Origin of the sequence: Enhydrobacter aerosaccus, assembly GCF_900167455.1 — a bacterium.
GTDB lineage: Bacteria > Pseudomonadota > Alphaproteobacteria > Reyranellales > Reyranellaceae > Reyranella > Reyranella aerosaccus.
Window position 1 is genome coordinate 1 of sequence record NZ_FUWJ01000020.1, and the last position, 55,469, is coordinate 55,469.

Genomic DNA, 55,469 nt, shown 5'->3' on the forward strand with positions numbered 1-55,469 from the left:
CAGCTGGCGGGGACGGCGCAGCTGGGCTGGGGCGAGCCGCTGGCGCTGCAGGTCAAGCTGGGCTGGAGCCACGAATATGCCTCCACCTCGCTGCCGGTGTCGGCGACGCTGGCGGGAGCGCCGTCGACCTCGTTCACGACCTACGGCCTCTCGCCCCAGCGCGACGGGCTGCTGGTGGGCATGGGCGCCAGCACCGCCATCGCCCGGGCCACCTCGCTCTACGCCCGCTACGAGGGCCTGCTCTCCGGATCAGACTCCAGCCACGCCTTCACCGCCGGCGTCAGGATGACGTGGTGAGGCGCCGCCGTTCATAGGAGCGCGCTACAAAAGCGCGGAGGTTACTCCGCGCGGACGAGCGTCTTCAGGAGCGCAACTGGAGTTGCGCGCTCCCTTGAGGTTAGCCGCTCGCCTTCAGCAGGTTCTCGCGCAGTTTCACGATGTCGGCCTGCAGGCGGCGCAGTGTGTCGACCGACAGGCCTGACGCGTCGATGATGCAGCCGGGGATGTCGCGGGTCCTGGCCTTCAGCGCCTTGCCGGCAGCGGTGAGGCGGACCCGGACCTGGCGTTCGTCGGCGGGATCGCGACGGCGGGTGAGGAGGCCCATCGTCTCCAGGCGCTTCAGCAGCGGCGTCAGCGTGCTCGATTCCAGCAGCAGCGCCTCGCCCAGGCTGCCGACCGTGCGGTCGTCCTCGTTCCACAGCGCCACCATCACCAGGAATTGCGGGTAGGTGAGGTCGAGCTTTTCCAACAGCGGCTTGTAGACGCGATTGAAGGCATGGCCGGCCGAGTAGATGGCGAAGCACAGCATGTCGCTGACATCGAGGGCCGACGGGGATCTGGCGCTGGCGCCGGACATGGGATGTCTCCGGGCTCGAGATGGAAAGGACGACGACGCCTTGAATTAGATCGCGCACGATGAAATCGCAAGCACTTGACTCCGGACGTGGCCGATCCTAATTAAATCGTGCACGATATAATCGTGTTCGATCATAAGCATGAGGTCCGCCATGTCCGTGAAAGTCCTGTATCGCACCCAGGCCCGCGCCACCGGAGGCCGTGACGGCCAGGCCGGCACGCTCGACGGCAGCTTCGAGGTCAAGCTCGCCACTCCCAAGGAACTGGGCGGCGCCGGCGGTGCGGGCGCTAATCCCGAGCAGCTATTCGCGACCGGCTATGCGGCCTGCTTCCTGAGCGCGCTGAAGCTGGTGGCCGGGCAGGCCGGCGCCAAGGTCCCGGCCGACGCCTCGATCACCGCGACCGTCGGCATCGGCCCGCGCAGCGAAGGCGGTTTCGGGCTCGAGGTCGCGCTGGCCGTGTCGCTGCCGGGCGTGGAGCGGGCGCAGGCCGAGGCGCTGGTCGCCAAGACCCACCAGGTCTGCCCCTATTCGAATGCGACCCGCAACAATATCGACGTGGCGCTCAGCGTCGTCTGAGCGACCGCTTACTCTGCCGCCAGCGAGGCAGGCCCGGGCGCGAGACGCCTGGGCTTCTTGCGGGCGGCCTGGGCGGCGGATGGCGCGAAAGTGTCGAGCAGCGCGCCCGCCGCGATCTCGGCGGCATCGGCGACCGAGGAATCCTGCGTGACCATGGCGGCGACGATGGCGCCGTCGATCAGCAGCCCGATCTGGTGCGCCAGCGCCACCGCGTCTCCGGCGCCGGCCTCGGCCGCCAGCTTCTCGATATGGCCCAGCACGATCTTCTTGTGGCGGATGGCGATGGTGCGCATGCGGTCGTCCGCCTTGTCGTGCTCGCCCACCGCGTTGATGAAGGGGCAGCCGTAGAAGCGGCCGTCGCCGAACCAGGTCTTGAGCACGGGGAAGATGCGCCGCAGCCGCTCGCGGGCCGGCCCATCGCCCGCTTCGATCCCGGCGATGAACCAGTCGCGCCAGCGTTGGCCCTCGGTCTCCAGCACCGCCTCGATCAGCCCCTCCTTGGAGCCGAAGATCTTGTAGAGCGTCGTCTTGGCCGTGCCGGCCTCGGCGACGATGGCGTCGACGCCGGTTGCGTTGATGCCGTAGCGGCAGAACAGGTTCATCCCGGCATCGAGCAGGCGCTGGCGCGCACTGTCGCCGTCGGCCGCCTGGGCCGGTGCTGTCGCGCGTGCCGGCGCCTTGCCGGCCTTGCGGGGGGAAATGAGTGTCATTGCATTGCGCTCGCCCCGCATGATTAGTCCCTTTGCCCGAGCGCTGGCAACGTAACGCCGGTTGGGCAGGCTGGTGCGCAATCGCGCATCTCCGTGCCATGTCTTTGTGCAGCGCGCATTCCCTGCCTCCTTCCAGACCCCAACATCTTCGCCATTCCGGCGTCCCGTCCCCATGGATCGGCTGGCACGACTCATGCAGGAAACAGACCGGTTGGTAGCCTAAGGAGGATAATAATGGCCGTCGCTGCCGAGAAGGTCGTTCTCACCGGATGTCTCGCCCCCATCGACAAGGGCGGATTGGACAAGCTGATCGAGAGCGGCAAGGCGAACCCGAAAGTCGTCAAGACGCTGAAGTGCAAGACCGTCGCGGAAGGCAAGTTCAGGCACGCGAACTACATCCGCAACCTGCCCCCCTATATCGTCGACGAGCCGCCCGCCCTGCTGGGCGACGACACCGCGCCCAATCCGTCCGAGGCGTCGCTCGCCGCGCTGGGCTCGTGCCTGGCGGTCGGCCTGCATGCCAACGCGGTGCATCGCGGCTGGACCGTGCGCAAGCTCGAGCTGGAGCTCGAGGGCGACCTCAACATCACCGCCGTCTGGGGCACGGGCGATGTCAGCGACAAGCCGGTCGGCTTCACCGACGTGCGCGTGAAGGTGGCGATGGAATGCGACGGCGTCCCGTCGGCCGAGGTCGATGCCCTGATCGCCCACGTCAAGAAGTGGTCGCCGGTCGCCAACACCTTCACCCGGCCCGTCAACCTGACCGTCGGCGCCTGAGCCGTTTGCGGGAGACCTTCGCCATGACCGCGCTCGCTCTCGGACAGACCCTTGCCACCCCCGACCCGGCCGATCACCGACCGGGCGACGATCTGACCGACTGCGTGCGCGCCCTGGTGAAGGCCGAGCTCGCTCCCCTTACCGACGCGATCGACAAGGGCACGACCTATCCCGAGGCCGTCCTGCGGAAGCTGGGCGGGCTCGGGGCCTGGTCGACCCACCTGCCGGTCGACGGCGTGGCCGATCTGCGCACCGCGATCGCCACCATGGCCACGATTGGCGAATGCTGCGGCGCCACGGCCTTCATGGCCTGGTGCCAGGACACGCTGGCCTGGTACGTCGCCAACACCGACAACGCGACGCTCAAGGCCTGTCTGCTCGACCGCGTCGCTTCCGGCGCCACGCTCGGCGGCACCGGCCTGTCGAATCCGATGAAAAGCTTCTTCGGTATCGAGACGCTGAAGCTCAAGGGGCGCCGCGTCGCCGGCGGCTATGTCGTGCGCGGCACGCTGCCCTGGGTCTCCAACCTCGGGCCCGATCATCTGTTCGGCACCATCTTCGAGCTCGAGAACAAGCCCGGCGAGACGGTGATGTTCGTCGCCGACTGCGCCGCCAAGGGCGTCGTACTCCAGGCCTGCCCGCCCTTCCTGGCCATGGATGGCACCGGTACCTTCGCGGTGCATTTCCGCGACGCCTTCATTCCGGACGCGTTCGTGCTGGCCGCACCGGCGGCGCCGTTCGTGAAGAAGATCCGCGCCGGCTTCATCCTGCTGCAGGCGGGCATGGCCTTCGGCGTCATCCGCGACAGCATTGCCATCATGAAAAGCGTGCGATCGTCGCTCGGCCACATCAACGCCTATCTCGACGTGGCGCATCAGCCCGAGACGTTCGAGGCGATGCTGGCGGAGGAAGAGGCCGGGGCGATGGCCCTTGCCGCCACGCCCTACGATCCCAGCGACACCTATTGGGAAGCCGTGGTCGACGCCCGCCTGCGGCTCGGCGAGGCGAGCGTCGCGGCCGCCCATGCGGCGATGCTCCATTGCGGCGCGCGCGGCTACCTCAAGGGTCATCGCGCCCAGCGCCGCCTGCGCGAAGCCTACTTCGTCGCCATCGTCACCCCCGCCACCAAGCAACTCAGGAAGATGCTGTCAGACCGCAAGAAAGAGACTTCAGGCCAATAGAGGAAATGCCCGTCCCGCGCTCATCGCTCCTTGAACCGCTGATACCCATTGGAGGCTTGCATGACCGCTGTTCTGATCTCCGCCGCCGATCTTGCCGCGACGATGGCGTCGGAGCCGACCGTCCTCATCGACACGCGCAATCCCGACGCCTATGCCGCCGGCCACATTCCCGGCGCCGTCAACGTCCATGAGATCTTCACCTATCTCGCGACTTCGACGCCCGAGGGCATCGAGGAGCTGAAGACCAAGTTCGCCGACGCCTTTGCCAAGGCCGGCCTGTCGGGCCAGGAGACGGCCGTCCTGTACGAGCAGTCGATGAATTCGGGCTTCGGCCAGTCCTGCCGCGGCTATTTCCTGCTCAGCATGTTGGGCTATCCCAAGATCAAGGTCCTGCATGGCGGTTTCGATGCCTGGCTGGCGGCCAAGCTGCCGGTCTCGACCGAGGCGCCGGCGCCGACGCCCGCCGATTTCCCGATCGTGCCCGAGGCCGGCTCGATCCTGATCGACGCCAAGGCGATGCTGGCCGCGCTCGACCGGCCCGAGATCACGCTGCTCGATGTGCGCGACGTCGATGAATGGATCGGCGACAGCTCCTCGCCCTACGGCAAGGACTTCTGCCCGCGCAAGGGCCGCATCCCGGGCGCCGTGTGGCTGGAATGGTACCGCATGATGAAGCCGACGCCCGAAGGTCCGCGCTTCAAGTCGCCGGACGAGATCCTGGCCGAATGCGCCACCGTCGGCATCACCCAGGACACGCCGGTCTACCTCTACTGCTTCAAGGGCGCGCGTGCTTCGAACACGCTGCTGGCGCTCAAGAATGCCGGCGTGAAGGACGTCCGCATGTACTTCGGCTCGTGGAACGAATGGTCGCGCGATCCCGCGCTGCCGATCGAGGAAGGCTTCCCCGCGCCGGCGCCGGCCGCGGCTGCGAGCAAAGCGGCGTGAGCTTTGCTTCAGGCCTTGCGGGCGCGCCGTTGGGCGCGCCCCACGCGACAGATGACGGGAGCGCTTGATGACCGACCAGTTTGACCCCCGGCGCCACGGCCAGGGGCTTTGCACCTGCTGCGGGACCGAGCCGGCCGATGCGACTCTCAGCTGCGAGAGCACGCCTGCCGGCGCGCTCACGGCGGGCGAGCAGCGGCTGAAGAACCGGGTCGAGAATGCGCTGCTGCGCGCCATCCTGCCGCGCCCCGAGACGCGTCGGGCGTTCCTGCGGGCGATCGGCGGGGCAACGGCCGCCGCCGCCCTGGCCGAGGTCTTCCCGGTGGCGACCGCGGTCGAGGCCTTCGCCGAGACGCGCACGCCGGAGAAGAAGAAGCTCGCCGTCGGCTTCATCCCCATCACCTGCGCCACACCCATCATCATGGCGGCGCCGCTCGGCTTCTATTCGAAGCAAGGGCTCGAGGTCGATGTCGTGAAGACCGCCGGCTGGGCGGTGGTGCGCGACAAGACCATGAACAAGGAATACGACGCCTCGCACATGCTGGCGCCGATGCCGATCGCCATCTCGATGGGGCTGGGCTCGACCGCGCAACCCTTCACCGTGCCGGCGATCGAGAACATCAACGGCCAGGCGATCTGCCTGTCACTCAAGCACAAGGATCGTCGCGATCCGGCCTCGTGGAAGGGGCTGAAGCTTGCCATCCCGTTCGACTACTCGAACCACAATTACCTGCTGCGCTATTATCTGGCCGAGCACGGCCTCGATCCGGACCAGGACGTGCAGCTGCGCGTCGTGCCGCCGCCGGAAATGGTCGCCAACCTGCGCGCCGACAACATCGACGGCTTCCTGGCGCCCGACAACATCGTGCAGCGCGCGGTGTTCGACGGCATCGGCTTCATCCATATCCTGTCGAAGGAGATCTGGAATGGCCATCCCTGCTGCGCCTTCGCCGCCAGCGCCGCCTTTGCCACCGAGATGCCGAACACCTATGCGGCGCTGCTGCGCGGCCTGATGGAGGCCAGCGCCTATGCCTCCAAGCCCGAGAACCGCAAGCAGATCGCCGAGGCCATCGCGCCCGCCAACTATCTCAACGCCCCCGTCACGGTGCTGGAGCAGGTGCTGACCGGCACCTATGCCGACGGACTGGGCGGAGTGAAGAAGGATCCCGACCGCATCGCCTTCGATCCCTTCCCCTGGGAAAGCTTCGCGGTCTGGATCCTGACCCAGATGAAGCGCTGGGGGCAGGTGAAGGGCGATGTCGACTATGCCGGCATCGCCAAGAAGGTGTTCCTTGCCACTGACGCCGCCCGCGAGATGAAGGAGGTCGGCCTCACGCCGCCTTCCACCGTATCGAAGGGCTTCAGCGTCATGGGCAAGCCGTTCGACCCGTCTCAGCCCGAGGCCTACGTCAACAGCTTCAAGATCCGGAAAGCGGGGTGACGTGTCCGGTTCGTTGACGCTGCGCGCCGCGATCGTCTCCGTCGCGCTGTTCGCCGTCCTGCTGCTCGGCTGGCATCTGGCGACGCGCGGCTCGGGCGCGGCGGCCGGCATGGATCCGGAATACGCCAAGCTGATGGGCGCGACCGCGACCCAGGGAAAGTCGGCCATGCCGGGGCCGCTCGAGATCGGCGCCAAGCTGTGGGAGCACCTGTCGCGGCCGTTCTACGACAACGGCCCCAACGACAAGGGGCTGGGCATCCAGCTCGCCTATTCGATCGGGCGCGTGCTGCTGGGCTATCTGATCGCGGTCGTGGTGGCCATCCCGCTCGGCTTCCTGATCGGCATGTCGCCGCTGATGCACAAGGCGCTCGATCCCTACATCCAGATCCTGAAGCCGATCTCGCCGCTGGCCTGGATGCCGCTGGCGCTCTACACCATCAAGGATTCGAGCGTGTCGGCGATCTTCGTGATCTTCATCTGCGCCATCTGGCCGATGCTGATCAATACCGCCTTCGGCGTGGCGTCGGTGCGACGCGAGTGGATCAACGTGGCGCGCACGCTCGAGGTCGGAACGCTGCGGCGCGCCTTCACCGTGATCCTGCCGGCCGCGGCGCCCACCATCCTGACCGGCATGCGTATCTCCATCGGCATCGCCTGGCTGGTGATCGTCGCCGCCGAGATGCTCGTGGGCGGCACCGGCATCGGCTACTTCGTGTGGAACGAGTGGAACAACCTGTCGATCACCAATGTCATCATCGCCATCCTGCTGATCGGCCTCGTCGGCATGGTGTTCGACCAGCTCCTGGCCCGCGTCGCCCGCCTCGTGACCTTCCCCGAATGAGCGCCCGCGGATGAGCGACTTCATCTCGATCGAGGCGATCGCCAAGCGCTATCCGACGCGCGGCGGCGGTACCACGACCATCTTCGAGAATCTGTGGCTGTCGATGGGCCGCGGCGAATTCGGCTGCATCATCGGCCATTCCGGTTGCGGCAAGACCACCATCCTCAATGTCCTGGCCGGCCTCGACCGGCCGGACGACGGCACCGTCATCGTCGACGGCGAGGCGATCGACGGCACCAGCCTCGACCGCGCCGTCATTTTCCAAAGCCACGCGCTGTTTCCCTGGCGCACCGTGCTGGGCAATGTCGCCTTCGCGGTCAGTTCGAAGTGGCCGAAATGGAATGCGGCCAAGGTGAAGGCGCATGCCCGGGGCTTCATCGACCTGGTCGGCCTGTCGGGCGCGGAGGCCAAGCATCCGTCGGAACTGTCCGGCGGCATGAAGCAGCGGGTCGGCATCGCCCGCGCGCTCAGCATCTCACCCAAGATCCTGCTGATGGACGAGCCGTTCTCGGCACTCGATGCGTTGACACGCGGCACGCTGCAGGACGAGGTGCGGCGCATCTGCCTGGAGACGGGACAGACCACCTTCATGATCACGCACGACGTCGACGAGGCGATCTATCTCGCCGACAGGATCTTCCTGATGACCAACGGACCGGGAGCGGTGCTGGCGGAGGTGGTCGAGAACCCACTGCCCAAGGACCGCGTGCGCACCGACCTGCATCGCCATCCGCTCTACTATGCGACGCGCAACCACATCCTCGATTTCCTGGTGACGCGCAGCAAGACCTTCACCGCGGCGGCGAACGGCCACGATCCGCGCAACGTACCGGTGGTCCGGCCCGGCATCGGCGAGCCGACGCTCGTGGCGCTCGCGCCGGCCATCACCGACGACATCGCGCGGCCGGCGGGCATCACCGGCCGCCATTCGTGATCGCCCCTCAAACCAAGGAGAAGGACATGAAACGCTCGGACCTCACGGAGAAGCTGCTCGACATCAAGCGCGAGAAGGGCTGGAGCTGGAAATACATCTGCGAAAAGATCGGCGGCTACTCCGAGGTGCTGATCGTGGGCGCGATCCTCGGCCACATGAAGCTGACCAAGCCGCAGGCCGCCAATGCCGGCGAACTGTTCGGCCTCTCCAAGGCGGAGACGGCGATGCTGAACGAGGTGCCGATGCGCGGCGAGGGCACGCCGATGCCGCCGACCGATCCGCTGATCTATCGCTTCTACGAGCTGGTCATGATCAACGGTCCGGCCTGGAAGGCGCTGATCGAGGAGGAATTCGGCGACGGCATCATGTCGGCCATCGACTTCGACATGGTGATGGAGCGGCTGCCCGATCCCAAGGGCGACCGCGTCAAGATCACCATGTCCGGCAAGTTCCTGCCGTACAAATACTACGGCGCCAGCGGCAACGTGCCGGCCTACGGCTTCAAGGAGGAATAGCGGAGAGGGCGCTCCGCTAAAACTTCCCAGCCACGATGCGTCCGCCGAGCGCCCAGCGATGGACCTCGGACGGGCCGTCGTAGATGCGGAAGGCGCGCACGTCGCGGAAGATGCGCTCGACCACCGTGTCGCGAGTCATGCCGAGGCCGCCCAGGATCTGCAGGCAGCGATCGGCCACGCGGGCGATCGCCTCGGAGCAGATCACCTTGGCCATCGAGCTCTCGCTGGCCGCCTTGTTGCCCTTGTCGAGCAGCCAGGCACAGTGCCAGATCGCCAGCCGGGCGAGATGGATGTCCATGGCATTGTCGGCCAGCATGAAGGAGACGCCCTCATGCTCGCCGAGCTTCTTGCCGAAGGCGACGCGGTCGCGTGCATAGGCGGTGGCGATGTCGTGGGCGCGATTGGCCGATCCCAGCCAGCGCATGCAATGGGTGAGGCGGGCGGGCGCCAGCCGGACCTGGGCGTAGCGGAAGCCCTTGCCGATCTCACCGAGCACCGCATCGGCCGGCAGCCGCAGGTTGGTGATCTCGAGTTCGCCATGGCCGCCGGTGAAGCTCGAATCCATCGTGTCCAGCGTGCGGCTGATGCGGATGGCAGGATCGGGCAGGTCGGCCAGGAACATGGTGGCGTGGCCGTCCATCGGACCGCCCTCGTTCTTGGCCATGATGATGGCGCAGCCCGCACCCTCGGCGCCGGTGATCAGCCATTTGCGGCCGTTGATGACCCACTCGTTGCCGTCGAGCCGGGCCGTGGTTGAGAGCAATGCCGGATCGGAGCCGGCGCCGCCCGGCTCGGTCATGCAGAAGATCGAGCGGATCTCGCCGGTCGCCATGCGGCGCAGGAAGTGCTGGCGCTGGTCGGGTCGCGCCACGACGTCGAGCAGGTGGATGTTGCCCTCGTCCGGCGAGGCGCAATGGATCGCCATCGGACCCAGCATCGAATAGCCGGCCGCCTCGAACACCAGCGCCTGGCCGACCGTCGACAGGTCTCGGCCGCCGAACTCCGTCGGCACATGCGGCGCGAACACGCCGGCCTTGCGGGCCAGGTCGTTCAGCTCGCGGCGCATCTCGTCGGTCGGGCCGTGCGCGGTCCAGCGCGGATCGGTCTCGTAGGGGATGACCGTTTCCGTGACGAAGCGCTTCACCTTGTCGGCAAGCTCCACCAGCTCGGCGGGCGGTTGGAAGTTGAGATCCAAGGGTGTCGTCGCGCTCACGTCGTTCCTCCGTATTTTCGGGCGCTTCCCTAGCACGGTTTCCGGGACCGGAGCGCAGGGACCGCGTCTGGTGCTTCACTTGGTGTGACGTGCTCTGGTATGGCTGCCATTCCAGACGCTAATAACTATTAACCGCAATGAGATTGCGAGGCAGTCGCGATTAAAACATAATCCCTAGGATTGTTCTGGCTTTTCATACGGGGTGAGATGGATGCGTCGGTGCCGCTCGATAGGGAAGGGGCGCCCCCTTGCCTCGCTGATTGCAGCCATCCTTCTCGGAACGGTACCTGTCGCGCAGGCCGCGCCGCCGCCTCTGGCAGTGCCTGTCAGCTCGCAGGATGTGAGTGCCGGCGGCCAGCGGACTTTCTCGGGTTACCTCAGCAGCCTCGAGCGCAGCAACTATCTCTTCGGCGATCTCTTCGGTCTGCGGACGGCACTGTCCAAGATCGGCATCTCGGTGGCTTTCCAGGAAACCAGCGAGGTGATCGCCAATGCGACCGGCGGCACCTCCACCCAGCCGGCCTATGACGGGCTGACGCAGATGATCATGCAGCTCGACACCCAGCGCGCGTTTGGCTGGTACGGCGGCCTGTTCAACGTCAGCGGCCTGCAGCTGCACGGCTATAACCTGAGTGCCAACAACCTCCTGCAGTACCAAACCGCCAGCGGCATCTCCGGCGATCCGGCCACTCGACTGTGGGAGCTCTGGTACCAGCAGAAGTTTCTGCCCGAAGACCGGCTGGACATTCGGGTCGGCCAGCAGAGTCTCGATCAGGAGTTCATGGTCAGCCAGAACGGCCTGTACTTCATGAACACCATGTTCGGCTGGCCGATGATCCCCTCCGCCGTGCTGCCCGGCGGTGGGCCGGCCTATCCGTTGTCGGCCCTGGGTGCGCGCGTGCGCTATCGCCCGGTCAATTCGGTAACCGGCCTGTTCGGCATCTACAACGGCAGTCCGACCTGGACCAGCGAGGGCGACGCCCAGAAGCTCAATCCGTCCGGGACGTACTTCGGGACCGGCGACGGCGTCATCATGTTCTTCGAACTCCAATTCGCCTATCCATCGCTGGGCGCCCTCGAGGAGCCCGGCAGCAGCGGTCCTCCGCGCGGCCATACCTACAAGATCGGTGCCTGGTACAATTCGCTGGGCTTCAACGATCTGCGCTACGACAACACTGGCCTGTCGCTCGCGAACCCCAATACCACGGGCGTGCCGAAGACCCATTCCGGCAATTACTCGATCTACGCCGTCGCCGATCAGATCCTGTGGGTGCAGGGCAGCGACCCAGCTCGCTCGCTGAGTGCCTTCGCGCGCGTGATGTGGGCGCCGCTGGCCGACCGCAGCGTGATCGACTTCAGCATGAACGCCGGCCTCGTCTATCACGACCCGCTGCCCAATCGGCCCGACGATATCCTGGCGCTCGGCATGGGGTACGCTCATGTCAGCTCGGCTGCTTCAGGCCTCGACGCCGACACGATCTTCTACAATCAGCAGGCCGGAACGCCGGTGAACCAGATGGTTCGCCGCAGCGAGACGTTCGTCGAGCTCACCTACATCGCCCAGGTCCGGCCTTGGTGGCAGATCCAGCCGGACTTTCAGTACGTGTTCAATCCCGGCGGCGGAATTGTGAATCCGAACAATCCCACCCAGGCGGTCGGCAACGAATTCATCGTCGCCATGCGTACCAACATCCTGTTCTAGAGGATTCATGCTCTTGCCTTCGAAAATCCCCAACACTGTTCTCGGCCTGCTGGCTGGCGTGGCCGTCGTGGTGTCGGCCCACGCCGAGCCGCGGGGCTATCTCGAAACCGTCAACCGGCACACGACCTTGACGTCGACCGTTGCCGACAACGGGGACCTCAATCCCTATGCGGTCGTCGTAGCGCCTGTCTCCGCCGGCAAGGTCGAGAAGGGCGACGTGCTGGTCGACAATTTCAACAACGTCGCCAATCTTCAGGGCACCGGCACGACCATCATCGGCTATCGCCCGTCTACCAAGCAGACTTACCTGTTTGCCAAGATTCCCGTGAATCTTGCCCAGTGTCCCGGCGGTGTCGGCTTGTCGACGGCGATGACCATGTTGAAGACAGGCTGGGTGATCGTCGGCAGTACGCCCAGCAAAGATGGCACCACCGCCACCAAGGGCGATGGCTGCCTCCTGGTTCTCGATCCCAACGGCAACCTAGTGTCGGCATGGTCGGGCCCCACGATCAACGATCCCTGGGGCAACATGGCGGTGGTCGACGACGGTGCGCACGTCATCCTGTTCGTCAGCATGGCGGGCTTCGATGTTCCGTCGCCGCGCGTCATCGATCCCGCCACGAGGTTGCCGGTTGTCGTGCACAAGGCCACCGTGCTGCGACTGGAGCTCTCGATCGCCGCCGGCAAGCCGCCGCAGATGGTGAGCCAGACGGTCATCGCCGACGGCTTCGCGCAGCGCGCCGACGTTGACAACTTCCTGCTCGGGCCGACCGGACTGGCGCTCGGGCGGGACAACACGCTCTATGTCACGGACGGTCTCGACAACGTCATCACGGCCATTCCCGATGCGACGACCCGCACGACGAGCGCCGGTGTCGGACGAATCGTCACCCAGGGCGGGCTGCTGTCCTGGCCGCTGGCGATGACTTGGACGCCCGACGGCCATCTGCTGGTCTGTAACGGCAAGGACGGGCGCGTGGTCGAAGTCGATCCGGTCGCCGGCAAACAGATCTACGCCCGCTGGCTGAATACCAACCAAGCGCAGTCGCCACCCGGCAACGGCAACCTGTTCGGCATCGCGATGGCTCCCGATAGCAGTGGCATCTACTACGTCATGGACGACGTCAACACGCTGATGAAGGAAGCCCGATGAGCGACGATAGAGACCCGGGCACGCGGCGGCGCGGCTTTCTGACCGGCGTTGCCGGCGTTGTCGGCGCCCTAGGGGCGGCGTCCGCGGCTTCGGCGAAGGAGAACATATCGCCCGTGGCGGTGGCCACGGCGGGCAAGGACATCCTGCCATTCCATGGCCTGCACCAGAACGGCATCGCGACGCCGATGCAGGGCCATGCCTATTTCGCCACCTTCGATCTGGTGACGGAGAAGCGTGCCGACATCGTCAGCCTGATGAAGGTGTGGACCACGGCTGCGGCCCGGCTGACGACAGGCGAGACGGCGCAGCCTCTCGACGCCGGCCTGAAGCCGGCGGTGGCCCCTCCTGCCGGGGGACGGTACGATGCTTCTTACCTGACGCCGGCGGCCGGCAAGGCCGGCGGCGAGGGGGGAGAAACGCTCGGCCAGCCGCCGACGGGGCTCGGCGACACTCAAGGTCCAAACGCCGTTGCGGCCGACAGCGGCGAATCGCTTGGCCAATCGCCGGCCAAGCTGACCATCACTTTCGGCTTCGGTGCCGGACTGTTCGTCAAGGACGGCAAGGATCGCTATGGCCTTGCCGCGCGACGACCAGCCGCGCTCGTCGACCTGCCGAAATTCGTCGGCGACCAGCTCGTCGAGGGCAGCACAGGCGGCGATCTCCTCGTCCAGGCTTGTGCCGACGATCCGCAGGTCGTGTTTCATGCCGTACGGCAGCTGGCGCGTCTTGCCGAAGGGGTAGCCCAGATCCGCTGGGCCCAGACGGGCTTCGTGCCGGGCTTCGGCAATGGCGAGACGCCGCGCAACCTGATGGGCTTCAAGGACGGCACCAACAATCCGGCGATCACCGATCCGAAGGCGATGGACGAATTCGTGTGGGTGGGCACGGAGGGCCCGGACTGGATGCGCGGAGGCACCTATGCCGTCACGCGCCGGATCCGCATCGCACTCGAGCGATGGGACCAGATGAAGGTCGCGTTCCAGGAAGAAACGGTCGGTCGTCACAAATATTCCGGCGCACCGATCGGCAAGGACAAGGAGTTCGACGCGTTCGACTTCGACGCGAAGGACAAGGACGGCAACCCCCTGACTGCCGAGAACTCCCATGTCCGGCTCGCCGCGCCGGCGACCAACGACGGCGCGCAGATCCTGCGGCGCGGCTATTCCTACAATGACGGCGTCAACCTGACGGCCGAACGCTGGCCACCGTGGCGACAGGGCCTCGAATACGACGCCGGCCTTTTCTTCGTCTGCTACCAGCGCGATCCGCGGACCGGCTTCATCAAGGTCTTCGAGCGCATGGCGAAGTTCGACATGATGAACCAGTTCGTCACTCATGTCGGCAGCGGTCTCTTTGCCTGTCCGCCCGGAGCAGCGGCCGACCGCTATATCGGCCAGGCTCTGTTCGAGACCGCCTGAAGCGTCCACTTCGCCGGCTTTGTCGATCCGAGCCGTCTCCATCCCGTCGAAGACGGACCCGGAGGTTCGAGTCCTGATCGGCCAGGATACAACTTATACGTGCTTTACTACCTGTCGTATCGTTCTATGATTGTTCTCCTTCGAGGGACGGAGAGCGACATGCAGGCGAAGGTGCGAACGGTGGCGTTTCAGGGTGTGGAGGTGCTGCCGGTCGATGTCCAGGTGATGATCGCGCCGGGCACCGTGGCCTTCGCCGTCGTCGGGCTGGCGGACAAGGCGGTGGGTGAGAGCCGCGAGAGGGTGCGGGCGGCGCTACGGGCCCTGGGGTTGGCCCTGCCGCCGCAGCGCATCACCGTCAACCTCTCGCCGGCCGATCTCGCCAAGGAGGGCAGCCACTACGACCTGCCGATCGCACTCGGACTCCTGGTGGCCATGGGTGTGCTCACCAAGGAAAGCGTCGGGGGCTTCGTCGTGTTGGGCGAGCTGGCGCTCGACGGGACACTCACGCGGGTGCCCGGTGTGCTGCCGGCTGCCATCGCTGCCGCTGCCACGGGCCGGGGGATCATCTGCCCCTCGGCCTGTGGCGGCGAGGCGGCGTGGGGCGGTTTCCGGCCCACCGATGACGAGCGGCGGGCTGTGCTCGCGGCGCCGACGCTTCTGTCGCTGATCAACCATCTGCGTGGCCAGCAGACCTTGGCCGCACCGCAGGCCCTGATGGCGGAGGATACGGTCTCCTATCCCGATCTCGCCGAGATCAAGGGCCAGGAGACGGCCAAGCGCGTGCTCGAAGTCGCCGCGGCGGGCGGTCACAACCTGCTGATGATGGGCCCGCCGGGCTCCGGCAAATCGATGCTGGCGGCGCGCCTGCCCGGGCTGCTGCCGCCGCTCGAGCCAGAAGAGGCGCTGGAAGCTACGATGATACGCTCATTGGCCGGCGAGGGCGGCGACGGACGTCTGTCGCGACGCCGTGCCTTCCGCGACCCCCATCATTCGGCGACGCTGCAGGCGCTGGTTGGCGGCGGCCTCCGCGTCAGGCCCGGCGAGGTATCGCTGGCGCATCACGGCGTGCTGTTCCTCGACGAGCTGCCGGAATTCAGTCGCGCGGCGCTCGAAGCGCTGCGCCAGCCGCTCGAAACCGGCCGGGTCACCATCGCCCGGGCCGCCGCCCACGTCACCTATCCCGCACGGTTCCAACTCATCACGGCGATGAATCCCTGTCGTTGTGGCCATCTCGCCGAGCCGGGTCGCAGCTGCGGTCGGGCGCCGCGCTGCGGAGTCGATTATCAAGCCAAGCTGTCCGGTCCGCTGCTCGATCGCATCGACCTCTGCATCGACGTCCCGCGCGTTGACGCCGCGGATCTTGCGCTGCCGCCGCCCGCGGAGAGTTCGGCCGACGTCGCGGCCCGCGTGGCTGCCGCCCGGACGGTTCAGCGCGAGCGCCTGGCCGCCTTCGAGAAGAAGGCACCGCTACCGGAGATCGAGCCCGAGCCATCCGCCGGCCTGCTGTCGGAACGGGCGCGCTCCTGGAGCAAGCCACGCTGCAATGCCGATACCGACGGTGCGGTGCTGGCGGCCATCGCCGAGCCCGATGCCGAAGGACGAGCGCTGCTCACGCGCGCCGCGGAGCGTCTCGGCCTGTCGGCGCGCGCCTGGCATCGCACCTTGCGGGTGGCGCGGACGCTGGCCGATCTCGACGGCTCCAATGCCGTTCGTCGCCTGCATATTGCCGAGGCCCTGTCCTATCGCCGTGCCGAGTCGCGTCCTGCTCTGGCGGCTTGACGCCCGATGACTTTCTGATCGGCGGCAAAAGCGATCGCTGCCTCAGATCGAGATCACCATGCCGTCCTCGGCCGCCTCGCAGTCGAGCGAGCGACGTCGTTCCAGCATTTCCGGCCCCATATGGGTCACGATCACGCGTTTGGCGCCGATCGACGGCAGCTGCGCCGACAGGACCGCATAGTCGAGATGGAACTTGATCGGCTTGGCGCTGGAATAGGCTTCCGCGACGAAGAGATCGGCACCGCGCGCTGCCTCGGCGAGTTCGTCGACCCACTCCGTATCGCCCGAGTAGCACACCACCTTGCTCTCGACGGCGATACGCAGGGCAAAGGGCGGTGCACCGCAGGGATGCTTCATTAGGTGTGGGGTGACCTCGATGGCGCCGATCCGATGCGGCACGCGCGGTTGCATCTCCTGTACCTCGACCGCGAAGCGGCGCTCGACCTTGGTCGAGCCCGGGAAAAAGGTCTCCATGGCCGTCTCGAGGCGGGTACGCAGACCGGGCGGTCCGGCGATGACGAGCGGTGCCGTTCGGCGGCTGACCAGCTGCGCCTCGAGAATGAAGAACGGCAAGCCGCCGAAATGGTCGCCATGCAGGTGCGAGATCACGATGGCATCGATGCTGTTGGGCTCGATGCCCCATCGCCTCAGGGCAACCATCGTCGACGCGCCGCAGTCGATCAGGAACGAGCCCTGTCCGTGACGTACCTGGAAGCAGGTATTGAAGCGCCCGCCGCTGCCGAAGGCGTCTCCCGATCCCACGAACTGAAGTTCCATCGGCTGTCTCCGGATTGCATTTCGTGTAATGTATCGCCATTAGATCGCAAAATGCAATGTAGAGGCTTCCATGGCGCGCCCGAGAATCGTCGTCTCCAGTTGGGTTCATCGCGAAGTGCTCGACCGCTTGGCGGCCGTTGGCGAGGTGGTGGCGAACGACTCGCGCGAGACCCTATCGCCGGACGAATTGCGAGCCCGCTGCCGGGATGCGGAGGCGCTGATGGCCTTCATGTCGGATCGGGTCGACGATTCCTTCCTGAGCGCCTGTCCCGATCTCAAGGTGATCGCCTGTGCCCTCAAGGGCTATGACAATTTCGACGCCGATGCCTGCGAGCGCCGCGGCGTGTGGCTGACGATCGTACCCGATCGCCTGACCATCCCGACGGCTGAGCTCGCGATCGGGCTGATGATCGGCCTGGGCCGCAACGTGCTACCTGGCGATCGGCTGGTGCGCTCCGGCCATTTTCGCGGTTGGCGGCCGATCCTGTATGGCCGCGGCCTCGAGGGCAGCACGGTTGGCCTGATCGGCATGGGCGCCGTCGGACAGGCCATCGCGCGCCGGTTGATCGGCTTCGAGGCGAGGGTGCTTTATGCGGATCGGTTCGCCCTGCCATCCGATCAGGAGACAGCGCTGCGGGCGCATCGCGTCTCGCGCGATGAGCTCAGACGGCAGAGTGACTTCATCCTGCTCTGCCTGCCCCTTGCCGCCGATACGCTGGGGCTTGTGGATGCCGCCTTCCTCACCGAGGTCAAACGCGGTGCCTTCCTCATCAATATCGCGCGCGGATCTCTGGTCGACGAGGCGGCCGTCGCCCAGGCGGTGGAGACCGGGCAGCTGGGCGGCTATGCGGCCGATGCCTTTGCGCTCGAGGATTGGGCGCTCGACGGGCGGCCCGACAGACTGGACGAGCGTTTGCGCCAGGCGACGGACCAGACCCTGTTTACGCCTCATCTCGGCTCCGCCGTCGATGAGGTCCGGCGCGATATCGCGCTGGAGGCGGCGACCAGTCTGATCGAGGCGTTGCGCGGCGAGGTGCCAAGCGGTGCCGTCAACAGGCCCTCCGCTGTCCGGAATCGGAGCGTCGCATGATCGATCTCGAACAGGTCCGCACTTTCGTCGCGATCGTGGAGGCCGGTTCCTTTCAGAGCGCTGCGGACCGGCTCGGCATCGCCCAGCCGACCGTGTCGCAGCACCTGAAGAAGCTGGAGGAGGCGGTGGGTCATCGCCTGATCGAGCGTTCCCGCGCGCAGGCGATCCCGACCGAGGGCGGGACGCGCTTTCTTCCTTTTGCCCGCACGCTCCTGAGGGTCGCAGAGCGGGCACAGGAGGCGCTGACCGACGGAGAGTTTGTGATCGGCGCCAGCAGCAACATCGGCGTCTACATGCTTCAGCCCGTGGCGGCCGCCTTCCGATCCATCGTTCCCGATCTTCGGCGGTTCGATATCCGGATCGGCTCGAACCAGGAGACGGCAAGGCGCCTGGAAGATTCAGAGATCGATATCGCCCTGATGGAATGGTGGGACGATCGCGCGGGGTTCGATGCCAAAGTCTGGCGTGAGGAGCCGATCGTCGTCATTGTGCCGCCCGATCATCGCTGGGCCCGGCGGGCCTGGATCGACAAGGCGACGTTGATGGAGGAACCATTGATCGGAGGCGAGCCCGGAACCGGCACCGCGCGGCTGCTTCAGGACAGGCTGGGCATCGATATCGCGGCACTGAAATCGGGTCTGCAACTCGGCAGCACCGAAGCGGTGAAGCAGGCCGTGCGGGCAGGCCTCGGCGTATCGGTCGCCCTCGAGAGTGCGGTCCGGGAGGAAATCGCGTCCGGTGTCCTGGTGGCGCCGCGCCTGCGCTCCGCCCGGCTGACGAAGCCGCTCTACTCCATCGTTCCCAGCCATGCGCCGCCGGGAAGCCCGGCCCGCAAGTTCGCCGCTTTTCTGCCGGCGGCCGCAGCATGAAGCGCGCGATCGTCCTCCGGCACCTTGCGTTCGAGGATCTGGGCCTCCTGGCGGGCGTGCTTTCCGACGCGCGCTATGAAGCGTCGTATCGCGAAGCGGGGATCGACCGTCTTTCCGATATCGAGCTCGCATCGGACGATCTTCTGGTCGTGCTGGGCGGTCCGATCAGCGCCTATGACGAGGCGCATTACCCGTTTCTTGCCGACGAACTGCGCCTGATCGAGCAAAGCGTGCGCCGCGAGGTGGCGGTGCTGGGCATTTGCCTCGGCGCGCAGCTTCTCGCCCGTGTTCTCGGTGCCCGCGTCTATCCGGGTTCCGCCAAGGAGATCGGTTTTGCGCCGGTGAGGCTGACGGAGGAGGGGCGAGCCGGTTGCCTCGGTATCCTCGAACGGGCGGCCAGCCCGGTGCTGCATTGGCATGGCGACACGTTCGATCTCCCGCGCAACGCGACGCGGCTCGCTGCGACCGATATCACCCCCAATCAGGCCTTTTCCCTTGGCAAGCGTGTCCTCGGTCTTCAATTCCATGTCGAGGCCGACCCCGCGTCGATCGAGCGATGGCTGATCGGTCACGCTGGGGAGCTTGCCGCCGAATGCGTCGATCCTCGATACCTGCGCGTCGAAGCGCAGCGCCACGGCGACCTGCTGGCAAAGGCCGGCCGTGCCGTTCTTGCGGGCTGGATCGAAGCGCTGCGATCCTAGCGTCGACGCTGAAAATTGACCCGATCTGAGCTATGCTCGATGGTGCGGAGGCGCTGTCGGGAGGACTGACCATTTCGGTCGACGCCGGGACAACGATAAACGAGCAGAGTGCGCGACGAGGAAGCTTGCCGTCGCGGTCGTGGCCAGGGACGCGCGTGGCGTCAGGCGCGGCGTACCACAAGCACCGGGCAGGGCGAGTGACGCATGACTTCTTCCGCAACGCTGCCAAGTACCGCCCGCGACAGGCCACGGCGGCCATGGCTGCCGATGACGATCAGGTCGGCCGGCCATTCCCTGGCAGCCTTCACGATCTCTTGACCGGGCCGGCCTTGCCGCACGAATTGCAGGACGGAGGTGCCCGCGGGAAGGCGGGCGCGGAAATCGGCCACCACGCGTGCTCCCTCCTGTTGCGCGTGCTGGGCAATGTCGTCGGCGACGCTACCTGCCTCCGGCGAATAGATCAGCGACGGATCGATGGCGTGAATCAAGGCGACATCGGCATTCAGGGATCGCGCGAGTGCGATGCCGACCTCGGCTGCATGGGCCGCGAGCGGATCGTCGTCTACCGTGATCAGGATCTTGCGAAAGGCCATGTGCTTCTCCGCTCGTCACCCGTCGAGAAAATGGTCCGCCGCTTATGGGCCGCGGAACCGGGTCGGCCCCATGATCTGGATCAACGGATGCCTGGGACAATCGGCTGCGGCTGGTGGCGTACGTCATGGGAGCATTCGCACCGCAGGGCCGAATGGCGCACCGTACTGGCGGCCCGAAATGCGATGGCGTAGTAAGGCCGCCCGAGGAGAGGCGTCGATGCGCGCTGCGTTTGGGTTGGTTGTCTTGCTCGCGTTTTGCGTCACTGCCGGTGCCTCCCGGGCGGCGCCTCGCAGCCCCTTTATCGAGGACTTGACCTGGACCGAAGTCCGCGACGCGTTGGGCGCGGGGACGACGACCGTCATCATCCCCGTCGGCGGGACCGAGCAGAGCGGGCCGCATCTTGCGCTCGGCAAGCACAATGTCCGCGTGAAAGTCCTTGCCGGTCGAATCGCGACCGCGCTGGGTGACACGCTGGTCGCCCCGGTTCTGGCCTATGTGCCCGAAGGCAACATATCGCCGCCTACCGAACACATGCGCTTTCCCGGAACGATCTCTGTGCCGGTCTCTGCCTTCAAGGGCACGCTCGATGGCGCGGCACGCAGCCTTCGGCAAGCCGGCTTCACGCATATCGTCCTGATCGGCGACCATGGCGGCTACCAGGCCCAGTTGAAGGACGTCGCCGATCAATTGAATCGGGCCTGGGCCGGCACATCGGCGCGCGCTCACTACATCGCGGCCTATTATCGCGCGAGCGACGTGGCCTATACCAAACTGCTTCGGACCCAGGGGCTGAGCGAAGCCGAGATCGGCCAGCATGCCGGCGCGGCGGATACCTCGCTTCAGCTCGCGGTCGATCCCTCCACCGTGCGCAGCGATCGGCTGGAGGCCGCACATGGGGCCGATATCGGCGTGCTGGGCGACGCCCGTCGTTCGAGCGCTGTCTTGGGTCAATCGGGCGTGGATCTCATCGTCAACGATACGGTAGCCGCGATCAGGAAAGCGCGGCTGGAGAAACATTGAATTCATGAAGAAGAATCGCCTCCTCGTTCTTCCCGCCGTGGCGATCGCTTTCGCCGGATGCCTGGCTGCCGCGCAAACCACTGTCAGCAAGACAAGTACGCCACAGGCCATTGCCACGGTCCCCGGCATGCCGCCGGTCGTCGATCCGTCCAATCTCTATAGTGAGACGGTAGCCGGGAAATTGAGCCCGGCCGTTCAAGGCGCTTTGCCGCGCATCTATGTCCCGAACCGGCGCGGCAACAGCGTGACGGTGATCGATCCGCAGGCGATGCAGGTCATCGACACCTACAAGGTCGGACGTAATCCGCAGCATGTCGTGCCCTCGTGGGACCTCAAGACCCTGTGGGTCGCCAACAATGCCGAAGGCCGTACCGACGGCAGTCTGACCCCGATCGATCCGCTCACCGGCAAGCCGGGACCTTCGGTGCCCGTCGACGATCCCTACAACCTCTATTGGACGCCCGACGGCAAGTACGCGATCGTCGTTGCCGAAGAGCACAAGCGGCTCGATTTCCGCGACCCGCGGACGATGGAGCTAGCCTTTTCCATCAAGACGCCGAAGTGCGGCGGCATCAATCACGCCGACTTCTCGATCGACGGCAAGTACGCTCTCTTCACCTGCGAGTTCAACGGCGCCGTCACCAAGATCGACATGGTGAACCGCACCGTGGTCGGCACGCTCGTGCTGACGCCCTTCTATCAGCGACCCGACGTGGTGGCGCAGCTGGCGGCGTTCGAGAAGAAGCCGGTCGTCGTGGACGAAGGACAGGAACTCGGCGGCGCGGTCTGTGCCTCGCGCGGCATGCCGCAGGACGTGCGCATCTCGCCGGATGGCAAGCTCTTCTATGTCGCCGACATGCTGGCGGACGGCGTCCATGTCGTCGACGGCGACTCGTTCCGCCAGGTCGGTTTCATCCCGACCAGCATCGGCGCCCACGGCCTCTATCCGAGCCGCGATGGCAAGCTGCTCTACGTCGCCAATCGCGGCAGCAACAAGATGATCGGCCCGCGCCATGGCAAGGGCAGTGTGTCGGTGATCGACTTCGCGACCCAGAAGGTCGTCGCCTTCTGGCCGATCCCGGGCGGCGGGTCGCCCGACATGGGCAATGTCTCCGCCGACGGCAAGTATCTGTGGCTGTCCGGCCGCTTCGACGATGTCGTCTATCGCTTCGACACGACATCGGGCGCCGTCGACCAGATCAAGGTCGGTCGCGAGCCGCACGGCCTCGCCGTATGGCCCCAGCCCGGCCGCTACTCCCTGGGACATACCGGCAATCTGCGCTGATTGCCGGCATCACCGGGGTCAGGGATCGATCAGGACGCCCGGATTCATCATTCCCTTCGGATCGAGCTCGCGCTTGGCGGCCCGCAGGGCGCGCGCGAACAGCTCGGGGCGCTGCTTGTCGTAGAAGGGGCGATGGAAACGGCCGACGGCATGATGATGCGTGGTGGTGCCGCCATGCTCTACCGTTGCCGCGGTGCAGGTCGTCAGAATCTCCATGAACTGTTCGAGCTGCCGGCGCTTGTCGAGGATGCCGCCGAAGGTGAAATACAGGCACGGACCGTCGGGATAGACGTGCGTGAAGCGGCAGGTGACGGTGCCGTCGCGGCCGGTCACGCGCTTGATCGTGTCGCGGGTGATCGCGGTGATCTTGCGATGGAACTCTGGCACGCGCTCCCAGGTCATGGCCGTCTCGAAAGTCGAGGACAGGATGCCGCGCGCCGCAGCGTGCTCGCTGTAGTGCGGGGCGCGGATGAACCGGTTGCGCCAAGCGCCCGCGGCGCCTGAGCGATGGGCGTTTTCGTCGTCGGGATCGGTCGGATCGGCGGCGCCGCCGTGATCGCCACAGATCTCCAGTGCGCGCTTCATCCAGGCCTCGAGCGGATGGTCGGCCGATTCGAAAGCGAGGACCAGCACCGCCTCCTCGCTGCTCCAGGGAATGCCGGGCAGGGCTTCGCGGGCTTCGAGAAGCCGGCAGTTGGCGGGGTAGAGGCCGGCCTGGGTGATGGCTCGGACCGCGTCGGCGCCGGCGAAGAAATTCTTGAAGCGGACCGAGGCGGAAGCGCGGAAGGTCGGCTTCTTGCGCAGCCGTACCCAGGCCTCGGTGATGATTCCGAGAATGCCTTCCGAGCCAAGGAACATTCGGTCCGGGCTCGGCCCGGCGCCAGAGCCGGGAAGGCGACGCGTTTCAAGGGCGCCGCTTGGCGTCACCACGCGCAGGCTTTCGACGAAATCGTCGATATGCGTGTAGAGCGTGGCGTAGTGGCCGCCCGACCGCGTCGCGATCCATCCGCCCAGCGTCGAGCAGCGATAGGCCTGCATATAGTGGCGCATGGTGAAGGGCGTTTGCCGCAGCTGGTCCTCGATCGCCGGACCATAGATGCCGCCCTGGATGCGGGCCGCGTGACTGACGCTGTCGACTTCAAGAACCTTGTCCATGTGGCGCAGGGAGATGGTGACGACCTTCTCCGCACTGGCCGGCGGCTCTATGCCCTTCACGACCGAGCTGCCGCCGCCATAAGGGATGGCCATCGCCCCGGCCTGGTCGCACCAGTCGAGAACGCGCACGATGTCCTGTTCGTTCTCGGGGAAGGCGACGGCATCGGGCGGGTTGGGTACCGAGCGCATGAGCATGCGGATCGCATCGAAGCCGGCCTTGCCGTAGCTGTGTTCGAGGCGCGTCAGATGGTCGGTGCGCACGATCGATTGCAGGCCGCTGGGCACGGTCAGGCGCGTTGCGCGGAGCGCGATCTCGTCGGACTTGGGTGCCGGGGTGACATCGAAACTGGAAATCCCGTAGCGCTGCGCGATCTCCGCTTCCCACGGCTTGATCTCGTCGGCCGACAGATCCTCGTCCGCGTAGCCCCAGGCATAGAACTTCTTCTGCCGTCGCATCGTTCCTCCGTTTGCTTCTTGGCAACGATGATCCGCCCCATGGCGGAAGTGATCAAGCGCCCAACAGGCGGCGCAGCCACTCCAGAAGCTTTACCTCGATCGAGGGCGCGAGCTTTCCGGCGAAGCCGGGATCGTCCGGCGCGGTAACCGGCTTGAGATTGTGACTGACCCGGGGAGCGATGAGGATTTCCGCTGCTGCCCTGCGCGCGCGCAGTGCATCGATGAGCGGCTGGATGTCGGTCATCGGCACGACCTGCAGATCGGCACCACCCTGCAGCAGCAGGCAGGAAATGTCCGTCTGCATCAGGGCCTTCGCGGGATCGAACGCAAAGGCGGCCTGCAGGAAGGCACCGGCGTAGGACGGAAAGACGGAGCGAAAGGCCGACGGCACGTTGTCCGGCACCTGCCCGGTGTCGCGAATGGCATCCATGATGCGCTCGGCCGTGCCGCTGAGCTGCGGCAGGCTGCGCGCGATCTGATCGCGCACGATATCGGCCAGCGGTCGGCCGGGGGTCGAGGCGAGTACGAGCGTGTAGGGACGTCGCGCGCCCATCGCCACTGTGGCCGCGAGCGACAGCAACCCACCTTCGCTGTGGCCGAGAAAGGCCGTGGCGTAGGGTTTGATTTCGTCGTGGCGCAGCAATTCGGCATGCGCCTCCTGCACGTCGCCGACGAAGTGGTCCCAGGTGAAGAATTGCTCCAGCCCGTCCGCCGCCTTGTGGGGGCCGACGCTCGAACCGCCAATGCCGCGCTTGTCGTAGCGCAAGGTCGCGATGCCGGCATGGCCGAGGATTTCGGCAATCTGCTTCAGCAGGTCGACGCGCACCGGGATCAACGGATTGTTGCCGTTGCGATCGGTCGGACCGCTGCCGGCGACGAGCACGACGCCCGGCACCCGCTCGATCTCCGTGATCGACGGCAGAACCAGCGTGCCTGCAAGCGTCGCGCCCGCGGCCCCTGCGAAGCGGACCTCGCGCTGCTTGAGCGTCTGCGGAAAATACTGGGCGCGTGCGCCGGTGGTGGCCAGAGAGGCCACGCCGCCCAGCAGCATCCGCCGCTTCATCATGCCTTGGCGGCAGCTTCCGGCAGCTTGGTCATGTCGTGCGGCATCATCTTGCCGCCGAAGATATGGACATGGAAATGGAACACGCTCTGGCCGCTCTGGGCACCGTGATTGGCGACCAGACGGTAGCCGCTGGACTCGAGTCCGAGATCGCGCGCGACCTTTGCGACGGCGCGCCAGAAGCCGGTCAGCAGGTCGGGTGGCGCCGAAGCGGCGAAATCGGCGTTGGAGACATACTCGCCCTTTGGAATCACGAGCACATGGACCGGCGCCAGCGGGTGGATGTCGTGGAAGGCGAGAGCGAATTCGTCCTCGTAGACTTTCTTGCACGGCAGCTCGCCGCGCAGGATGCGCGCAAAGATATTGTTGCGGTCATAAGTCGACATGCAGAACTCCGGTCGCGTCGCGAAGGCCGGCAGGATCGTTCGCCGCGCCCGGAATGACAACCCGGCAGTTACCGCGTCTTCAGGTAGCCTTGCGCGAGGCCTTCTCGGCGATGCCCGACAGGCCCTCGCGGCGCGCCAGCTCGTCCCACACGGCGCTGGGCTTCACGCCAGTCGCCGCCCACAGCGTCAGCAGGTGGTAAAGCATATCGGCGCTCTCGCCCACCAGCTTGGGTTTGTCGCCGCGGATGCCCTCGATCAAGGCTTCGACTGCTTCCTCTCCAAGCTTCTTGGCGATCTGCTGCCGGCCGCGACTGAACAGGCGCGCGGTATAAGACGTGTTCGGATCGGCGCCCTTGCGGCTGTCGATCACGACATACAACCGGTCCAGCACGTGCTCGTCCGCAGTGCCGTTCTCGTGGCGCGACTTCTGCGCCTTCTTCTTTGGTTTCTTCTTCTTCGCCATCGACGGGGGTCTCGGCGCCACGTTGATGGGCGCTAACTGCAAGTCTACTTCAATTTCAAGCTGCGTGCGACATTTGTCGTATCGGAACGCCGGCCTTTGCCAAATGTTCTTTTGCTTCGGCGATGGTGAATTCGCCGAAGTGGAAGATCGACGCCGCGAGCACCGCAGAGGCGCCGCCCTGGGTAACGCCTTCGACCAGATGATCGAGCGTGCCGACGCCGCCCGAGGCGACGACCGGCACGGTCACTGCGTCCGAAACCGCACGCGTGAGCGCGAGATCGAAGCCGGACTTGGTGCCGTCGCGGTCCATCGACGTCAGCAGGATTTCGCCGGCGCCGTGATCGGTCATGCGCCTGGCCCACTCGACCGCATCGAGACCGGTGCCCTTGCGGCCGCCGTGGGTGAAGACTTCCCATTTTCCGGGGCCGGTTTGGCGCGCGTCGATCGCGACGACGATGCATTGGTCGCCGTATTTCTCGGCTGCTTCCCGCACGAACTCGGGCCGCGCCACGGCCGCCGAATTGATCGACACCTTGTCGGCGCCGGCGAGCAGGAGCTTGCGGATGTCCTCGATCGTCCGCACACCGCCGCCGACGGTCAGCGGCATGAAGCATTGTTCGGCGGTGCGGCCGACGACGTCGAGGATCGTGTCGCGGTTCTCGTGGCTCGCGGTGATGTCGAGAAAGGTGAGTTCGTCGGCGCCGGCGGCATCATAGACGCGGGCCTGCTCGACCGGATCGCCGGCGTCGCGCAGATCGACGAACTGCACGCCTTTCACCACGCGGCCGTCCTTCACGTCGAGGCAGGGAATGATGCGGACCTTGAGCATGGTCATCGCTCGCCCTTGAGGACGCGGATGGCGTCCGGGACTGTCACGCGCCCGTCATAGAGCGCGCGCCCTACGATCGCGCCGATGATGCCGTGCTCCTCGGCCGGCAGGAGTTCGCGCAGATCATCGAGGGAACTGACGCCACCCGAGGCGATCACGGGCGTGGTGAGGTGCTGGGCCAGCGTGATGGTGGCATCGACGTTCACGCCCCCCATGGCGCCGTCGCGGTCGATGTCGGTGTAGATGATGGCGGCAACGCCGGCATCCTCGAAGCGCAGCGCCAAGTCGAGCGCTCGGACCGTGCTCTGCTTGGTCCACCCGTCGACCGCGACGATGCCGTCGCGCGCATCGATGCCGACCGCGATGCGGCCCGGCCATTGCTTGCAGGCCGCCTTCACCAGGCCCGGCTCCTTCACGGCAATGGTCCCCAGGATCACCCGCTGGAGGCCGGCCTCGAGCCACTGGGCGATGCTCTCGATGGTGCGGATGCCGCCGCCGAGCTGCGTCGGAACCTCGACCGCCTTCAGGATCTCCAGCACCGCGGCCCGGTTGACGGGATGGCCTTCCACGGCGCCGTTCAGGTCGACCAGATGCAGCCATTCGCAGCCGGCGGTCGCAAAGGCCTTGGCCTGGGCGGCGGGGCTGTCGTTGAACACCGTGGCGCGCGCCATGTCACCGCGCAGCAGCCGAACGCACTTGCCGTCTTTCAGGTCGATCGCAGGAAACAGGATCATTTCGGCGCGGATGTAGCGCGTTGCCCGCGACAGCGCTACCCCGTTGGCAGCGGCTGGGACTCTGTGGCGGGATGGTCGGGCTGGGGCTAGTCTCCGCCGATCGACGAAAGGACTATCCATGACGCGTACAACGCCCGATCTCCTGGCCAGCCTGCAAGCCGAACTCACGGCCATCCGGCGCGATATCCATCGCCATCCGGAGACCGCCTTCGAAGAGCAGCGGACGTCGCAGATCGTCGCGGAGAAGCTCGAATCCTGGGGCATCGAGGTGCATCGCGGCCTGGCGACCACCGGTGTCGTCGGTACGCTGAAAGGCAACCGGCCGGGGCAGAAGACCATCGGCTTGCGGGCCGACATGGATGCCCTGCACCTGCAGGAAAAGAACACGTTCGACCATGCTTCGGTCATTCCCAACAAGATGCATGCCTGCGGGCACGACGGACACACGACGATGCTGCTGGGCGCGGCGAAGCATCTTGCCGCCTCGCCCGATTTCGGCGGCACGGTGCATTTCATCTTCCAGCCGGCCGAGGAAGGCGTCGGTGGCGCCCGAGTGATGATCGAGGAGGGGCTATTCGACAGGTTCGACTGCGACGCTGTCTACGGCATGCACAATATGCCGGGCTTCCCCAAGGGCCACTTCGCCATCCGTTCCGGCCCGATGCTGGCGGCGAGCGATAGCTGGGAAGTGATCTTCAAAGGGACGGGTGGACACGGTGCCCTTCCCTATCGGGGAACCGATCCGACCTTCCCGGCCGGCCAGTTCATCGTTGCCATCCAGGGCATCATCGGTCGCAACGTGCCGCCGACCCAGGCGGCCGTGCTGAGCGTCGGCCATCTCGCCGCCGGTTCGGCGGGCTCGCCCAATGTCATTCCGTCCGACGTTGTGGTCGCCGGCACGTCGCGCAGCTTCACGCCCGAGGTGCGCGACCTGCTGGAGCGGCGGCTGGGCGAGATGGCGCGTTCGCTGGCGCAGGCCAGCGGCTGCGAGGCCCAGTACAAATACGTCCGCCGCTATCCGCCGCTGATCAATTCGGTGGAGCAGACCACGTTGGCGGTCGAGGCGGCCGCCCTTACCGTTGGGCGCGACAAGGTCGAGCCCAACACACCGCCGGTGACCGGCGCGGAGGATTTCGCCTTCATGCTCGAGAAGAAGCCGGGTGCCTACATCATGATCGGCAATGGCGGCAGCGAGGAAGGCGGCTGCCACAACGTGCATACGCCGCTCTATGACTTCAACGACGAGATCCTGACCACGGGCGCGGCCTACTGGGTCAATCTCGTGCAGGTCGAGTTGGCCGACGCCAAGGCGTAGCCCTTGGGGCTGCGGACCTGCGAGCGGGTCCGCAGCCGCTTGGCTTTACTTGGCCGGCTTGACGAACTGGGCCAGCGTCATCTGGTCGGGACGGGCGGGATAGGTGAGGCCTTTGTGCATCGCCCAGACAGCCAGTTCGAATGCCACGGGCAGGACGGCATAGTCGGAAAGGGCGAGCTTGCTTGCCGCCTGCAGAAGGCCCTCGCGCTTCTTCTCGTCCACCGTGCGCAGGGCCTCTTCGAGTTTGGCGTCGATCTCCGGGTTGGAATAGCGACCGCGATTGCTGCCGCCGATGCCTTTCTCGCGATTGGGTGTGGCCACCAAAGCGCGCAGCGGGATGGACGTGTCGGCGGGATCCGATGCCCAGCCGGAGAGATAGGCGCTGTAGCGGAATTCGTCGCGGTTCTTGGTGAAGGCGGCCGGTGCGCTTGCTTCGACCTCGGTCTTCACGCCGATCCGGCTCCAGGCGGCAGCGACGGCCTGGGCGATCTGGCGATCGCCGACATAACGGCCATCGGGCGCGCCAAGGGTGATCGAGAATCCCTTGGGATAGCCCGCCTCGGTCAGCAACTGGCGGGCTGCCGCCGGATCGAAACGCTCGGGCTGTGCATCCTTGCGGGTGCCGAAGGCCGGCCACGGCAGAAAATCGCCAGCCGGCTGTCCATCGCCGTCCATGGCCTTCTCGACGATGGCCTTGCGATCGATGGCCAGGGATAGCGCCTGCCGGACCCGTTTGTCCTTCAGCGGATTCTTGCCCTCGGTATCGGGAATGCCCGGAGATGGCTCGGCGGAGGCATCGAGGCCGATGTAGAGAAGCCAGTCGGAGGCGGTGTCCGACAGGGTGATCTTTGGATCCTTGCGCAGCTTGGACAGTTCGGCGACAGGTGGATCTTCGATGAGATCGACGTCTCCTGCCTGCAGAGCCGCCACGCGTGCTGCTGCATCGGGGAGAGCCCTGAAGGTGACGCGACTCCAGGCCGGCTCGGGCCCCCAGTAGGCGTCGTTGCGGGCCAGCACCAGATCGGCGCCCCGTTTCCAGGCCACGAACCGGAAAGGCCCCGTGCCGAGCAGCCCCTCGCCGCGGTCGAGCTCGGCGGTCGTCTTGCCTTCCGGCGCCGCGCCGGCGGCGGCGATGTGCGAAAGGATCGGAAGTCCCGCCAGATCGAGCGGCAGAAGCGGGGCCGGGGCCGCTGTCGTGATGCGCAGTGTCAGCGGATCGACGATTTCCAGGCGCGTGATCTGCCGGCTGAGCATGGTGAAGGGGGATGGGCTGTTGGGCACGCGGGCGGCACGCTCATAGGTGAAGACCACATCCTCGGCCGTGAAGGGCGAACCGTCCTGGAACTTCACATCGGGGCGGAGCTTGAATTCCCACACCGTGTCGCTGACGGGCTTCCACGAAACAGCGAGCGCGGGCACGGGCAACTGCCTGTCGTCCCTGGCCACCAACGCATCGAACAGATGCAGGGCGATCTCGTTGTTGACGGCGATGTTCTGATATTGCGGATCGAGCGACGTCGGTTCGCTCTTCAATCCGATCTTCAGTTCCTGCGCTGCAGCGGGTAGCGCAATCGCCATCAGGATCGCGGCCAAAAGTGCGCCGGCCGCGCGGAGAAAAGGCATGCGAAGCTCCATGGGCAGCGCAAACTCTTGCGGGGTGGTTCGTCGATTGCAACGCGACAGGACGACCAGGAACCTGCTTCTGGAATAAAATGAGAACGGTTGCAAACGACGATGCATAACGGCGCCGCGTTGCCACGCGTGGTCTTTACCGTCGCTCTGGCTTAGGGTGGCGCCGCGAAAGACTGGTAGTTTCGGAACCGGCAGTTTCGGAAGATTGGCATTTCTGGTTGGGGGACATCGATGAATGGAGCGGAGAGTCTGGTTCGGACATTGGTGAAGGGCGGCGTCGATGTCTGCTTTGCCAATCCGGGAACTTCGGAAATGCATTTCGTCGGGGCACTCGACCGCGTCGAGGGCATGCGCTGCGTCCTCGGCCTGTTCGAAGGGGTCTGCAGCGGTGCCGCCGACGGCTACTATCGCATGACGGACAAGCCGGCCTCGACCTTGCTCCATCTCGGGCCCGGTCTCGCCAATGCGGCCGCCAATCTGCACAACGCGAAGAAGGCCGGCTCGGGGATCGTCAATATCGTCGGCGAGCACGCGCTCTATCACATCAAGTACGACACGCCGCTCACGGCCGACATCGAAGGCATCGCGCGGCCTTTCTCGCACTGGGTCAGGACCTCGCCGACCGCCAAGACCGTGGCGACCGACGGCGCGGCTGCAATCCAGGCGGCGCGGGTTGCGCCCGGCCAGATCGCCACGCTGATCCTGCCGGCGGATACGGCTTGGACCGAGGCGGAGGGCGTGGCCGAGACGCCGGAAACGCCGGCGCCGCAGAAGCCGTCCAGCGAGACAATCGTTGCCGCTGCCAAGGCCTTGAAGAACGGTCAGTCGGCCATGCTGTTCCTGGGCGGCCGCGCGTTGCGCGCGAAGGGGCTCGAGCTTGCCGGTAAGATCGCAGCCAAGACCGGCTGCAAGGTGCAGGCTGCCGGCGGTACGGCCCGGATCGAGCGCGGTGCGGGCCGCGTTCCGGTATTGCGCCTGCATTTCGTGGTCGAGACCGCGCTCGAGATGTTGAAGGGCACCAAGCATATGGTGCTGTGCGGCGCGAAGGCGCCGGCGGCCTTCTTCGCCTATCCCGGCAAGCCCTCCGTGCTGACGCCGGACGATTGCGAAGTCACCACGCTGTGTCCTGTCGAGGGTGATCCGATCGATTCCCTCGAAGCGCTCGCCGCGGAACTCGGCGCCCTGAACGAGAAGCCCAAGGTGGCGGAAGCCAAGCGGCCCGACCGGCCGACCGGCAAATTCACCCTCGACGGTCTCGGGGCCGCCCTCGGCGCGACCCTGCCCGAGGGGGCGATCGTCGTCGACGAGTCGGTCACGACCGGCCGTGGCTTCTTTCCGTTCAGCGCCGGTGCGCCGCCGCATGACTGGTTGAACAACATGGGCGGCTCGATCGGCTTCGCCACGCCGGTCGCGGTGGGCGCGGCGGTCGCCTGTCCGGACCGCAAGGTCATCGCCATGGTCGGCGACGGCAGCGCCATGTACACGATCCAGTCCCTCTGGACGATGGCGCGCGAGAACCTCGATGTCTGCGTGCTGATCTTCTCCAACCGCTCCTACAAGATCCTCTACAGCCAGCTGGCCGATGTCGGTGCCGCCAATCCTGGCCCGCGCGCCATCGACATGCTGACGCTCGATCGGCCCACGCTCGACTTCACGGCGATGGCCAAGAGCATGGGCGTGCCGGGCGCCAAGGCACTGGATCTAGAGGAGCTCACCAAGCAGCTTACCTATGCGATGTCGCAGAAGGGCCCGTACTTGATCGACGTGGTCATGTAAGGGCATTCACCGGATCAAGTCATGGAAGAAACCCGCCGACGCACGCTGCACGGGCGCCGGCGGGGCAAGAAACTGCGCTCCGGGCAGCAATCGCTGCTCGATACGTTGTTGCCTCGCCTCGCCGTCGCATTGCCCGCCGAACCGATCGTCACGCCGGACGGCGACGTGTCCGAAAACCCGACCAAGATCGACCTAGCGCGCCTTTTCGGCGGCGCCGTTCCGCCGGATGGTATCTGGCTGGAAGTCGGGTTCGGCGCCGGTGAACACCTCGTCTGGCAGGCCGAACACCATCCCGGCATCGGGTTGATCGGGTGCGAGCCCTATATCAATGGTGTCGCCAAGTGCCTCGCGCACATCGAGCGTATGGGGGTCGGCAACGTACGCTTGTTCACAGACGATGCGCGTTTCGTCATGGCGGCATTGCCACCACAGTCTCTATCGCGGGCCTTCGTGCTGTTTCCCGATCCGTGGCCGAAGACGCGGCATCACAAGCGTCGTTTCGTGCAACGACGCAATCTCGACGTGCTGGCTCGACTGATGCGACCCGGTGCCGAGCTGCGATTGGCGACGGACGATCCGAGTTACCTGCCGTGGATGGTCGAGCACGCCTGCACTCATCCGGCGTTCGAATGGCTGGCCGAGCGGCCGGCCGATTGGCGCGGCCGACCGGACGATTGGCCGCCTACGCGGTACGAGCAGAAGATGCTCGCGGGTCATAAGCCCGTATTCCTGCGTTTTCGGCGTCGATAGGGCTGGGGCCGGGCCGAATCAGCACCAGGATCGCCGCCGCCAGTTGCAGGAACAGGCAGGCCCAGAGCGAACTGCGATAGCTTCCCGACAGATCGTGCAGCAGCCCCAGCAGCGATGGGCCGACAGCGGCCAGGAGCTGGGTAATGGCGACATTGAAGCTGACCGCGCGCGCGAAGTCCCGACGCGGGAATTCCTGCTGCACGATCAGCCCAGGCAGCGTGATCAGATTGCCGACCCCGAAGCCGAACAGGGCGCAGCCGGCATAGAGACCGACTACCGACGAGGTCGACAGCAGGACGACCATGCCGGCAATCTGAATGCCCAGCACCGCACTGCTGCAGGCGCGTCGGTCGACCTTGTCGACGATCATGCCGACGACGATCCGCCCCAGCAGAGCCGAAAGCGCGGTCAGGCTCACGGCCCAGCCCGCGCCTTTGAGCCCCAACGACGGTTCGAGGAAGGCAGCCTGGTGGGCAATGAAGCTGATCTGCGCCAGCAGGCCGATCGAAAAGGCCCCTACCATCGTCAGATACCGCGGCTCGCCCAACAACTGCCGTCGCGATCTCGGGGTGTCGGAACTTGACGTGGCCGCAAGGGCGTCGTCGCCAACATCGTGCTCGTCGGTATGCCGACGGCGCAGCACGATCGCGGCGAACGGTCCCAGCGTCACCATCATCACCGCAATGGCGGCATAACAGGCAGTGGCAAAGCCCCAGCTGGCGATCGCCCAGGCAAAAGCCGGTGCGAACAGCAGGCCGCCGCAGGTCGCACCACTGAGCGCCAGGCTGGCGGCCATGCCCCGGCGGCGGTCGAACCATTGCGCCACCAGGGTATTGATCGACCCGCCGCCCATGGCGGCCCATCCGGGAATCATCAGGAGGATGGCCAGGTAAAGCTGCCACGGTTCTCGCAGAATGCCGAGGGCGGCCACGCCAGACGCCATCAGGGCTATTCCCCCGAGGACGATCGGCCGGGCGCCGAAGCGGTGGATGGCATCGCCCACCTGCATTACCAGGAAGGCGCCAACGACGTAGTAGAAGGTAATTGCCGTGGAGATGGTCCCGGGCGACCAACCATGGGCGTTATGCAGGGCTACTAGATATAGGCTCAACCCATAGAAGCCGAACCCCCACCCATAGAGGGCGATGACAAAGGCACACAGGACAACCCACCAGCCGTGATACCGACGCGACATAGCTCGACCGTTCGTTTCCTCGTATGGGCGCAGATGTTTCCATAGTCGCGAACCTTCCGCTCGCCGTTTTCGGGCTTCATTAAGGTCGTGCGGGAAATGCGCCGCCAACACCGTTGGAGAGCATGCGGGCCTTGCCAGTAGCCCCGGTCGCGCCTATATCCCCGGCATCCTCATCGGGTTCGCGGGACGAGCCAAATAAAATAAGAGTGGGCCAACAGCCCGCTCTTTTCGTTTATGGCCAGCCTGCAGCTCAAACGTAGAGACATCCGACCACGTGACCGACCTGCTGCGCCGCATCGAAGAGATTGTCGCCCCGACCGTCGTCGGCATGGGCTACGAGCTCGTGCGCGTTGCGATGAGCCGCGGCGGTGGCACGTTGCAGATCATGATCGAACCTGCGGATGGCCGGCCGATGGATGTCGAGGATTGCGCCACTCTTTCGCGAGCCCTGTCGGCGGTGCTCGATGTCGAGGATCCGATCTCCGGCGCCTATACGCTGGAGGTCAGTTCGCCCGGTATCGATCGACCTTTGACGCGGGAAAAGGACTACAAACGCTGGGCCGGTCACCTGGCGCGCGTCGAGACGACCCTGCCGATCGACGGACGGCGTCGCTTCAAGGGAACACTGCTTGGGCTTGAGGATGGAACCGTGAAGCTGAAGCTCGACGACGGCAAGGAGGCGCATGTGCCGCTCAGTGCCGTGAGCAGGGCCAAGCTCGAATTGACCGATGCGCTGATCGACGAACACAGCCGGACCCAGGACAAGCCCGGGCCGGCAAACTGAAGAAAAACACCGACGAAGACCTCAGGGAACGAGAGGAAGACAATCATGGCAACGACCGCCGATATTCCGCGCCTGGAAATGCTGCAGGTGGCCGACATGGTCGCCCGCGAGAAGAGCATCGAACGCGAGGAAGTGCTCGAGGCGATGGAACAGGCCATCCAGAAGGCCGGGCGCGCCAAGTACGGTCTCGAACACGACATCCGGGCGGAGATCGATCGCAAGACCGGCGAGATCCGGCTGCTCCGCTATATGCAGGTCGCGGATCCGGTGGAGAACGAGAATGTCCAGGTCTCGGTCGCCGAGGCCCAGCGCCGCAATCCCGAGGCGCAGGTCGGCGACTTCCTCACCGACGAGCTGCCCCCGATCGATTTCGGTCGCGTCGCGGCTCAGACGGCCAAGCAGGTCATCACCCAGCGCATGCGCGAAAGCGAGCGCAAGCGTCAGTACGAAGAGTTCAAGGATCGCGTCGGCGAGATCGTGTCGGGCGTCGTCAAGCGTGTCGATTACGGTAATGTGACTGTCGATCTGCAGCGCGCGGAAGGCGTGATCCGCCGCGACGAGTCGATTCCGCGCGAGAGCCTGCGCGTCAACGACCGCGTCCGGGCCTACATCTTCGACGTGCGCGAGGAGCCGCGCGGTCCGCAGATCTTCTTGTCGCGTAGCCATCCGCAGTTCATGGCCAAGCTGTTCACGCAGGAAGTGCCGGAGATCTATGACGGCATCATCGAGATCAAGGCCGTGGCACGCGATCCCGGCAGCCGCGCCAAGATCGCGGTGCTGAGCCACGACAGCTCGATCGATCCGATCGGCGCCTGCGTCGGCATGCGCGGCAGCCGCGTCCAGGCCGTGGTGCAGGAGCTGCAGGGCGAGAAGGTCGACATCATTCCCTGGTCACCCGAACCGGCCAACTTTATCGTCAACGCGCTGGCGCCGGCCGAAGTCAGCAAAGTGCTGATGGACGAAGAGAAGAACAAGGCCGAGGTGGTCGTTCCCGACGATCAGCTCAGCCTCGCCATCGGTCGCCGCGGCCAGAACGTGAAACTGGCCTCGCAACTGACCGGCTGGGAGATCGACATCATGACCGAGGCCGAAGAGAGCGAGCGCCGTCAGAAGGAGACGCGCGAGCGCACCGAACTCTTCAAGGAAGCCCTTGATGTCGATGATGTGATTGCCCATCTCCTCGTGGCGGAGGGCTACGCCACGGTCGAGGATATCTCGGAATCTGCCGTCGAGGATCTTACGACCGTCGAAGGCTTCGACGAGGATATCGCCACCGAACTGCAGCGCCGCGCTCGCGAGTACATCGAGAAGCGTGACGCCGAACTTGCCGACAAGCTTGCGGAGCTCGGCATGGACGAAGCGGTGCGTTCGATCGAAGGCCTCACGCTCCCGATGCTGGTCGCGCTGGGCGAGAAGGGCGTGAAGACGCTCGACGATCTCGGCGATCTGGCCTCGGACGAGCTGCGGGAGATCGTGGGCGAGAGCACGCTCGATGCCAGCGCCGCCAACGCAATCATCATGAAGGCGCGCGAACATTGGTTCCCGGCCGAGGAAGCCGCCGGCGAGGCGGCCAAGGCCTAACGGAGGACGGATCGTTTGAGCTTGGCGTTTGCCATGACAGACCGTGACGGAGAGGCGATGTCCCGCGATACCGCGGGCAAGGCGCCGTTGCGGACCTGTATCGTCACCGGAGCGGAGATGTCGCCGGAGCGGATGATACGCTTCGTCGTCGGACCGGAAGGCGATGCCGTGCCCGACTTGGCGCGGCGTCTGCCGGGCCGTGGGCTCTGGGTGACGGGCGAACGTGCCAAGCTCGAACAGGCGATCGCCCGCAAGCTGTTCTCCAAGGCGGCCCGCAGGCCGGTGAAGGCGGAGCCGGAGCTGGCCGATCGGGTCGAACGGCTCCTGCTCGAGCGTGTTCTCGAGGATCTCGCACGGGCGCGTCGCGCTGGGCGCGCAGTTGCCGGATTCGTGCGGGTGGAGCAGATGATCGGGCGGCACCAGGCCGGATTGCTGGTGGTGGCGGAAGGCGCTGACGGCGACGGTCTCGCCAAGCTCCAGGCCGCTGGCCTGCCGATCGAGCGATTAGGGGATGCGGCGGCGCTCGGGGGCGTCTTTGGACGCGAGCATGCTGTTTACGTGGCGGTGGCGCACGACGACCGGTCGGGCCAGTTCATTCAACGGATTGCGGGGGGTGCGGCGCGGTGGCGCCGTTATCGCCTCAACAGCGCCGGTTGACGGGCCGGAGCGGAGCAAGGACAACACGCGACATGACGGAACAGAAAGAGACGAACAAGCCTAACAAGCCGCTCACCCTGTCGACGAGCACGCGCGGCGGCGCGGCGGCGCCGGGCAAGAGCGACGCGACCCAGGTGAAGCAGAAGTTCTCGCACGGGCGCACGCGGGCTGTGACGGTCGAGGTCAAGAAGCCGGTGAAGCGGCCGACGACAGGGGCTGCGCCTGCCGCACCCCAGCCGCCGTCCCCGCCGCCGGCTCCGACGACCCCACCGCCGGCAGCGCCGGCGCCAGTGCCAGCGCCGACGCAGGCTCGGGCGCCGAAGCAGGGCAGTCCGGCTCACCGTCCCACGCCGCAGCGCGAGGGCGGCCGCGGCATCGTTCTCCGCACCCTGACCGAAGAGGAGCGGGGAGCGAGAGCGCGCGCTCTGGTTGGCGCCAATCGCGATGCGGAGCTGGCGCGCAAGCGCGCTGCCGAGGAGGCCGTGCGCCGCGCCGCAGAGGAAAAGGCGCGCCAAGCGGCCGAGGAAGAACACAAGCGGCGTCTTGCCGAGGAAGAAGCCCGGCGCAAGGCTGAAGAAGAAGCCAAGCGCAAGGCCGAAGCGCTGGTCCAGAAGCGTCTGGATCAGGCGGCAACGGCCGCTGGAGCCCAGCCGCCAGCGGCCCGTCCGGCCGATGAGGTCAGACCGCGCGCTCCGGCGCCTCCGCCGGCTCCCGCCGGCCAGATTCGCCGTCCGATGCCCGGCGGCTCGGCCGGTCCGGGACAGTCGGCTCCGCAAGGAGCCGCGGGCGCAGGCGCTGCCATACGTCGGCCGCCGCCGATGCGACCGGCGCCGCCCAGCAAGCGTCTTCCGCCGCCCCCGGGCGCGCGTCGTGAGGCACCCAAGCGTCGTTCGGACAAGATCGACGTTGGCCGCGCCGTCGAGGGCGAGAACGATTTCCGCAGCCGGTCGGTGGCGCAGCAGCGCCGTCGCCTGGAGCGCGAACGTCGCCGCGAGCATGCCAGCGAGCCGCAGCAGAAGGTCTATCGCGAGGTCACCATTCCCGAGACCATCACAGTCCAGGAACTTGCCGCGCGCATGTCCGAGCGCGGCGCCGACGTGATCAAGACCCTGATGCGCATGGGCGTGATGGCGACCATCAATCAGGTGATCGATCCCGACACCGCCGAGCTGGTGGTGACGGAAATGGGTCATCGGCCCAAGCGCGTGGCGGAAGGCGACGTGGAAATCGGCCTGGCCGACACCACCGACGCGGAGGGAACGCAGATTGCGCGTCCGCCGGTTGTCACCATCATGGGCCATGTCGATCACGGCAAGACGTCGCTGCTTGATGCCTTGCGGGCGACCGACGTGGCTGCGCATGAGGCCGGCGGCATCACCCAGCATATCGGCGCCTATCAGGTGACGCTGCCGTCCGGGCAGAAGATCACCTTCCTCGATACGCCGGGCCACGAGGCCTTCACGGCCATGCGTGCCCGCGGCGCCAAGGTGACGGACATCGTCGTGCTGGTCGTGGCCGGCGACGACGGCGTCATGCCGCAGACCAAGGAGGCGATCGCCCACGCCAAGGCGGCGGGCGTGCCGATCATCGTGGCCATCAACAAGATGGACAAGCCGGGTGCCGACGCCAGCCGGGTGCAGAACGAACTCTTGCGCGAGGAGATCCAGGTCGAGCAGCTGGGCGGCGACGTCCAGTCGATCGAGGTCTCGGCGACCAAGAGGATGAATCTCGACAAGCTCGAGGAAGCGATCCTTCTGCAGGCCGAGGTGCTGGAACTCAGGGCCAATCCCGACCGGCTGGCCGACGGCGTGGTGGTCGAGGCCAAGCTCGATCCAGGCCGTGGCTCGGTCGCGACCGTGCTCGTGCAGCGCGGTACCCTCAAGGTCGGCGACGTCCTGGTCGCGGGGGCCGTATGGGGTCGCGTACGCCGTCTGGTCGATGATCGCGGCCAAGCTGTCGAGAGCGCGGGGCCGGCCTTCCCGGTCGAGATCCTGGGCCTCGCCGGCACGCCGCAGGCGGGCGACGAGTTCCATGTCGTCGACAGCGAGGCGCGGGCCCGTGAGATCGCCGACTTCCGCGCCCGTCGTGACCGGCAGGCCGAGCTTGCCCGTAGTGCGGGCGGTCGCGGCACGCTGGAAGAGATGATGAAGGGTATCCGCGAGGGTACCGCCAAGGAGCTGCCGGTCCTCATCAAGGCCGACGTGCAGGGATCGGCCGAAGCATTGGCCGGTGCCATCTCGCGTCTCAGCACCGACAAGGTCGCGGCACGCGTGGTCTATAGCGGCGTGGGCGGCATCAGCGAGGCCGACATCACGCTCGCCAAAGCCTCCGGCGCCCTGATCATCGGCTTCAACGTGCGTGCGAACCCGCAGGCGCGTGAGATCGCCAAGCGCGACAAGGTGGACATCCGCTACTACAGCATCATCTACAAGGTCACCGAGGACATTCAGTCCCTCATGGTCGGCCTGCTGGAGCCGACCTACAAGGAGACCTTCATCGGCAATGCGCAGATCCGCGAGGTCTTCCGCATCACCAAGGTTGGCAATGTCGCCGGCTGCATGGTCACGGAAGGCATGGTCAAGCGCGGCGCCAAGGTCCGCCTGTTGCGCGACAACGTGGTGATCCACGAAGGCACGCTGAAGACCCTGCGCCGCTTCAAGGACGAAGTGCGCGAGGTGCAGCACGGCTTCGAATGCGGCATGGCGTTCGAGAACTACGACGACATCAAGGTCGGCGACGTGATCGAGTGCTTCGACGTCGAAGAAGTGCGGCCGACGCTGTAGGATTGGAGTTCCTCCCCTTCGCGACGTCCGTGAAGGGGAGAGGTGCTGCCATCGGCTGGCGATGAAAGGCGATGGACCGAGGCAATGCGGTCCATGAGCCTTCCGTCCTTTCCGTCTGGGGCGGTGCTTCTCCCGCGCGCGGTCGGCGTCAGGGAGGAAGAAAGGAAGGAACGCCATGTCTCGGCGTCAGACATCCGAAAAGGACGGTCGCGGTCATAGCCAGCGCCAGTTACGCGTGGGCGAGGAACTGCGACACTTGCTGGCGCAACTGCTCGAGCGCGGCAATATGCGGGATCCGGAACTGCGCGACGTCTCGATCACCGTGACGGCAGTCGATGTCAGTCCCGACCTTCGCAATGCCGTCGCCTATGTCATGCCCTTGGGGGGCTCCGACGAACCCCGGCTGCTCGCTGCATTGCGGCGGGCCGCGCCCTGGTTCCGCTCCCGGGTGGGCGAGCGCGCCGGATTGCGCTATGCGCCCGAGATCCGGTTCGAGCTCGATCGCACCTTCGACGAGGCCGACCGGATCGGCGCCTTGCTTCGCCGGCCCGATGTGGCTCGAGACATCGACGAAAAGTGAATCATGGGAGCGCGCCACTCCAGTGGCGCTCATGAGATGCGCTATTGGAGCGGCGCGCCCGAATGAGCCGCAGAAAAAAGGGCGAAAAGATCGACGGTTGGGTCGTGCTCGACAAGCCGCTGGGCATGACCTCGACGCAGGCTGTGGGGCGTGTGCGCTGGCTGTTCGGCGCCCAGAAGGCGGGCCATGGCGGTACGCTCGACCCGCTGGCGACGGGCGTGCTGCCGATCGCGCTTGGCGAGGCAACCAAGACCGTACCCTTCGTGATGGATGGTCGAAAGGAGTACCGGTTCACGCTCCGCTTCGGCGAGGCGCGCTCGACCGAGGATGCCGAAGGCGCCGTGACCGCGAGCAGCGACGTCAGACCTTCAGATGCGGCCATCATGGCGCTGCTAGGCCGGTTCATCGGCGAGGTCGAGCAGACGCCGCCGGCTTTCTCGGCCCTGAAGATCGAGGGGCAGCGCGCCTACGATCTGGCTCGTGCCGGGCAGACCGTGGAGCTGAAACCGCGGAAGGTCGTCATCGAGCGGCTCGAACTCCTCGAGCGGCCCGACCCGGACCACGCAGATTTCGTGGTCGCCTGCGGCAAGGGCACCTACATCCGGTCGCTGGGACGCGATCTGGCGCTCGCCTTGGGGACGGTCGGGCATCTTTCGGCACTGCGCCGGACAGCCGCCGGCCCGTTCCGCGAAGAGGCGGCCATTTCGCTTTCCAAACTGGAGGCCCTCGGGCATATTCCCGCGCTTCTCGGGGTCTTGGCCCCTGTCGCGACCGCGCTGGACGACATCCCGGCGCTGGCCATGACGGAGGCCCAAGCAGATCGGTTGCGCCAAGGCCAGCCGGTGTTCTTGACCCGGGACGCACCGCCCTCCGGCGCACTCTGTCGCGCCGAGAACGGCAGCAGGCTGATCGCATTGGTCCGTTCGGACGGTGCCTCTATCCAGCCGGTGCGCGTGTTCAACCTCTAGAGTCAGGAGATGACCGATGTCGATTACAGCCGCGCGCAAGGCGGAGCTGATCAAGACGTATGCTCAGGGTTCGGGCGATACCGGTTCGCCGGAAGTACAAGTCGCCATTCTGAGCGAGCGCATTGCCAACCTCACCGAGCATTTCAAGGGTCACGCCAAGGATCATCATTCCCGTCGTGGTCTGCTCAAGCTGGTAGGTCAGCGTCGCCGGCTGCTCGACTATCTCAAGGCCAAGGATCACAAGCGCTACGACTCGTTGATCGAGCGCTTGGGTCTGCGTCGTTGAAGTACGGCCCCGCCCTCGCGGCGGGGCCTTTTCGCGTTGCGTCGGTCGGTCCCCGTGAGTTCGATCGTCTGACGCAACTTCGTGGTAACCGGGAAGGCAGGGGCGAGAGCAAAGGCCTGGCCCGGTCCTGCTGGCGCAAGGGCGCTGGTGGGCGGCTGTCGCCAAACGGGGGCGCGCAGCCGTGCAGGAAAGGATGATGATATGACCGATATGTTCAAGGTTTTCCGAAAAGAAGTGGAGTGGGCCGGCCGCAAGCTGGTGCTCGAGACCGGCAAGATCGCGCGCCAGGCCGATGGCGCCGTGTTGGCGACTTACGGCGGCACCACCGTCCTCGCGACGGTGGTGTATGAGAAGAAGGCCAAGCCGGGCCTCGACTTCTTCCCGCTCACCGTCAATTACCAGGAGAAGGCGTTCGCCGCCGGCAAGATCCCGGGAGGCTTCTTCAAGCGCGAAGGCCGTCCTTCCGAAAAGGAGATCCTGACGTCGCGCCTGATCGACCGTCCGATCCGGCCGCTGTTCCACGAAAGCTATCGCAACGAGACGCTGGTGGTGGTGACGACGCTGGCGCACGACATGGAAAACGATCCCGACATCGTTTCCATGGTGGCGACTTCCGCCGCCCTGACGATCTCTGGCTGCCCCTTCATGGGACCGATCGGCGCCGCCCGCGTGGGCTACATCGACGGCCAGTTCGTCGTCAATCCGACGCTCGATCAGGTCGAGAAGAGCAATCTCGATCTCGTCGTCGCCGGCACCACGGAAGGCGTTCTGATGGTCGAGTCCGAGGCCAAGGAACTGCCCGAGGACGTGATGCTGAGCGCGGTGATGGAAGGTCATCGTTCCTTCCAGCCGGTGATCGAGGCGATCATCCAGCTCGCCGAGCATGCCGCCAAGGAACCGCTGCCGCTGCAGGATCCTTCCGAAGCATCGAAGGCGGTTGCCGCCAAGCTCAAAGCTGAGGCACGTAGCAAGCTGGCCGAGGCCTACACGGAGACCGTGAAGCAGGCACGGCAGCAGAAGATCGCCGCGGTGAAGGAAGAGGCGGTCAAGCTGTTCGAGGGCAACGCCACGGAACTCGAGGCGTTCGGCGAGCAGTTCGGCAATCTCGAAGCCGACGTCGTACGTACGGCGATCCTCGACACCGGCAAGCGCATCGATGGCCGCGATACCAAGACCGTGCGGCCGATCGTGGCCGAGGTCGGCATCCTGCCGCGCGCGCACGGCTCCTCGCTGTTCACCCGCGGTGAGACGCAGGCGCTGGTGGTCGCGACGCTGGGCACGGGCCAGGACGAGCAGGTGATCGATGCGCTCGAGGGCGAGTACCGCGAGCACTTCATGCTGCACTACAACTTCCCGCCCTATTCGGTGGGCGAGGTGCGCCGCATGGGATCGCCGGGCCGTCGTGAGATCGGCCACGGCAAGCTCGCCTGGCGTGCGATCCGCCCGATGCTGCCGACCAAGGAGAAGTTCCCCTACACGATCCGCATCGTGTCGGAGATCACCGAGAGCAACGGTTCGTCGTCGATGGCGACCGTTTGCGGCAGCTCGCTGTCGCTGATGGATGCCGGCGTTCCGCTCGATCGGCCGGTGGCCGGCATCGCCATGGGTCTGATCAAGGAAGGCGAGCGCTTTGCCGTCCTGTCGGACATCCTGGGCGACGAGGATCACCTGGGTGACATGGACTTCAAGGTGGCCGGCACTGAGCGCGGAGTCACCTCGCTGCAGATGGACATCAAGATCACCTCGATCACCGAGGAGATCATGAAGGTCGCGCTGGCGCAGGCGAAGGACGGTCGTATCCACATCCTCGGCGAGATGGCCAAGGGTCTGGGCGGTGCGCGCGAGACGGTGAGCCAGAACGCGCCTCGCATCACCCAGTTCACGATCCCCAAGGACAAGATCCGCGAAGTGATCGGCACCGGCGGCAAGGTGATCCGCGAGATCACCGAAACGACCGGCACCAAGATCGACATCGAGGACGATGGTACCATCAAGGTTGCGGCCGTCGACGCCAAGGCCGGCCAGGCCGCGATCGACTGGATCAAGGGCATCGTGGCCGAGCCGGAAGTGGGTGTGATCTACAACGGCAAGGTCGTGAAGACCGTCGAATTCGGCGCCTTCGTGAACTTCCTGGGCGCCCGTGACGGCCTCGTCCACATCTCCGAACTCGCGCCGCGGCGCGTCGCCAAGGTGACCGACATCGTCAAGGAAGGCGACCAGGTGAAGGTCAAGGTCCTGGGCGTCGACGATCGCGGCAAGGTGCGCCTCAGCATGAAGGCGGTCGATCAGGAGACCGGCGAGGACATCTCCAACAAACCGAAGGAAGAGCAGCCCGCCGCGCCCGTCGCCGGCGAGTAAATCCACTCTCTCCAGAAACAAGAACGGCGGCCTTTCGGCCGCCGTTTTTCATTGAGCTCTTCTGGGAACGCCGGCTGGAAGCCCGCAGTCCTGAAGACCTATTGCCCGTTCCCGTTGCCCTCGTCACCGTTCTGCCCGGTGGCGCCGGCCGGTGGCATGCCCATCGCGTGATAGCCGCCATCGACATAGTGGACGGTACCGGTCACGCCGGCGCTCAGATCGGACAGATAGTAGAGCGCCGAGCCGCCGATATCGGACAGCTCCATGTTGCGCCGGAGCGGCGAGGCCTCGCGCGACAGGCGATAGACGTAGCGGCTGCTGCCGATTACGGCACCCGCCAGCGTGCGCATCGGGCCGGCGGAAATCGCGTTCACGCGCACGCCTTGCGGGCCGAGATCCGCCGCTAGATAGCGGACGCTCGCCTCGAGCGCTGCCTTGGCGACACCCATCACGTTGTAGGACGGCATCACGCGCGTCGCGCCCTCGTAGGTGAGGGTGATCAGGCTGCCGCCGTCCGTCATGAGAGGCAGCGCGCGGCGAGCGATCTCGGTGAACGAGTAGCAGGAGATGGTGAGGCTGCGCTGGAAGTTGGCCTTGGTCGTGTCGACGTAGCGGCCCTTCAGCTCTTCCTTGTCGGAGAAGGCGATGGCATGAACCACGAAATCGAGCCGACCCCACTCCTTTTCGAGCCGGGCGAACAGGGCATCGAGGCTCTCCTCGCTCTCGACGTCGGCCTCCTGCACGATCTTGGCGTCGAGCTTCTGCACCATGGGCAGCACGCGCTTGCCAAAAGCGGCGCCCTGATAGGTGAAGGCCATTTCCGCGTCGGCGGCATGCAGCGCCTGGGCGATGCCCCAGGCGATCGAGCGCTCGTTGGCGACCCCCATCACCAGGCCGCGCTTGCCGGCCATGAGCTTCGGGACCGATGGCAAATCGACCGCCTTGGAGACCGTGTGGCCCGAAGACGGAGTCGCGGAAATGTTTCCGCCGGAACCGTCGGGAGCGGCGGAGAGGGTACGGTTGACTGGCATCATCCCTCTCAGTGGTCGTAACGCGAGAAGACCAAGCAGGCGTTGGTGCCGCCGAAGCCGAAGCTGTTCGACATCACCGTCTGCAGGCCGGCCTTATCGATACGCTGCCGCGCAATCGGGTATCCCTCCGCGCCGGGATCGAGATCGTCGATATTTGCAGATGCCGCCACGAAATCGTCCTTCAGCATCAGGAGCGAATAGATCGCCTCGTGGGCGCCAGTGGCGCCCTGGCTGTGGCCGGTCAGTGACTTGGTGGAGCTCACGGTCGGCAACTTCTCGCCGAACACGCTCCGGATGGCATCGAGCTCGGTGATGTCGCCCGCCGGGGTCGAGGTGCCGTGGGTGTTGATGTAGTCGACCGGCGCATTGCGCCGAGCCGCGCCAGGGAAGCCCTCGGTGGCGAGCTTCATGCAGCGCACGGCGCCTTCGCCGGAGGGAGCCACCATGTCGGCGCCGTCGGACGTCGCGCCGTAGCCGATCACCTCGGCGTAGATCTTGGCTCCGCGTGCCCTGGCGACCTCGAGGTCTTCCAGCACCAGCATGCCGCCGCCGCCCGAGATCACGAAACCGTCCCGGTTCCGGTCATAGGCCCGGCTGGCGGCCTGTGGGCGGTCATTGTACTTGGACGACATGGCGCCCATGGCGTCGAACAGGACGGACAGCGTCCAGTCCAGCTCTTCGCCGCCACCGGCGAACATGCGATCGGTCTTTCCGAGCTGGATGCACTCGACCGCGTTGCCGATGCAATGCGCCGAGGTCGAGCAGGCCGAGCTGATGGAGTAGGAGAGGCCTTTGATCCTGTATGCCGTGGCCAGGTTGGCCGACACGGTGCTGCACATCGCGCGCGGCACCATGAACGGGCCGACCTTCTTCGGTCCCTTTTCCTTGGCGATGATGGCCGACTGCACGAGGGCGCTGGTCGTCGGCCCGCCCGAGCCTGCCACCAGGCCGGTTCGGTCGTTGGACACTTCGCCATCGCTCAGCCCCGCGTCGGCGATCGCCTCTTTCATCGCCAGGTAAGCGTAGGCCGCGCCGTCGCCCATGAAGCGTCGCAGGCGCCGGTCGACCATCTCGTCGACGTTCATCTTCAGGGTTCCGGCGACCTGGCTCCGGAAGCCGAGTTCCTTGTATTGCGGCATGAACTCGATGCCGGACTTCCCGTCCTTCAGGGACTGCGTCACCTCGGTCGCATTGTTGCCGATCGAGGAGACGACGCCGAGGCCGGTGACAACGACACGCCGCACGTCAGCCTGCCGCCGCGGCGACCGCCGCGTCCTGGATCAGCCCGACCTTCAGGCCGTTCACTTCGTAGGCCGGCTTGCCATCGGCGTAGACGACGCCGTCGGCGATGCCCAGCACCAGCTTGCGCAGGATCACACGCTTCAGGTGCACGTGATAGGTGAGCTTGCGTACGGTCGGCACGATCATGTCGGTGAACTTGACCTCGCCCACGCCGAGCGCGCGACCGCGGCCCGGGGCCTTCATCCAGCCCAGAAAGAAACCGACCATCTGCCAAAGGGCATCGAGGCCCAGGCAGCCCGGCATGACCGGGTCACCCTTGAAGTGGCAGGCGAAGAACCAAAGATCGGGCTTCACGTCGAGTTCGGCCACGATCTCGCCCTTGCCGTAGCGGCCGCCCTTGTCGTCGATCTTCACGATCCGGTCGAACATCAGCATCGGCGGCAGCGGCAGCTGCGCGTTGCCTGGCCCGAACAGGTGGCCCTTGGCACACTCGATCAGGTCCTCGAAAGTGTAACTATGCTTCTTCTCGCTCACCATTCACCCGTCCCACCGGTGCTCCTCGCCGGAGTGGCGGCAGAATAAGGACGCCGGCCTGCTTGCGCAAACCGCCGACACAGCCCCTTTGGGGCTTTTCCTGACGCCTTCCAGTCCTTACATATGGCGGTAACCATGTCCGGCACCAGCCCCGATTTTACCTCCCTGCTCCGGGAGGCCGGTCTCCGACCCACTCGCCAGCGGGTAGCGTTGGCGCGCGTGCTGTTCGGCTCGGGGCACCGCCACGTGACCGCGGAGAGCCTCCATGCCGAGGTCAAGGCGACGCGCATCCCGGTGGCTCTGGCCACGGTCTACAACGCGTTGAATCAGTTCCGCGACGCCGGCCTCCTGCGGGAGGTCGTGGTGGCGCCGGGACGGTCCTATTTCGACACCAACACCGGCCATCACCACCACTTCTTCATCGAGACGGACGGCGAATTGCACGATTTTCCGTCCGACAAGGTGACGATCGCCGGCCTGCCGGCGCCGCCCAAGGGAACGCGGCTGGCCCGAGTCGACGTCGTCGTCCGGGTTCGCCGGTAATCCGGCACCGCTAATCGGGCGTGACTAGTCGGCTGTCGTTGCGCCGATCTGCGAATCGTTTTCACTTTTAGAATTATTCTAAGGTACTTGACGCCGTAACATGCGGCTCTCAAAATCCGCCCCTCATTCGGAGGAGAGGACAAATGGCGAATCTCAAGGGATCCAAGACCGAGGACAATCTGAAGGCGGCATTCGCCGGCGAGAGCCAGGCCAACCGTCGCTATCTGTATTTCGCTCAGAAGGCTGACGTCGAAGGCTACAACGACGTCGCGACGGTCTTCCGCTCGACCGCCGAGGGCGAGACCGGCCACGCCCATGGCCATCTCGAGTTCCTCGAGGTGAGCGGCGATCCGGCGACTGGTCTGCCCATCGGCGAGACCTCGTCGAACCTCAAGGCCGCGATCGCGGGCGAGACCCACGAATACACGGATATGTATCCGGGCATGGCGCGTACGGCCCGCGAGGAAGGCTTCAACGAGATCGCCGACTGGTTCGAGACGCTGGCCAAGGCTGAGAAGAGCCACGCCGGCCGCTTCCAGAAGGCCCTCGACACGCTCGGCTAAGCTCCGCTGCGTTCTACCAAGGGGACCCGTCTGGGTCCCCTTTTTCATCCATCGATTCCGGATCCGAAGCGACGACCATGCGCGAAGGCAGCCTCGAAGCCCCTGTCCGCCAACCGCTCGAGTGGCAGAATCCCTGGTTCTGGGACGAAGCGGCGCTCGAGAAGGAACTGGAGCGCGTGTTCGACATCTGCCATGGCTGTCGTCGCTGCTTCAATCTGTGCGACTCCTTCCCGCGCCTGTTCGACATGATCGACAACGGTCCCACCGGCGAACTCGACGGCGTGGACAAGGCGGAATACGCCAAGGTCGAGCAGGCCTGCACGCTGTGCGACATGTGCTTCATGACCAAGTGCCCCTACGTGCCTCCGCATCCGTGGGCTCTTGATTTTCCCCACCTGATGCTGCGCCACCGCGCGGTGCAGGCGCGCAAGAAGGGTATCGATTTCGTCGACGCGCAGCTCGCCGACACCGATCGGGCCGGCCGTCTGGGTACTTTCGTCGCCGGTCTGATGAACTGGGCTACCGACGAGAACAATCAGCCGACCCGGCGCGCTATGGAACGCTTCGCCGGCATCCATCATGGGGCGCGTCTTCCCAAGCAGGCAGCGGAGACGTTCGAGCAGCGGGCCCGTCGCGAGACGGTCGAGATCAACGAGGCCGCGCCTGCATTCGGGAAGCGGAAGGCGGTACTCTACGCCACCTGCTTCGTGAACTTTCATTCGACCGAGATCGGAGCCGCCGCCCGCGCCGTCCTGGCGAAGAACGGCGTGCCGACCGAGGCCCTCCATCCGGCCTGCTGTGGCATGCCGAAGCTCGAACTCGGCGACCTCGAGGCTGTTGCCGCGGCGGCCCGGAAAGTGTCGGCAGAACTGCTGCCCTGGGTCGAGAAGGGCTACGACATCGTGGCCCTCACGCCGTCGTGCGCGTTGATGTTGAAGTTCGAATGGCCGTTGCTTCTGGCCGGTGATCCGGCGATCGAGCGGCTGGCCCAGGCGACGTTCGATCTGTCGGAATATGTCGTCGACATCGCCAAGAAGCACGGGCTTGCCGAGGGACTGGAACCTGTCGAGGGCGGGATCAGCATGCATCTCGCCTGTCATGCCCGCGCCCAGAATATGGGCCCGAAGGGGGCTGAGATGTTGCGCCTCATCCCCAAGACGCGAGTCGCGGTGATCGAGCGCTGCAGCGGCCATGGCGGCATCTGGGGGGCGCGCACCGAGAATTTCGATGTCGCCGTCAAGGTCGGCAAGCCGGCCGCCCAGGCCGCGCTCAAGAACAACACCAGCCACGTCGCCTCCGAGTGTCCGCTCGCAGGCGAGCATCTGATGCAGGTGATGGAAATGACCGCAGGCGAAGAGAAGCCCAAGGCGTTCCGTGCGGAGCACCCGATCGAGATCCTGGCTCGCGCCTATGGATTGAGGGAGTCCTCGTCATGAATTTGCGCAAGATCGATGCCTCGGCGATCGTTCCGCTCGAGGAATACGGCAAGCAGCGCGCGGAACGCCGCCGTCGCATGGCCGAGATCAAGAAGGATCGCCGGCTCGAGGTCGGGCCGTTCGCCACCTTCTATTTCGAGTCCTACGAGACGATGCTGCATCAGGTGCATGAGATGCTGTTCATCGAGAAGGGCGGCGAGGAACAGCTGGCCGATGAGCTGGCCGCCTATAATCCGCTGATTCCGCAGGGTGCCGAACTGGTCGCGACGGTCATGTTCGAGATCGACGACCCGCTCCGGCGCACGCGCGTGCTGTCCATGTTGGGCGGCGTCGAGCACAAGGCCTTCATCCGGGTTGGCGGGCAGGTCATTCGGGGCGTGCCCGAGAACGATCAGGAGCGCTCACGCGACGATGGCAAGGCGTCGTCGGTGCAGTTCATCCACTTTGCCTTCACGCCGGCCCAGATTGCGGCGTTCAAGACCGGCGCGGATGATGTCGTGGTGGGCTTCGATCATCCCAACTACGGTCATATGGCCGTGATGCCGGCCGCCGTGCGCAAGGCTCTGTCCGGCGATTTTGCCTGACCGGCCCTAACGACGATAAACCGATGACAGCGGCAGGATGAAAGCCTGCTGCGCTCCCGGAATGCCTTCGGGGAAGGGCGCATAGGGCGCGGCAGCGCGGGCGGCGTCCACGACGCCCTTGTCGAGATTCACGATGCCGCTCGATCGCGCCACGCTGACATCGAGCAGATGCCCTTCGCGGGTGATCACGAGACGAATGACCACGACGCCCTGCTCGTTTGCCTGGTTCGAGTAGTAGCGGAACTGCGAGATCCTGGCCGCGACCTGCCATAGGTACTGTTCGACGATCTTGGCCTGGCTGTAGGTATCGGCCGGATTGACGAATGCCGTCGACGGCGCATTCGACGGAGAGTCGTTGGGAGCCCTCTTGGGTTGCGCCGGATTCGTCAAGGGCGAGGGCCGCAGCGCCTGATTGGGAGCGGGTGCAGGATGCGGCGCCGGCGGCGGCGGTGTGGTCCGAACCTGGGGATGCACGGGCGCTGGAGGCGGCGGAGGCGGAAGCTTGGGAAAGTCCTTCGACGTCAAAGGTGGCGGCGGCGCTTCAAGTGGCGGCATGGCGCGCTCGAGCGGTGGCGGGGCAGGCGATGGTGCCGGCATCGTTTCCTTGGGCGCCAAAGCCTGCTGCGTCTCCGCCTTGGGCTCGGGTTGCGACACCGGTTTGGTCGGCTCCGGTTTGGCCACTGCCGGCTTGGCAGGCTCCGGCGATGGCGCTTCCGTCTTCGCCGGTTCGGACGGCGTCGGCTGGGCCGGCTTTCGAGCCTCTTCCTTCTCCTTGGGGGCCGACTGCTTGTTCACGTCGCCGGTCGTCGGGCTGGGCGGCGGCAGACCGAGTGGCGCCTGGATGCCTTTCGGCATCGGCGGTTCGGCCGTCTTCGCGGGCGGCGGCGGTGGCGGGCTGGGTTTGACCTCGGGAGGCTTCGGTGGCGTTGGTTCGGGCGGCGGCGGTGTTGGTTGTTCGATCGTGACGTCGATCGCCTCTTCCTGAGGCTCGTAGAATGGCGTGAGCTGCGGCAACCACCACAGTGCCAGCGCCGTCAGCACGTGCAGCAGCACCGCCAGCGCCACCGCCGACGGCGACATGCGATCGAACCGAGTATAATCGGCGCTGATGGCGTGAGTCGTCACTATGGCCTGTTTCTAGGCGGCTGGATGCCCGCCCGCCACAGCGATCGCGCTAGTTGATCGGTTCGGATTTGTAGACGCCCCACAGGTCGCTGCGCTCCAGCCAGCCGCTCATGCCGGACACTTTGACGCGGCACCAGTCGCCGGAGCAGGACTGGATCTCGCCCATGACCTCGGGTTCGAGCTTGGCGACGACGTCGGCCGAACGGGCTGGCGTGCGATGCAGGCTGGCGACCTTGGACGGCACGATGAAACTGCGCTTGCCGGTCAGCAGGCTCTGATGGACCCAGCCGCTGGCGCCTTGCCAGTCGCGAATCTTGCGCCAGTTCTCGTACTCGGCCACGATCTCGACGGGCATGGCCTTGCGCTTGAAGACCCAATCGACCGGGTACCGCGTACCCGGACCGGTGCGCACATTCACTTCATCGGACCGCAGCGAAGCGAATCGGGGAATTGGCAGGCCCGATCCGCGGTGAACCGGCGGGGTATTGCCGGTGTCCGCCGCTTGGGCCCCTGAACCGATCCCGGTCCGCAGCACGGGGTGCAGGACGCCGAACGCAAGGGTCGCAAGCGCGACACAGGCTGCCCCACGCAGGACCATCGGGTGAACAGGCATTTGCCTTCTTATACACCAAGTATTCGAGTCGGACGACAAGTTGCTGAAAACGCCAGCCTTTCTCGATTTCCTCCAGCCGGGCGGCAAAGCTGGACAAGGGATGAGAGGAATTGCTAATCGGGGCAGGCATGCCGCCCAGCTCCAAGAAAAAGCCGCTGGTGATCGTCACCCGCAAGCTGCCCGACGCCATCGAGACTCGGCTGATGGAGCTGTTCGAGACCAAGCTCAATGTCGAGGACAAGCCACTCAGCCCTCCCGAGTTGATCGAGGCGGTGAAGATGGCTGACGTCCTGGTGCCGACCGTCACGGACCGCATCGACAGCCGCATCCTGTCGCAGGCGGGACCGCAGCTGAAGCTGATCGCCTCCTTCGGGACCGGCGTCGACCACATCGACCTCGACACCGCCCGCCAACGAGGCATCACCGTCACCAACACCCCTGGGGTGCTCACCGAGGACACGGCCGACATGTCGATGGCCCTGGTGCTGGCGACCGCCCGGCGCATGGGGGCCGGCGAGCGGCTGGTACGAGCCGGCAAATGGACCGGCTGGAGCCCGACCTCGATGCTGGGCAGCCGGCTCACGGGCAAGCGGATGGGCATCGTCGGCATGGGCCGCATCGGCCAGGCGTTGGCTCAGCGCGCCCGCGGCTTCGGTCTGGCGATCCACTATCACAATCGCAAGCGCGTCCACGCCGAGATCGAACGCGAGCTGGAGGCCACCTACTGGGAGAGCCTCGACCAGATGCTGGCGCGCATGGACATCGTCTCGGTCAACTGCCCGCACACGCCGGCGACCTACCATCTGCTTTCAGCGCGCCGCCTGAAGCTCATGAAATCGTCGGCCATCATCGTCAACACCGCCCGCGGCGAGGTGATCGACGAGAATGCCATGGTGCGCATGCTGCGGGCCGGCGAATTGTCCGGCGCCGGTCTCGACGTCTACGAACACGAGCCGCAGATCAATCCCAAGCTCCTCGAACTCGACAATGTCGTGCTGTTGCCGCACATGGGGTCGGCCACGCTCGAAGGCCGTGTCGAGATGGGCGAGAAGGTGCTGATCAACATCAAGACCTTCGTCGACGGCCACAAGCCGCCCGATCGCGTTCTCGCCACGATGTTCTAGGCGAGAGGGGGAGCGCAACCGCAGCCGGCCCCTCTCTCGTCAATCGTCGATATCGCCCTGCACGACCTCACGCGCGGCGTGAGGCTCCTCGCTATCGAAGGCGTCGCGCGTGGCACGGCCGACCTGGGCACCGATCAGGATGGTCAAGGCCGTCCAGTACATCCACACCATGATGGCCGCGAATCCCGCTGTTGCGCCGAATGCCGAGGTGAGCTGCGTCACCTCAAAATAGTAGACCAGCGCCCGGTTGCCGGCGAGGAACAGCACCGCGTTGACGCCGCCGCTGATCAGGGCGAAGCGCCAGGGCACGCCGCCGGTCGGTAGCCATTTGTAGATGAGAGTGAAGAAGACGGCGAGGATGCCGTAATGGGTAAGGCCGGAGATCGCCGGGCCAATCCATTGGCCGAGGATGGGGAAGGCCTGCAGCACGCCAGCATAGGCTGACAGCAGGACACTGAGCAGGATGACGACGATCAGCAGCACGCCCAGGACCACCATCAGAAGCAGGGCGAGCAGGCGCGATTTCAGCGTCGCCAGCACGATATGGATGTGGCGCGGGCTGTTGCCGCGCCAGATGACATCGAAACTGTCGTCCAGTTCGACGAAGACCCGACTGCCTGTGTAGAGCAGCACCGCGACGCCGATGATGGCCGCGACCCCGCGGCCGCGGAACAGATCCTCCGAAGCGAAGCGCTGGACGCCTTTCAGATGCTCCGGCGCCACGACCGTGCTGAGCGCGTCGAAGATCGTCTGTTGCGCCATCATCTTGCCCACGAACGGCTCGGCGATAGCGATCGAGAAGATCATGATCGGGCCGAGCGCGAACATGGTGTAGAAGGCCATCGCCGCGGCCGAGGTCGACAGCCGGTTGGTGAAGAAGCCGGTGAAGGAGTCGAAGGCGATCCTCCAGAGCTTGTCGAGCAGCGTGCCGTTCATACGGTCAGTACAGCCGGATCGAGAAGCCTGACAGGATGAGCAGGGCCGACGCGATGGCCAGCACCACGGTCGTGAGCACCGCGCCGATGGCGCGGCCCCCCTTCAGATGGCCCAGCATGCCGCCGGCATGCAGCAGGCGGCCGACGGTGAGCAGGATCGCCAGTACGGCGATGGTCAGGTTGCCGTAGGGGCCGCGCAGCAGCCAGATCAGCAGCAGGGCGAGCGGCACGAACTCGACGAGATTGGCATGCGCCCGGATCGCCGCCAGCATCTCGGGATCGCCACCATCGCCCAGGAAGATCTTCTTCCTGCCGCGCATGGCTCCGACGTTGACGGTCAGAGCAACGGCAAGCAGGCCCAGAAGGCCGGCGCATATGAGAAACACCATCATGGGCGGGCCTCGGCTCTCGATTCCGACCTATTCTATGGCCATATTGCAAAGGGCAAAAGCAAGGGAGCCGTGCCATGTGGCAGATCCTGCGAAAGAAAGCTGAAATGCCGGATCCGGCGCAGGCCTTGCCGGGCCGTGACCGCCCGGCCTTCGCCGTGCCGAGTGAACATTTCGTCAACCACAACCGTATCCAGCCGCCATTCCCCGCCGGCCTCGAGAAGGCCATGTTCGGGCTCGGCTGCTTCTGGGGCGCCGAGCGCAAGTTCTGGCAGGCGCCGGGTGTCTATGCCACCGCCGTCGGCTATGCCGGTGGCTACACGCCCAATCCGACCTACGAGGAGGTCTGTTCGGGCTATACCGGCCACAACGAGGTGGTGATGGTATGGTTCGACCCGAACAAGACCTCGTATGAGGCGCTCCTGAAGGTGTTCTGGGAGAATCACGACCCGACCCAGGGCATGCGTCAGGGCAACGATGTCGGCACACAGTACCGTTCCGGCATCTACGCCTTCACGGCCGAGCAGAAGCAGAAAGCGGAGGCGTCGCGCGCCGTCTTCCAGAAGGAGCTGGCGAAGAACGGCATGGGCGCCATCACGACGGAGATCCTCGACGCGCCGCCTTTCTACTATGCCGAGGATTATCACCAGCAATACCTGGCCAAGAACCCCAACGGCTATTGCGGCCTCGGCGGTACCGGCGTGAGCTGTCCGATCGGGCTTGGCGTCGCCGCCGAGTAACGCTCGGCTGGTGTCGGTCAGGCGATCGCTTCCTCGAGCGCGGCGACGAAGCGGTCGAGTTCGGCCTCGGTGTTGTACAGGTGCACCGAGGCGCGCATCACAGTCGACAGGCCGCGCCCCTTGAGGTCCAGCCGCGAGGAGAACTGCGTCGACACCGAGACGTTGATCTTCTGCGCCCGGAACACGGCCTTGAGTTCCAGATGGTCCTTGCCGTCGACGGCGAAAGTGACGATCGCGCCCTGCAACTCGCCAAGATCGGTCAGGGTGACGCCCTTCACTTTGCCGAGGCGTGTCCGCAATCCGTCGGCCAGCGGCTTCAATCGCCCCCAGATCGCCTCCATGCCCAGCTCGTTGGCCTGATCAACCGCAGCCTTCAGTCCCAGCACGCCGGCGAAGTAGCGTTCCCAGTTCTCGAAGCGCAGCGCGTTATCGAACGTCTTGTACTCGCGGTCGCCCGTCCATTTGGCGGCATGATTGTCGAGGA

General features: G+C 65.8%; 56 protein-coding genes (1 of these 56 running past the window's edge). 35 read left to right on the forward strand and 21 right to left on the reverse strand.

Annotated features, from left to right (window positions below; all coding sequences use genetic code 11):
• The coding region (locus B5D62_RS31855) for an autotransporter domain-containing protein (RefSeq protein WP_139374204.1) at nt 1–297 on the forward strand (297 nt) is incomplete at its 5' end.
• Nucleotides 298–397: 100 nt separating this feature from the next.
• On the opposite strand, the gene B5D62_RS31860 is transcribed toward B5D62_RS31855, so the two are convergent.
• A complete protein-coding gene (locus B5D62_RS31860) occupies nt 398–856 on the reverse strand; it encodes a MarR family winged helix-turn-helix transcriptional regulator (protein ID WP_085938135.1) in 459 nt (152 codons plus the stop codon).
• 151 nt (nt 857–1,007) lie between these two features.
• Here B5D62_RS31860 and B5D62_RS31865 point away from each other — a divergent pair, with 151 nt between their 5' ends.
• A complete protein-coding gene (locus B5D62_RS31865) occupies nt 1,008–1,433 on the forward strand; it encodes an organic hydroperoxide resistance protein (protein ID WP_085938136.1) in 426 nt (141 codons plus the stop codon).
• 8 nt (nt 1,434–1,441) lie between these two features.
• Here the strand turns inward: B5D62_RS31865 and B5D62_RS31870 are convergent, their stop codons facing one another.
• On the reverse strand, nt 1,442–2,143 hold the full coding sequence (locus tag B5D62_RS31870) for a TetR/AcrR family transcriptional regulator (protein WP_085938196.1): 702 nt from the start codon (nt 2,141–2,143) through the stop codon (nt 1,442–1,444).
• A 234-nt stretch (nt 2,144–2,377) separates the two neighbouring features.
• Between B5D62_RS31870 and B5D62_RS31875 the strand changes: the two genes are divergently transcribed.
• From B5D62_RS31875 to cynS, 7 genes are all read left to right on the forward strand, one after another.
• Nucleotides 2,378–2,920: an OsmC family protein gene (locus B5D62_RS31875; RefSeq protein WP_085938137.1), complete on the forward strand. Its 543-nt coding sequence runs from the start codon at nt 2,378–2,380 to the stop codon at nt 2,918–2,920.
• 23 nt (nt 2,921–2,943) lie between these two features.
• Complete coding sequence (locus tag B5D62_RS31880; RefSeq protein ID WP_085938138.1) at nt 2,944–4,101, forward strand: acyl-CoA dehydrogenase family protein; 1,158 nt, start codon at nt 2,944–2,946, stop codon at nt 4,099–4,101.
• A 60-nt stretch (nt 4,102–4,161) separates the two neighbouring features.
• Nucleotides 4,162–5,046 carry a sulfurtransferase gene (locus tag B5D62_RS31885; RefSeq protein WP_085938139.1) on the forward strand — a complete coding sequence of 295 codons (885 nt, stop codon included), beginning with the start codon at nt 4,162–4,164 and terminating at the stop codon, nt 5,044–5,046.
• Between the two features lie 67 nt (nt 5,047–5,113).
• Nucleotides 5,114–6,484 carry a CmpA/NrtA family ABC transporter substrate-binding protein gene (locus B5D62_RS31890; protein ID WP_085938140.1) on the forward strand — a complete coding sequence of 457 codons (1,371 nt, stop codon included), beginning with the start codon at nt 5,114–5,116 and terminating at the stop codon, nt 6,482–6,484.
• A gap of 1 nt (nt 6,485) precedes the next feature.
• Nucleotides 6,486–7,325, forward strand: a complete 840-nt coding sequence (ntrB, locus tag B5D62_RS31895; protein ID WP_085938141.1) for a nitrate ABC transporter permease — start codon at nt 6,486–6,488, stop codon at nt 7,323–7,325.
• Between the two features lie 10 nt (nt 7,326–7,335).
• Nucleotides 7,336–8,259 carry an ABC transporter ATP-binding protein gene (locus tag B5D62_RS31900; RefSeq protein ID WP_085938142.1) on the forward strand — a complete coding sequence of 308 codons (924 nt, stop codon included), beginning with the start codon at nt 7,336–7,338 and terminating at the stop codon, nt 8,257–8,259.
• Nucleotides 8,260–8,285: 26 nt separating this feature from the next.
• Nucleotides 8,286–8,774: a cyanase gene (gene cynS, locus B5D62_RS31905; protein ID WP_085938143.1), complete on the forward strand. Its 489-nt coding sequence runs from the start codon at nt 8,286–8,288 to the stop codon at nt 8,772–8,774.
• Between the two features lie 16 nt (nt 8,775–8,790).
• On the opposite strand, the gene B5D62_RS31910 is transcribed toward cynS, so the two are convergent.
• Nucleotides 8,791–9,987, reverse strand: a complete 1,197-nt coding sequence (locus B5D62_RS31910) for an acyl-CoA dehydrogenase family protein (RefSeq protein WP_231715017.1) — start codon at nt 9,985–9,987, stop codon at nt 8,791–8,793.
• 211 nt (nt 9,988–10,198) lie between these two features.
• Between B5D62_RS31910 and B5D62_RS31915 the strand changes: the two genes are divergently transcribed.
• The 4 genes from B5D62_RS31915 (at nt 10,199) to B5D62_RS31930 (ending at nt 16,039) form a co-directional block, all read left to right on the forward strand.
• On the forward strand, nt 10,199–11,689 hold the full coding sequence (locus B5D62_RS31915; RefSeq protein WP_085938145.1) for a carbohydrate porin: 1,491 nt from the start codon (nt 10,199–10,201) through the stop codon (nt 11,687–11,689).
• Between the two features lie 13 nt (nt 11,690–11,702).
• Nucleotides 11,703–12,842 (forward strand): NHL repeat-containing protein, encoded by a 1,140-nt coding sequence (locus B5D62_RS31920; protein WP_231715018.1) that lies wholly within the window; start codon nt 11,703–11,705, stop codon nt 12,840–12,842.
• Nucleotides 12,839–14,260, forward strand: coding sequence for a Dyp-type peroxidase (locus B5D62_RS31925; protein ID WP_085938147.1), 1,422 nt, complete (start codon nt 12,839–12,841; stop codon nt 14,258–14,260). The genes B5D62_RS31920 and B5D62_RS31925 overlap by 4 nt, the downstream gene beginning before the upstream one ends.
• Nucleotides 14,261–14,419: 159 nt before the next feature.
• The gene (locus tag B5D62_RS31930) at nt 14,420–16,039 is read left to right on the forward strand and encodes a YifB family Mg chelatase-like AAA ATPase (RefSeq protein ID WP_085938148.1); all 1,620 of its coding nucleotides are present in this window, start codon (nt 14,420–14,422) and stop codon (nt 16,037–16,039) included.
• 42 nt (nt 16,040–16,081) lie between these two features.
• On the opposite strand, the gene B5D62_RS31935 is transcribed toward B5D62_RS31930, so the two are convergent.
• On the reverse strand, nt 16,082–16,816 hold the full coding sequence (locus tag B5D62_RS31935; protein WP_085938149.1) for an MBL fold metallo-hydrolase: 735 nt from the start codon (nt 16,814–16,816) through the stop codon (nt 16,082–16,084).
• A 70-nt stretch (nt 16,817–16,886) separates the two neighbouring features.
• On the opposite strand from B5D62_RS31935, the gene B5D62_RS31940 reads away from it, so the two are divergent.
• The 3 genes from B5D62_RS31940 to B5D62_RS31950 are packed head-to-tail and all read left to right on the forward strand — an operon-like array spanning nt 16,887 to nt 19,476.
• Entirely contained in the window at nt 16,887–17,906 is a 1,020-nt protein-coding gene (locus tag B5D62_RS31940) for a phosphonate dehydrogenase (RefSeq protein WP_085938150.1), read from the forward strand.
• Nucleotides 17,903–18,775, forward strand: coding sequence for a LysR family transcriptional regulator (locus B5D62_RS31945; RefSeq protein ID WP_085938151.1), 873 nt, complete (start codon nt 17,903–17,905; stop codon nt 18,773–18,775). The genes B5D62_RS31940 and B5D62_RS31945 overlap by 4 nt, the downstream gene beginning before the upstream one ends.
• The gene (locus B5D62_RS31950; RefSeq protein ID WP_085938152.1) at nt 18,772–19,476 is read left to right on the forward strand and encodes a glutamine amidotransferase; all 705 of its coding nucleotides are present in this window, start codon (nt 18,772–18,774) and stop codon (nt 19,474–19,476) included. The genes B5D62_RS31945 and B5D62_RS31950 overlap by 4 nt, the downstream gene beginning before the upstream one ends.
• A 161-nt stretch (nt 19,477–19,637) precedes the next feature.
• On the opposite strand, the gene B5D62_RS31955 is transcribed toward B5D62_RS31950, so the two are convergent.
• Nucleotides 19,638–20,069 (reverse strand): universal stress protein, encoded by a 432-nt coding sequence (locus B5D62_RS31955; RefSeq protein ID WP_085938153.1) that lies wholly within the window; start codon nt 20,067–20,069, stop codon nt 19,638–19,640.
• Between the two features lie 310 nt (nt 20,070–20,379).
• Between B5D62_RS31955 and B5D62_RS31960 the strand changes: the two genes are divergently transcribed.
• A complete protein-coding gene (locus tag B5D62_RS31960; protein ID WP_231715019.1) occupies nt 20,380–21,090 on the forward strand; it encodes a creatininase family protein in 711 nt (236 codons plus the stop codon).
• Between the two features lie 4 nt (nt 21,091–21,094).
• The gene (locus B5D62_RS34140; protein WP_085938155.1) at nt 21,095–22,375 is read left to right on the forward strand and encodes a YncE family protein; all 1,281 of its coding nucleotides are present in this window, start codon (nt 21,095–21,097) and stop codon (nt 22,373–22,375) included.
• A gap of 18 nt (nt 22,376–22,393) precedes the next feature.
• Here B5D62_RS34140 and B5D62_RS31970 read toward each other — a convergent pair whose 3' ends face one another.
• The 6 genes from B5D62_RS31970 to hisA form a co-directional block, all read right to left on the reverse strand.
• The gene (locus tag B5D62_RS31970) at nt 22,394–23,986 is read right to left on the reverse strand and encodes an FAD-binding oxidoreductase (RefSeq protein ID WP_085938156.1); all 1,593 of its coding nucleotides are present in this window, start codon (nt 23,984–23,986) and stop codon (nt 22,394–22,396) included.
• Between the two features lie 52 nt (nt 23,987–24,038).
• A complete protein-coding gene (locus B5D62_RS31975) occupies nt 24,039–25,052 on the reverse strand; it encodes an alpha/beta fold hydrolase (RefSeq protein ID WP_085938157.1) in 1,014 nt (337 codons plus the stop codon).
• Nucleotides 25,049–25,435 (reverse strand): histidine triad nucleotide-binding protein, encoded by a 387-nt coding sequence (locus B5D62_RS31980; RefSeq protein ID WP_085938158.1) that lies wholly within the window; start codon nt 25,433–25,435, stop codon nt 25,049–25,051. The genes B5D62_RS31975 and B5D62_RS31980 overlap by 4 nt, the downstream gene beginning before the upstream one ends.
• Before the next feature lie 79 nt (nt 25,436–25,514).
• Nucleotides 25,515–25,898, reverse strand: coding sequence for a phosphoribosyl-ATP diphosphatase (locus B5D62_RS31985; RefSeq protein WP_085938159.1), 384 nt, complete (start codon nt 25,896–25,898; stop codon nt 25,515–25,517).
• A gap of 55 nt (nt 25,899–25,953) precedes the next feature.
• Nucleotides 25,954–26,727, reverse strand: a complete 774-nt coding sequence (hisF, locus tag B5D62_RS31990; RefSeq protein WP_085938160.1) for an imidazole glycerol phosphate synthase subunit HisF — start codon at nt 26,725–26,727, stop codon at nt 25,954–25,956.
• Nucleotides 26,728–26,729: 2 nt separating this feature from the next.
• Entirely contained in the window at nt 26,730–27,461 is a 732-nt protein-coding gene (gene hisA, locus B5D62_RS31995; RefSeq protein WP_085938161.1) for a 1-(5-phosphoribosyl)-5-[(5-phosphoribosylamino)methylideneamino]imidazole-4-carboxamide isomerase, read from the reverse strand.
• Nucleotides 27,462–27,579: 118 nt separating this feature from the next.
• On the opposite strand from hisA, the gene B5D62_RS32000 reads away from it, so the two are divergent.
• Complete coding sequence (locus B5D62_RS32000) at nt 27,580–28,776, forward strand: M20 aminoacylase family protein (protein WP_085938162.1); 1,197 nt, start codon at nt 27,580–27,582, stop codon at nt 28,774–28,776.
• A 45-nt stretch (nt 28,777–28,821) separates the two neighbouring features.
• Here B5D62_RS32000 and B5D62_RS32005 read toward each other — a convergent pair whose 3' ends face one another.
• Nucleotides 28,822–30,399 carry an ABC transporter substrate-binding protein gene (locus B5D62_RS32005; RefSeq protein ID WP_218191409.1) on the reverse strand — a complete coding sequence of 526 codons (1,578 nt, stop codon included), beginning with the start codon at nt 30,397–30,399 and terminating at the stop codon, nt 28,822–28,824.
• Nucleotides 30,400–30,639: 240 nt separating this feature from the next.
• On the opposite strand from B5D62_RS32005, the gene B5D62_RS32010 reads away from it, so the two are divergent.
• Both B5D62_RS32010 and trmB read left to right on the forward strand, forming a co-directional pair.
• Nucleotides 30,640–32,184 (forward strand): acetolactate synthase large subunit, encoded by a 1,545-nt coding sequence (locus B5D62_RS32010; protein ID WP_085938164.1) that lies wholly within the window; start codon nt 30,640–30,642, stop codon nt 32,182–32,184.
• Nucleotides 32,185–32,205: 21 nt separating this feature from the next.
• Nucleotides 32,206–32,934 (forward strand): tRNA (guanosine(46)-N7)-methyltransferase TrmB, encoded by a 729-nt coding sequence (trmB, locus tag B5D62_RS32015; RefSeq protein ID WP_085938165.1) that lies wholly within the window; start codon nt 32,206–32,208, stop codon nt 32,932–32,934.
• On the opposite strand, the gene B5D62_RS32020 is transcribed toward trmB, so the two are convergent.
• Nucleotides 32,867–34,129: an MFS transporter gene (locus B5D62_RS32020; RefSeq protein WP_085938166.1), complete on the reverse strand. Its 1,263-nt coding sequence runs from the start codon at nt 34,127–34,129 to the stop codon at nt 32,867–32,869. The genes trmB and B5D62_RS32020 overlap by 68 nt on opposite strands.
• A gap of 274 nt (nt 34,130–34,403) precedes the next feature.
• Between B5D62_RS32020 and rimP the strand changes: the two genes are divergently transcribed.
• From rimP to pnp, 8 genes are all read left to right on the forward strand, one after another.
• Nucleotides 34,404–34,913, forward strand: a complete 510-nt coding sequence (gene rimP, locus B5D62_RS32025; RefSeq protein WP_231715020.1) for a ribosome maturation factor RimP — start codon at nt 34,404–34,406, stop codon at nt 34,911–34,913.
• A gap of 45 nt (nt 34,914–34,958) precedes the next feature.
• Nucleotides 34,959–36,494, forward strand: a complete 1,536-nt coding sequence (gene nusA / locus B5D62_RS32030) for a transcription termination factor NusA (protein WP_085938167.1) — start codon at nt 34,959–34,961, stop codon at nt 36,492–36,494.
• Nucleotides 36,495–36,551: 57 nt separating this feature from the next.
• Nucleotides 36,552–37,151: an RNA-binding protein gene (locus tag B5D62_RS32035; protein WP_170921254.1), complete on the forward strand. Its 600-nt coding sequence runs from the start codon at nt 36,552–36,554 to the stop codon at nt 37,149–37,151.
• Nucleotides 37,152–37,183: 32 nt separating this feature from the next.
• Entirely contained in the window at nt 37,184–39,934 is a 2,751-nt protein-coding gene (gene infB, locus B5D62_RS32040; RefSeq protein ID WP_085938169.1) for a translation initiation factor IF-2, read from the forward strand.
• 175 nt (nt 39,935–40,109) lie between these two features.
• Complete coding sequence (gene rbfA, locus B5D62_RS32045; RefSeq protein ID WP_085938170.1) at nt 40,110–40,514, forward strand: 30S ribosome-binding factor RbfA; 405 nt, start codon at nt 40,110–40,112, stop codon at nt 40,512–40,514.
• Nucleotides 40,515–40,558: 44 nt separating this feature from the next.
• Nucleotides 40,559–41,482: a tRNA pseudouridine(55) synthase TruB gene (gene truB / locus B5D62_RS32050; RefSeq protein ID WP_419188830.1), complete on the forward strand. Its 924-nt coding sequence runs from the start codon at nt 40,559–40,561 to the stop codon at nt 41,480–41,482.
• A 16-nt stretch (nt 41,483–41,498) separates the two neighbouring features.
• Nucleotides 41,499–41,768: a 30S ribosomal protein S15 gene (gene rpsO / locus B5D62_RS32055; protein WP_085938172.1), complete on the forward strand. Its 270-nt coding sequence runs from the start codon at nt 41,499–41,501 to the stop codon at nt 41,766–41,768.
• A 210-nt stretch (nt 41,769–41,978) separates the two neighbouring features.
• Complete coding sequence (gene pnp / locus B5D62_RS32060) at nt 41,979–44,126, forward strand: polyribonucleotide nucleotidyltransferase (protein ID WP_085938198.1); 2,148 nt, start codon at nt 41,979–41,981, stop codon at nt 44,124–44,126.
• Nucleotides 44,127–44,224: 98 nt separating this feature from the next.
• Here pnp and B5D62_RS32065 read toward each other — a convergent pair whose 3' ends face one another.
• The 3 genes from B5D62_RS32065 to fabA all read right to left on the reverse strand — a co-directional run bounded on the left by B5D62_RS32065 (nt 44,225) and on the right by fabA (nt 46,933).
• Nucleotides 44,225–45,037, reverse strand: coding sequence for an enoyl-ACP reductase FabI (locus B5D62_RS32065; RefSeq protein WP_085938199.1), 813 nt, complete (start codon nt 45,035–45,037; stop codon nt 44,225–44,227).
• A gap of 128 nt (nt 45,038–45,165) precedes the next feature.
• The gene (fabB, locus tag B5D62_RS32070) at nt 45,166–46,401 is read right to left on the reverse strand and encodes a beta-ketoacyl-ACP synthase I (RefSeq protein ID WP_085938173.1); all 1,236 of its coding nucleotides are present in this window, start codon (nt 46,399–46,401) and stop codon (nt 45,166–45,168) included.
• A 1-nt stretch (nt 46,402) separates the two neighbouring features.
• Nucleotides 46,403–46,933 (reverse strand): 3-hydroxyacyl-[acyl-carrier-protein] dehydratase FabA, encoded by a 531-nt coding sequence (fabA, locus tag B5D62_RS32075; RefSeq protein ID WP_218191411.1) that lies wholly within the window; start codon nt 46,931–46,933, stop codon nt 46,403–46,405.
• 135 nt (nt 46,934–47,068) lie between these two features.
• Here fabA and irrA point away from each other — a divergent pair, with 135 nt between their 5' ends.
• The 4 genes from irrA to B5D62_RS32095 all read left to right on the forward strand — a co-directional run bounded on the left by irrA (nt 47,069) and on the right by B5D62_RS32095 (nt 50,059).
• Nucleotides 47,069–47,476, forward strand: coding sequence for an iron response transcriptional regulator IrrA (gene irrA, locus B5D62_RS32080; protein WP_085938175.1), 408 nt, complete (start codon nt 47,069–47,071; stop codon nt 47,474–47,476).
• A gap of 143 nt (nt 47,477–47,619) precedes the next feature.
• The gene (locus tag B5D62_RS32085; RefSeq protein WP_085938176.1) at nt 47,620–48,039 is read left to right on the forward strand and encodes a rubrerythrin family protein; all 420 of its coding nucleotides are present in this window, start codon (nt 47,620–47,622) and stop codon (nt 48,037–48,039) included.
• A gap of 77 nt (nt 48,040–48,116) precedes the next feature.
• The gene (locus tag B5D62_RS32090; RefSeq protein ID WP_085938177.1) at nt 48,117–49,475 is read left to right on the forward strand and encodes a heterodisulfide reductase-related iron-sulfur binding cluster; all 1,359 of its coding nucleotides are present in this window, start codon (nt 48,117–48,119) and stop codon (nt 49,473–49,475) included.
• On the forward strand, nt 49,472–50,059 hold the full coding sequence (locus B5D62_RS32095) for a DUF3501 family protein (protein ID WP_085938178.1): 588 nt from the start codon (nt 49,472–49,474) through the stop codon (nt 50,057–50,059). Before B5D62_RS32090 ends, B5D62_RS32095 begins: the two co-directional genes overlap by 4 nt.
• A gap of 6 nt (nt 50,060–50,065) precedes the next feature.
• Here B5D62_RS32095 and B5D62_RS34240 read toward each other — a convergent pair whose 3' ends face one another.
• Together B5D62_RS34240 and B5D62_RS32105 are read right to left on the reverse strand one after the other, a co-directional pair.
• Nucleotides 50,066–51,184, reverse strand: coding sequence for an energy transducer TonB (locus B5D62_RS34240; protein WP_085938179.1), 1,119 nt, complete (start codon nt 51,182–51,184; stop codon nt 50,066–50,068).
• A gap of 49 nt (nt 51,185–51,233) precedes the next feature.
• Entirely contained in the window at nt 51,234–51,797 is a 564-nt protein-coding gene (locus B5D62_RS32105) for an SH3 domain-containing protein (RefSeq protein WP_231715021.1), read from the reverse strand.
• A gap of 128 nt (nt 51,798–51,925) precedes the next feature.
• Between B5D62_RS32105 and B5D62_RS32110 the strand changes: the two genes are divergently transcribed.
• Complete coding sequence (locus B5D62_RS32110; RefSeq protein WP_085938181.1) at nt 51,926–52,921, forward strand: 2-hydroxyacid dehydrogenase; 996 nt, start codon at nt 51,926–51,928, stop codon at nt 52,919–52,921.
• A gap of 39 nt (nt 52,922–52,960) precedes the next feature.
• Here the strand turns inward: B5D62_RS32110 and B5D62_RS32115 are convergent, their stop codons facing one another.
• Entirely contained in the window at nt 52,961–53,857 is an 897-nt protein-coding gene (locus B5D62_RS32115; protein ID WP_085938182.1) for a YihY/virulence factor BrkB family protein, read from the reverse strand.
• Nucleotides 53,858–53,861: 4 nt separating this feature from the next.
• Nucleotides 53,862–54,248, reverse strand: a complete 387-nt coding sequence (locus B5D62_RS32120; RefSeq protein WP_085938183.1) for an MAPEG family protein — start codon at nt 54,246–54,248, stop codon at nt 53,862–53,864.
• A 74-nt stretch (nt 54,249–54,322) separates the two neighbouring features.
• Here B5D62_RS32120 and msrA point away from each other — a divergent pair, with 74 nt between their 5' ends.
• The gene (msrA, locus tag B5D62_RS32125; protein WP_085938184.1) at nt 54,323–54,985 is read left to right on the forward strand and encodes a peptide-methionine (S)-S-oxide reductase MsrA; all 663 of its coding nucleotides are present in this window, start codon (nt 54,323–54,325) and stop codon (nt 54,983–54,985) included.
• Nucleotides 54,986–55,002: 17 nt separating this feature from the next.
• Here the strand turns inward: msrA and B5D62_RS32130 are convergent, their stop codons facing one another.
• Nucleotides 55,003–55,469, reverse strand: the 3' end of a protein-coding gene (locus B5D62_RS32130; RefSeq protein WP_085938185.1) for an aminotransferase class V-fold PLP-dependent enzyme. It continues 712 nt past the right edge of the window; the window shows 467 of its 1,179 coding nt (coding positions 713–1,179); its start codon lies beyond the right edge, outside the window — the gene reads right to left on this strand; it ends in the stop codon at nt 55,003–55,005.

What these genes read in the sequence shown, in the direction of transcription:
- B5D62_RS31860 (WP_085938135.1), bottom strand. Translation starts at nt 856, where the DNA reads ATGTCCGGCGCCAGCGCCAGATCCCCGTCGGCCCTCGATGTCAGCGAC.
- B5D62_RS31865 (WP_085938136.1), top strand. Translation starts at nt 1,008, where the DNA reads ATGTCCGTGAAAGTCCTGTATCGCACCCAGGCCCGCGCCACCGGAGGC.
- B5D62_RS31870 (WP_085938196.1), bottom strand. Translation starts at nt 2,143, where the DNA reads ATGACACTCATTTCCCCCCGCAAGGCCGGCAAGGCGCCGGCACGCGCG.
- B5D62_RS31875 (WP_085938137.1), top strand. Translation starts at nt 2,378, where the DNA reads ATGGCCGTCGCTGCCGAGAAGGTCGTTCTCACCGGATGTCTCGCCCCC.
- B5D62_RS31880 (WP_085938138.1), top strand. Translation starts at nt 2,944, where the DNA reads ATGACCGCGCTCGCTCTCGGACAGACCCTTGCCACCCCCGACCCGGCC.
- B5D62_RS31885 (WP_085938139.1), top strand. Translation starts at nt 4,162, where the DNA reads ATGACCGCTGTTCTGATCTCCGCCGCCGATCTTGCCGCGACGATGGCG.
- B5D62_RS31890 (WP_085938140.1), top strand. Translation starts at nt 5,114, where the DNA reads ATGACCGACCAGTTTGACCCCCGGCGCCACGGCCAGGGGCTTTGCACC.
- B5D62_RS31900 (WP_085938142.1), top strand. Translation starts at nt 7,336, where the DNA reads ATGAGCGACTTCATCTCGATCGAGGCGATCGCCAAGCGCTATCCGACG.
- cynS (WP_085938143.1), top strand. Translation starts at nt 8,286, where the DNA reads ATGAAACGCTCGGACCTCACGGAGAAGCTGCTCGACATCAAGCGCGAG.
- B5D62_RS31915 (WP_085938145.1), top strand. Translation starts at nt 10,199, where the DNA reads ATGCGTCGGTGCCGCTCGATAGGGAAGGGGCGCCCCCTTGCCTCGCTG.
- B5D62_RS31925 (WP_085938147.1), top strand. Translation starts at nt 12,839, where the DNA reads ATGAGCGACGATAGAGACCCGGGCACGCGGCGGCGCGGCTTTCTGACC.
- B5D62_RS31930 (WP_085938148.1), top strand. Translation starts at nt 14,420, where the DNA reads ATGCAGGCGAAGGTGCGAACGGTGGCGTTTCAGGGTGTGGAGGTGCTG.
- B5D62_RS31935 (WP_085938149.1), bottom strand. Translation starts at nt 16,816, where the DNA reads ATGGAACTTCAGTTCGTGGGATCGGGAGACGCCTTCGGCAGCGGCGGG.
- B5D62_RS31940 (WP_085938150.1), top strand. Translation starts at nt 16,887, where the DNA reads ATGGCGCGCCCGAGAATCGTCGTCTCCAGTTGGGTTCATCGCGAAGTG.
- B5D62_RS31945 (WP_085938151.1), top strand. Translation starts at nt 17,903, where the DNA reads ATGATCGATCTCGAACAGGTCCGCACTTTCGTCGCGATCGTGGAGGCC.
- B5D62_RS31950 (WP_085938152.1), top strand. Translation starts at nt 18,772, where the DNA reads ATGAAGCGCGCGATCGTCCTCCGGCACCTTGCGTTCGAGGATCTGGGC.
- B5D62_RS31955 (WP_085938153.1), bottom strand. Translation starts at nt 20,069, where the DNA reads ATGGCCTTTCGCAAGATCCTGATCACGGTAGACGACGATCCGCTCGCG.
- B5D62_RS34140 (WP_085938155.1), top strand. Translation starts at nt 21,095, where the DNA reads ATGAAGAAGAATCGCCTCCTCGTTCTTCCCGCCGTGGCGATCGCTTTC.
- B5D62_RS31970 (WP_085938156.1), bottom strand. Translation starts at nt 23,986, where the DNA reads ATGCGACGGCAGAAGAAGTTCTATGCCTGGGGCTACGCGGACGAGGAT.
- B5D62_RS31975 (WP_085938157.1), bottom strand. Translation starts at nt 25,052, where the DNA reads ATGATGAAGCGGCGGATGCTGCTGGGCGGCGTGGCCTCTCTGGCCACC.
- B5D62_RS31980 (WP_085938158.1), bottom strand. Translation starts at nt 25,435, where the DNA reads ATGTCGACTTATGACCGCAACAATATCTTTGCGCGCATCCTGCGCGGC.
- B5D62_RS31985 (WP_085938159.1), bottom strand. Translation starts at nt 25,898, where the DNA reads ATGGCGAAGAAGAAGAAACCAAAGAAGAAGGCGCAGAAGTCGCGCCAC.
- hisF (WP_085938160.1), bottom strand. Translation starts at nt 26,727, where the DNA reads ATGCTCAAGGTCCGCATCATTCCCTGCCTCGACGTGAAGGACGGCCGC.
- hisA (WP_085938161.1), bottom strand. Translation starts at nt 27,461, where the DNA reads ATGATCCTGTTTCCTGCGATCGACCTGAAAGACGGCAAGTGCGTTCGG.
- B5D62_RS32000 (WP_085938162.1), top strand. Translation starts at nt 27,580, where the DNA reads ATGACGCGTACAACGCCCGATCTCCTGGCCAGCCTGCAAGCCGAACTC.
- B5D62_RS32005 (WP_218191409.1), bottom strand. Translation starts at nt 30,399, where the DNA reads ATGCCTTTTCTCCGCGCGGCCGGCGCACTTTTGGCCGCGATCCTGATG.
- B5D62_RS32010 (WP_085938164.1), top strand. Translation starts at nt 30,640, where the DNA reads ATGAATGGAGCGGAGAGTCTGGTTCGGACATTGGTGAAGGGCGGCGTC.
- trmB (WP_085938165.1), top strand. Translation starts at nt 32,206, where the DNA reads ATGGAAGAAACCCGCCGACGCACGCTGCACGGGCGCCGGCGGGGCAAG.
- B5D62_RS32020 (WP_085938166.1), bottom strand. Translation starts at nt 34,129, where the DNA reads ATGTCGCGTCGGTATCACGGCTGGTGGGTTGTCCTGTGTGCCTTTGTC.
- nusA (WP_085938167.1), top strand. Translation starts at nt 34,959, where the DNA reads ATGGCAACGACCGCCGATATTCCGCGCCTGGAAATGCTGCAGGTGGCC.
- B5D62_RS32035 (WP_170921254.1), top strand. Translation starts at nt 36,552, where the DNA reads ATGTCCCGCGATACCGCGGGCAAGGCGCCGTTGCGGACCTGTATCGTC.
- infB (WP_085938169.1), top strand. Translation starts at nt 37,184, where the DNA reads ATGACGGAACAGAAAGAGACGAACAAGCCTAACAAGCCGCTCACCCTG.
- rbfA (WP_085938170.1), top strand. Translation starts at nt 40,110, where the DNA reads ATGTCTCGGCGTCAGACATCCGAAAAGGACGGTCGCGGTCATAGCCAG.
- rpsO (WP_085938172.1), top strand. Translation starts at nt 41,499, where the DNA reads ATGTCGATTACAGCCGCGCGCAAGGCGGAGCTGATCAAGACGTATGCT.
- pnp (WP_085938198.1), top strand. Translation starts at nt 41,979, where the DNA reads ATGTTCAAGGTTTTCCGAAAAGAAGTGGAGTGGGCCGGCCGCAAGCTG.
- B5D62_RS32065 (WP_085938199.1), bottom strand. Translation starts at nt 45,037, where the DNA reads ATGGCCGGCAAGCGCGGCCTGGTGATGGGGGTCGCCAACGAGCGCTCG.
- irrA (WP_085938175.1), top strand. Translation starts at nt 47,069, where the DNA reads ATGTCCGGCACCAGCCCCGATTTTACCTCCCTGCTCCGGGAGGCCGGT.
- B5D62_RS32085 (WP_085938176.1), top strand. Translation starts at nt 47,620, where the DNA reads ATGGCGAATCTCAAGGGATCCAAGACCGAGGACAATCTGAAGGCGGCA.
- B5D62_RS32090 (WP_085938177.1), top strand. Translation starts at nt 48,117, where the DNA reads ATGCGCGAAGGCAGCCTCGAAGCCCCTGTCCGCCAACCGCTCGAGTGG.
- B5D62_RS32095 (WP_085938178.1), top strand. Translation starts at nt 49,472, where the DNA reads ATGAATTTGCGCAAGATCGATGCCTCGGCGATCGTTCCGCTCGAGGAA.
- B5D62_RS32105 (WP_231715021.1), bottom strand. Translation starts at nt 51,797, where the DNA reads ATGCCTGTTCACCCGATGGTCCTGCGTGGGGCAGCCTGTGTCGCGCTT.
- B5D62_RS32110 (WP_085938181.1), top strand. Translation starts at nt 51,926, where the DNA reads ATGCCGCCCAGCTCCAAGAAAAAGCCGCTGGTGATCGTCACCCGCAAG.
- B5D62_RS32115 (WP_085938182.1), bottom strand. Translation starts at nt 53,857, where the DNA reads ATGAACGGCACGCTGCTCGACAAGCTCTGGAGGATCGCCTTCGACTCC.
- B5D62_RS32120 (WP_085938183.1), bottom strand. Translation starts at nt 54,248, where the DNA reads ATGATGGTGTTTCTCATATGCGCCGGCCTTCTGGGCCTGCTTGCCGTT.
- msrA (WP_085938184.1), top strand. Translation starts at nt 54,323, where the DNA reads ATGTGGCAGATCCTGCGAAAGAAAGCTGAAATGCCGGATCCGGCGCAG.